General features: G+C 74.3%; 34 protein-coding genes and 1 pseudogene (1 of these 35 running past the window's edge). 27 read left to right on the top strand and 8 right to left on the bottom strand.

The window, feature by feature from the left end:
* The 4 genes in view from ACFXDE_RS13925 to ACFXDE_RS13910 are tightly spaced (at most 26 nt apart) and all read left to right on the top strand, a layout consistent with a single transcriptional unit that may run on beyond the window.
* Positions 1–13053, top strand: partial view of a non-ribosomal peptide synthase/polyketide synthase gene (locus ACFXDE_RS13925; protein ID WP_380493976.1) — the 3' portion only. It extends 11640 nt beyond the left edge of the window; 13053 of the gene's 24693 nt are visible here — the last part of the coding sequence; the start codon falls outside the window, past its left edge; its stop codon occupies positions 13051–13053.
* A 16-nt stretch (positions 13054–13069) separates the two neighbouring features.
* Positions 13070–23287, top strand: coding sequence for an amino acid adenylation domain-containing protein (locus tag ACFXDE_RS13920; protein WP_380493974.1), 10218 nt, complete (start codon positions 13070–13072; stop codon positions 23285–23287).
* A 26-nt stretch (positions 23288–23313) separates the two neighbouring features.
* Complete coding sequence (locus ACFXDE_RS13915) at positions 23314–24300, top strand: ATP-binding cassette domain-containing protein (protein WP_380436781.1); 987 nt, start codon at positions 23314–23316, stop codon at positions 24298–24300.
* Positions 24297–25091: an ABC transporter permease gene (locus ACFXDE_RS13910; protein ID WP_380436779.1), complete on the top strand. Its 795-nt coding sequence runs from the start codon at positions 24297–24299 to the stop codon at positions 25089–25091. The genes ACFXDE_RS13915 and ACFXDE_RS13910 overlap by 4 nt, the downstream gene beginning before the upstream one ends.
* Positions 25092–25137: 46 nt before the next feature.
* Here ACFXDE_RS13910 and ACFXDE_RS13905 read toward each other — a convergent pair whose 3' ends face one another.
* The 3 genes from ACFXDE_RS13905 to ACFXDE_RS13895 all read right to left on the bottom strand — a co-directional run bounded on the left by ACFXDE_RS13905 (position 25138) and on the right by ACFXDE_RS13895 (position 27340).
* The gene (locus ACFXDE_RS13905; RefSeq protein WP_380493971.1) at positions 25138–25338 is read right to left on the bottom strand and encodes a hypothetical protein; all 201 of its coding nucleotides are present in this window, start codon (positions 25336–25338) and stop codon (positions 25138–25140) included.
* Between the two features lie 156 nt (positions 25339–25494).
* The gene (locus ACFXDE_RS13900) at positions 25495–25962 is read right to left on the bottom strand and encodes an NUDIX domain-containing protein (protein ID WP_380493969.1); all 468 of its coding nucleotides are present in this window, start codon (positions 25960–25962) and stop codon (positions 25495–25497) included.
* 124 nt (positions 25963–26086) lie between these two features.
* Positions 26087–27340, bottom strand: coding sequence for a helix-turn-helix domain-containing protein (locus ACFXDE_RS13895; protein ID WP_380493967.1), 1254 nt, complete (start codon positions 27338–27340; stop codon positions 26087–26089).
* A gap of 457 nt (positions 27341–27797) precedes the next feature.
* Here ACFXDE_RS13895 and ACFXDE_RS13890 point away from each other — a divergent pair, with 457 nt between their 5' ends.
* From ACFXDE_RS13890 to ACFXDE_RS13875, 4 genes are all read left to right on the top strand, one after another.
* A complete protein-coding gene (locus ACFXDE_RS13890; protein ID WP_380493965.1) occupies positions 27798–27989 on the top strand; it encodes a hypothetical protein in 192 nt (63 codons plus the stop codon).
* Positions 27979–28164: a hypothetical protein gene (locus tag ACFXDE_RS13885; protein WP_380493963.1), complete on the top strand. Its 186-nt coding sequence runs from the start codon at positions 27979–27981 to the stop codon at positions 28162–28164. The genes ACFXDE_RS13890 and ACFXDE_RS13885 overlap by 11 nt, the downstream gene beginning before the upstream one ends.
* Positions 28165–28332: 168 nt before the next feature.
* Positions 28333–28896 carry a glycine-rich domain-containing protein gene (locus ACFXDE_RS13880; RefSeq protein ID WP_380493961.1) on the top strand — a complete coding sequence of 188 codons (564 nt, stop codon included), beginning with the start codon at positions 28333–28335 and terminating at the stop codon, positions 28894–28896.
* Between the two features lie 452 nt (positions 28897–29348).
* Positions 29349–30437, top strand: coding sequence for a protein-L-isoaspartate O-methyltransferase (locus tag ACFXDE_RS13875; protein WP_380493959.1), 1089 nt, complete (start codon positions 29349–29351; stop codon positions 30435–30437).
* A gap of 61 nt (positions 30438–30498) precedes the next feature.
* Here ACFXDE_RS13875 and ACFXDE_RS13870 read toward each other — a convergent pair whose 3' ends face one another.
* A complete protein-coding gene (locus tag ACFXDE_RS13870; RefSeq protein WP_380436757.1) occupies positions 30499–32457 on the bottom strand; it encodes an ABC1 kinase family protein in 1959 nt (652 codons plus the stop codon).
* Positions 32458–32482: 25 nt separating this feature from the next.
* Positions 32483–33031: a hypothetical protein gene (locus ACFXDE_RS13865; protein WP_380493957.1), complete on the bottom strand. Its 549-nt coding sequence runs from the start codon at positions 33029–33031 to the stop codon at positions 32483–32485.
* A 324-nt stretch (positions 33032–33355) separates the two neighbouring features.
* Here ACFXDE_RS13865 and ACFXDE_RS13860 point away from each other — a divergent pair, with 324 nt between their 5' ends.
* Genes ACFXDE_RS13860 through ACFXDE_RS13845 form a run of 4 tightly spaced genes read left to right on the top strand, consistent with a single transcriptional unit; the run spans position 33356 to position 36078 of the window.
* Positions 33356–33469: a lasso RiPP family leader peptide-containing protein gene (locus tag ACFXDE_RS13860; protein ID WP_380493955.1), complete on the top strand. Its 114-nt coding sequence runs from the start codon at positions 33356–33358 to the stop codon at positions 33467–33469.
* Between the two features lie 25 nt (positions 33470–33494).
* On the top strand, positions 33495–35297 hold the full coding sequence (locus ACFXDE_RS13855) for an asparagine synthase-related protein (RefSeq protein WP_380493953.1): 1803 nt from the start codon (positions 33495–33497) through the stop codon (positions 35295–35297).
* Positions 35298–35329: 32 nt separating this feature from the next.
* Positions 35330–35587 (top strand): lasso peptide biosynthesis PqqD family chaperone, encoded by a 258-nt coding sequence (locus ACFXDE_RS13850; RefSeq protein ID WP_359973877.1) that lies wholly within the window; start codon positions 35330–35332, stop codon positions 35585–35587.
* Entirely contained in the window at positions 35584–36078 is a 495-nt protein-coding gene (locus ACFXDE_RS13845) for a lasso peptide biosynthesis B2 protein (RefSeq protein WP_380493950.1), read from the top strand. The genes ACFXDE_RS13850 and ACFXDE_RS13845 overlap by 4 nt, the downstream gene beginning before the upstream one ends.
* Here ACFXDE_RS13845 and ACFXDE_RS13840 read toward each other — a convergent pair.
* Positions 36072–36773, bottom strand: a complete 702-nt coding sequence (locus ACFXDE_RS13840) for a hypothetical protein (RefSeq protein ID WP_380493948.1) — start codon at positions 36771–36773, stop codon at positions 36072–36074. The genes ACFXDE_RS13845 and ACFXDE_RS13840 overlap by 7 nt on opposite strands.
* A gap of 233 nt (positions 36774–37006) precedes the next feature.
* Between ACFXDE_RS13840 and ACFXDE_RS13835 the strand changes: the two genes are divergently transcribed.
* The 4 genes from ACFXDE_RS13835 to ACFXDE_RS13820 all read left to right on the top strand — a co-directional run bounded on the left by ACFXDE_RS13835 (position 37007) and on the right by ACFXDE_RS13820 (position 43008).
* The gene (locus ACFXDE_RS13835; protein ID WP_380436744.1) at positions 37007–38065 is read left to right on the top strand and encodes a polyprenyl synthetase family protein; all 1059 of its coding nucleotides are present in this window, start codon (positions 37007–37009) and stop codon (positions 38063–38065) included.
* A 50-nt stretch (positions 38066–38115) separates the two neighbouring features.
* The gene (locus ACFXDE_RS13830) at positions 38116–39660 is read left to right on the top strand and encodes an acyl-CoA carboxylase subunit beta (protein ID WP_380494064.1); all 1545 of its coding nucleotides are present in this window, start codon (positions 38116–38118) and stop codon (positions 39658–39660) included.
* Positions 39661–39677: 17 nt separating this feature from the next.
* Positions 39678–39908 carry an acyl-CoA carboxylase epsilon subunit gene (locus ACFXDE_RS13825; protein ID WP_380493946.1) on the top strand — a complete coding sequence of 77 codons (231 nt, stop codon included), beginning with the start codon at positions 39678–39680 and terminating at the stop codon, positions 39906–39908.
* Between the two features lie 115 nt (positions 39909–40023).
* Positions 40024–43008 (top strand): BTAD domain-containing putative transcriptional regulator, encoded by a 2985-nt coding sequence (locus tag ACFXDE_RS13820; RefSeq protein ID WP_380493944.1) that lies wholly within the window; start codon positions 40024–40026, stop codon positions 43006–43008.
* 21 nt (positions 43009–43029) lie between these two features.
* Here ACFXDE_RS13820 and ACFXDE_RS13815 read toward each other — a convergent pair whose 3' ends face one another.
* On the bottom strand, positions 43030–43257 hold the full coding sequence (locus tag ACFXDE_RS13815) for a hypothetical protein (protein ID WP_380493942.1): 228 nt from the start codon (positions 43255–43257) through the stop codon (positions 43030–43032).
* Between the two features lie 218 nt (positions 43258–43475).
* On the opposite strand from ACFXDE_RS13815, the gene ACFXDE_RS13810 reads away from it, so the two are divergent.
* The gene (locus ACFXDE_RS13810; protein ID WP_380493940.1) at positions 43476–45365 is read left to right on the top strand and encodes a BTAD domain-containing putative transcriptional regulator; all 1890 of its coding nucleotides are present in this window, start codon (positions 43476–43478) and stop codon (positions 45363–45365) included.
* Positions 45366–45419: 54 nt separating this feature from the next.
* Here ACFXDE_RS13810 and ACFXDE_RS13805 read toward each other — a convergent pair whose 3' ends face one another.
* Positions 45420–45647, bottom strand: coding sequence for a DUF6269 family protein (locus ACFXDE_RS13805; RefSeq protein WP_359973862.1), 228 nt, complete (start codon positions 45645–45647; stop codon positions 45420–45422).
* A gap of 157 nt (positions 45648–45804) precedes the next feature.
* Between ACFXDE_RS13805 and ACFXDE_RS13800 the strand changes: the two genes are divergently transcribed.
* The 10 genes and pseudogenes from ACFXDE_RS13800 to ACFXDE_RS13755 all read left to right on the top strand — a co-directional run.
* Positions 45805–47280, top strand: a complete 1476-nt coding sequence (locus tag ACFXDE_RS13800) for a tryptophan 7-halogenase (RefSeq protein ID WP_380493938.1) — start codon at positions 45805–45807, stop codon at positions 47278–47280.
* A 213-nt stretch (positions 47281–47493) separates the two neighbouring features.
* Positions 47494–47910, top strand: coding sequence for a hypothetical protein (locus ACFXDE_RS13795; protein WP_380493936.1), 417 nt, complete (start codon positions 47494–47496; stop codon positions 47908–47910).
* Between the two features lie 49 nt (positions 47911–47959).
* The gene (gene eccD / locus ACFXDE_RS13790; protein WP_380493934.1) at positions 47960–49315 is read left to right on the top strand and encodes a type VII secretion integral membrane protein EccD; all 1356 of its coding nucleotides are present in this window, start codon (positions 47960–47962) and stop codon (positions 49313–49315) included.
* A gap of 42 nt (positions 49316–49357) precedes the next feature.
* Complete coding sequence (locus ACFXDE_RS13785) at positions 49358–50527, top strand: MinD/ParA family protein (RefSeq protein WP_380436728.1); 1170 nt, start codon at positions 49358–49360, stop codon at positions 50525–50527.
* Positions 50528–50529: 2 nt separating this feature from the next.
* Positions 50530–54504, top strand: coding sequence for a type VII secretion protein EccCa (eccCa, locus tag ACFXDE_RS13780; protein WP_380493932.1), 3975 nt, complete (start codon positions 50530–50532; stop codon positions 54502–54504).
* Between the two features lie 17 nt (positions 54505–54521).
* Positions 54522–55940 (top strand): DUF6177 family protein, encoded by a 1419-nt coding sequence (locus ACFXDE_RS13775; RefSeq protein WP_380493930.1) that lies wholly within the window; start codon positions 54522–54524, stop codon positions 55938–55940.
* 141 nt (positions 55941–56081) lie between these two features.
* A complete protein-coding gene (locus tag ACFXDE_RS13770; RefSeq protein WP_380436721.1) occupies positions 56082–56414 on the top strand; it encodes a hypothetical protein in 333 nt (110 codons plus the stop codon).
* A 107-nt stretch (positions 56415–56521) separates the two neighbouring features.
* Positions 56522–56839 (top strand): pore-forming ESAT-6 family protein, encoded by a 318-nt coding sequence (locus tag ACFXDE_RS13765; protein WP_380436719.1) that lies wholly within the window; start codon positions 56522–56524, stop codon positions 56837–56839.
* Between the two features lie 42 nt (positions 56840–56881).
* Positions 56882–57316: a DUF6507 family protein gene (locus tag ACFXDE_RS13760; protein WP_380436717.1), complete on the top strand. Its 435-nt coding sequence runs from the start codon at positions 56882–56884 to the stop codon at positions 57314–57316.
* A pseudogene (locus ACFXDE_RS13755) lies at positions 57313–57671 on the top strand (hypothetical protein); the annotation flags it as partial. The gene ACFXDE_RS13760 and the pseudogene ACFXDE_RS13755, both read left to right, overlap by 4 nt.

The following is a 57671-nucleotide window of genomic DNA, read 5'->3' as shown; positions in this document are numbered from 1 at the left end:
CCCGGCCTGACCGCCGAGCGCTTCACCGCCGACCCGCACGGCCCGGCCGGCTCGCGTATGTACCGCACCGGCGACCTCGTGCGCTGGAACGCGGCGGACGCGCTCGACTACCTCGGCCGCACCGACGACCAGGTCAAGGTGCGCGGCTTCCGCATCGAACTCGGCGAGATCGAGGCCGTCCTGGCCCGGCACCCCGCCGTCGCCCAGGCCGCCGCGATGGTCCGCGAGGACGTCCCCGGCGACCAGCGGCTCGTCGCCTACCTGGTGGCCGCACCCGGCGCCCGGATCGAGCCGGCCGAGCTGCGCGCGCACACCGCCGACGGCCTGCCCGGCTTCATGGTGCCGTCCGCCTACGTCGCCCTGGAGACGCTGCCGCTGACCGGCAACGGCAAGGTGGACCGCCGCGCGCTGCCCGCGCCCGCGCTCACCGCCTCGGCCGGCCGCGCCCCGCGCACCCCGCAGGAGGAGATCCTGGCCGGACTGTTCGCCGGGATCCTCGGACTGCCCGCGGTCTCCGTCGACGACAGCTTCTTCGACCTCGGCGGGCACTCGCTCCTCGCCACCCGCCTGGTCAGCCGGATCCGCCCGGTGTTCGGCGTCGAGCTGGCCGTCCGCACGCTCTTCGAGGCGCCGACCGTCGCCGCGCTCGCCGAGCGGATCGCCGTGGCCGGGCACGCCCGCGCCGCGCTCACCGCCCGACCACGGCCGGAGGAGGTCCCGCTCTCCCCCGCCCAGCGCCGGCTCTGGTTCCTCAACCGCTTCGAGGGCGCCACCGCCTCCTACAACCTGCCGCTCGCGCTGCGGCTGGAGGGCGGGCTCGACCGGGCCGCGCTGACCGCCGCGCTCGGCGACGTCACGGACCGGCACGAGAGCCTGCGGACCGTCTTCCCCGAGTTCGACGGCCGCCCCCGCCAGTGGGTGCTGCCCGCCGGCACCACCGCGCTCAGCCTGCCGCTGACCGAACTCACCGACGGCGAGGGCGCGTTGGACGCCGCGCTGGCCGGGGCGATCGCCGCGGGCTTCGACCTCACCACCCAGCCCCCGCTGCGCGCCGAGCTGTTCCGGATCTCCGCCACCGAGCACGTGCTGCTCGTCGTGCTGCACCACATCGCCGGCGACGGCTGGTCCCTCGCGCCCTTCGCCCGCGACCTCGGCACCGCCTACGACGCCCGCCGGGCCGGCACCGCCCCCGCGTGGAAGCCGCTGCCCGTCCAGTACGCCGACTACACGCTCTGGCACGCCGAGGTGCTCGGCGACGAGGGCGACCCGGACAGCCCGCTGGCCCGTCAGGTCGAGCACTGGAAGCAGGCCCTCGCCGGGCTGCCCGAGGAGCTCGCGCTGCCCGCCGACCGGCCGCGCCCGGCCGACGTCAGCTACCGCGGCGAGTCCGTCCCGCTGGCGCTGCCGGCCGAGGTGCACGAGCGGATCGCCGCCGTCGCCCGCGCGCACGACGCGAGCGTCTTCATGGTCGTCCAGGCCGCCGTCGCCGCCCTGCTGCACCGGCTCGGCGCCGGGGACGACATCCCGCTCGGCAGCGTCATCGCCGGGCGCACCGACGAGGCGCTCGACGAGCTGGTCGGCTTCTTCGTCAACACCCTGGTGCTGCGCACCGACCTGACCGGCGACCCGACCTTCGCCGAGCTGCTGGCCCGCGTCCGGGAGAGCGACCTCGCCGCCTACGCCCACCAGGACGTGCCGTTCGAGCGCCTGGTCGAGGTGCTCAACCCGGTCCGCTCGCTGGCCCGCCACCCGCTGTTCCAGGTGATGCTGGCCTTCCAGAACAACGCGGCGGCCACCCTCGACCTGGACGGGCTGCGCGCCACCGCGCTGCCGGTGCGGCTGTCGGCGGCCAAGTTCGACCTGCTGTTCTCGCTGGAGGAGACCTTCACCGCCGACGGCGGCCCGGCCGGCCTGACCGGTGTCCTGGAGTACTCCGCCGACCTCTTCGACCGGACCACCGCCACGTCCCTCGGCGACCGCCTCGGCCGGCTGCTCGCAGCCGTCACCGCCGACCCGGACCTGCCCGTCGCCGCCGTCGAGGTGCTGACGGACGCCGAGCGCGCCCTGGTCCTGGACGGGTGGAACGACACCGCCCGCCCGGTCGCCGAGACCACCGTGCCGGAGCTGTTCCGCGCACAGGCCGCCCGCACCCCGCAGGCCCCGGCGGTGCTGCACGCCGGCACCGAACTGTCCTACGCCGAGCTCGACGCCCGCGCCAACCGGCTGGCCCGGCTGCTGATCGCCGAGGGCGCGGGCCCGGAGCGGTTCGTCGCGCTGACCCTGCCGCGCACCGCCGACCTGGTCGTGGCGCTGCTCGCGGTGCTCAAGTCCGGCGCCGCCTACCTGCCGGTCGACCCCGGCTACCCGGCCGACCGGATCGCCCACATGCTCGACGACGCGCGGCCCGCGCTGGTGCTCACCAGCACCGAAGCGGCCGGCGCGCTGCCCCCGGACGTCCCCGCGCTGCGGCTGGACGACCCGGCCGTGCGCGAGCGGCTCGCCGCCCTCCCGGACGGCGACGTCACCGACACCGAGCGGCCGCTCCCGCTGGACCCGCGCCACCCCGCGTACGTCATCTACACCTCCGGCTCCACCGGCCGCCCCAAGGGCGTCGTCATCCCGCACCGCAACGTCGCCGACCTCGCCGCCTGGGCGGCCTCCGACATCGGCCCCGAGCGCCTGTCCGACGTCCTCGCCGCGACCTCGCTCAACTTCGACGTGTCCGTCTTCGAGCTGTTCGGCCCGCTGCTGTCCGGTGGCCGGATCGAGCTGGTCCGCGACGTGCTCGCGCTGCTGGACGCACCCGAGGGCCGGCACTACGGCCTGGTCAGCGCCGTCCCGTCGGCGCTCGCCCACACCCTCGGCCAGGCCGGCGCCCCGCGCTTCGGCGCCGACCTCGTGGTGCTGGCCGGCGAGGGCCTGGCCGCGCACACCGCGGACGCGATCCGGGCCGCCGTGCCCGGCGCGCGCCTCGCCAACATCTACGGCCCCACCGAGGCCACCGTGTACGCCACCGCCTGGTACGAGGGCGAGGACGGCGCCGGGCGCACCCCGCCGATCGGCCGCCCCCGCCGCAACACCCGGGCGCTCGTCCTGGACGCCGGCCTGCGGCCGGTCCCGGCGGGCGTCGCGGGCGAGCTGTACCTGGCCGGCGAGGGCCTGGCCCGCGGCTACCTGAACCGCCCCGGCCTGACCGCCGAGCGCTTCGTCGCCGACCCGTACGGCCCGGCCGGCTCGCGGATGTACCGCACCGGCGACCTCGTGCGCCGCAACGCCGACGGCGAGATCGAGTACCTCGGCCGCACCGACTTCCAGGTCAAGGTGCGCGGCTTCCGGATCGAGCTCGGCGAGATCGAGGCCGTGCTCGCCAAGCACCCCGCCGTCGCCCAGGCGGCCGTCCTGGTCCGCGAGGACACCCCCGGGGACCAGCGCATCGTGGCCTACGTCGTCCCGGCGAACGGCGCCGAACCGGAGCCCGCCGAGCTGCGCGCGCGGGCCGCCGCCGCGCTGCCGGAGTACATGGTCCCGTCCGCCTTCGTCCCGCTGGAGCGGCTGCCGCTCAACCCGAACGGCAAGCTCGACCGGCGCGCCCTGCCCGCCCCCGACTTCGGGGCCGCGGCCGGGGCCGGGCGGGCCCCGCGCGACGAGCGCGAGGAGCAGCTGACCGGCCTGTTCGCCGAGGTGCTCGGCGTGCCGCGGGTCTCGATCGACGACGGCTTCTTCGACCTCGGCGGGCACTCGCTGCTCGCCACCCGGGTGGTCAGCCGGGTGCGGACCCTGTTCGGCGTCGAGCTGCCGGTGCGCGCCCTGTTCGAGACCCCGACCGTCGCCGCCCTCGGCGAGCGGATCGGCGCCGCGGGCCGGGCCCGGCAGGCGCTCACCGCCCGGGTGCGCCCGGAGTCGGTGCCGCTGTCCGCCGCGCAGCGCCGGCTGTGGTTCCTCAACCGCTTCGAGCAGCGCACCGGCACCTACAACCTGCCGCTCGCCGTCCGCCTCACCGGCCCGCTCGACGCCGCCGCCCTGGCCGCCGCCCTCGGCGACCTCACCGCGCGGCACGAGAGCCTGCGGACCGTCTTCCCGGACGCCGACGGCCGGCCGCGCCAGCAGGTGCTCCCCGCCGCCGGGGCGCGCCCGGTGCTGCACACCGCGCCGTACGACGCCGCGGCGCTCGCCGCGGCCGCCGCGCTGGACTTCGACCTCGCCGCCGAAGTGCCGCTGCGCGCCCACCTGTTCGCCGTCTCCGCCACCGAGCACGTGCTGCTCGTGGTGATCCACCACATCGCCGGCGACGGCTGGTCGATGGCCCCGATCGCCCGCGACCTCGCCGCCGCCTACGCGGCCCGACTGGACGGCCGCGCACCGGAGTTCACCCCGCTGCCGGTCCAGTACGCCGACTACACGCTCTGGCAGGCCGAGGTCCTCGGCGACGAGGCCGACCCGGCGAGCGAACTCGCCCGCCAGACCGGCTACTGGCAGCGCACCCTCGCCCGGCTGCCCGAGGAGCTGGCCCTGCCCGCCGACCGGCCGCGCCCGGCCGAGCAGAGCTTCCGCGGCGACACCGTGCCGCTGCACCTGCCCGCCGACGCGCACGCCGCGCTCACCGTGCTGGCCCGCGAGGCCAACGCGAGCGTCTTCATGGTCGTCCAGGCCGCCCTGGCCGCCCTGCTCGGCCGGCTCGGCGCCGGCGAGGACGTCCCGATCGGCTCGCCGATCGCCGGGCGCACCGACGAGGCCCTGGACGAGCTGGTCGGCTGCTTCGTCAACACCCTGGTGCTGCGCACCGACCTGACCGGCGACCCGACCTTCCGGGAGCTGGTCGGACGGGTCCGGGAGGCCGACCTCGCCGCCTACGCCCACCAGGACGTGCCGTTCGAGCGCCTGGTCGAGCTGCTCAACCCGGAGCGCTCGCTGGCCCGCCACCCGCTGTTCCAGGTGATGCTCTCGCTGCAGAACAACGCGGCGGCCGAGCTCGTCCTGCCCGGACTGGCCGTCGAGCCGCACCCGGCCGTGGTGGACGGCGCCAAGTTCGACCTGTCCTTCCAGCTGGCCGAGGAGTTCAGCGCCGACGGCGCGCCGGCCGGCGTCGGCGGCCGGATCGAGTACGCGACCGACCTGTTCGACCGGGACACCGCGGCCGTCCTCGCCGGGCGGTTCGCCCGCGCCGTGACCGCCCTGGTCACCGCGCCGGACCGGGCGCTGTCCGACCTCGACCTGCTCACCGCCGAGGAGCGCCGCCGCGTCCTCGTCGACTGGAACGACACCGCCCGCGAGGTGCCCGCCACCACGCTGCCCGCGCTGTTCGAGGCGCAGGCCGCCCGCACCCCCGGCGCCCCCGCCCTGACGGCCTCCGGCGAGCGGCTGACCTTCGCCGAACTCGACGCCCGCGCCAACCGGCTGGCCCGCCTGCTGGCCGGCCGGGGCATCGGCCCGGAGCGGTTCGTCGCCGTCGCCCTGCCGCGCACCGCCGACCTGGTCGTCGCGCTGCTCGCCGTCATGAAGGCCGGCGCGGCCTACGTCCCCGTCGACCCGGCGCTCCCGGCCGGGCGCATCGCCCAGCTGCTCCAGGACGCCGGCACCGCCGCCGTCATCACCGGCGACGGCGCCCGCGACGCACTGCCCGCCGGCCGCGGCGGCGAGCGGATCGACCTCGGCTCCCCGGCGGTCGTCCGCGAGCTGCGCGAGCTGGCCGGCACCCCGCTGACCGACGCCGGGCGCACCGCCGCCCTGCGGCCCGCGCACCCGGCGTACGTCATCCACACCTCCGGCTCGACCGGCAAACCCAAGGGCGTCGTCGTCCCGCACGCGGGCCTCGGCAACCTGTTCCACCACCACTTCACCGAGCTGTACGCGGCGGACATCGCCGCCGCCGGCCGCCCGCTGCGCGCGGCGCTCACCGCCGCCGTGTCCTTCGACGCCTCGCTCGACCCGGTGCTCTGGCTGGTCGCCGGCCACGAACTGCACCTCGTGGACGACGACACCCGGCGCGAGCCGCAGGCCCTGATCGGCTACGTCCGGGAGCACCGGATCGACTTCCTGGAGCTCACCCCGTCCTACGCCGAGCAGCTCGTCGAGCAGGGCCTGGTGCGGGACGCGTCGGCCCGGCCGCGGATCCTCGCCCTCGGCGGCGAGGCCGTGAGCCCGGCCCTGTGGCAGGAGCTCGCCCGCACCCCGGGCGTCACGGGCTACAACCTGTACGGCCCGACCGAGGCCACCGTCGACAGCGCCGCCGCGAGCACCGCGGACACCGCGCGGCCGCTGGTGGGCCGCCCGGTGGCCAACGCCCGCGCCCTCGTCCTCGACGAGCGCCTGCGGCCCGTCCCGGCGGGCGTCGCGGGCGAGCTGTACCTCGCGGGCGCCGGGCTCGCGCGCGGCTACCTCGGCCGCCCCGACCTGACCGCCGAACGCTTCACCGCCGACCCCTACGGCCCGGCCGGCAGCCGGATGTACCGCACCGGCGACGTCGTGCGCTGGACCGCCGACGGCCGGCTCGACTACCTCGGCCGCACCGACGACCAGGTCAAGATCCGGGGCTTCCGCATCGAACTCGGCGAGATCGAGACGGTGCTGGCCCACTACGAGGGCGCGCTGCGCTCGGCCGTGGTCGTCCGCGAGGACCAGCCCGGCATCAAGCGCCTGGTGGCGTACGTCGTACCGCGCGGCGGCGCCCTCGACGAGGCCGTGCTGCGCGCCCACCTGGCCGCCGCGCTGCCCGCGTACATGGTCCCGTCCGCCTTCGTCGCGCTCGACGAGCTGCCGCTGACGGTCAACGGCAAGCTCGACCGCCGCGCCCTGCCCGCGCCCGAGTACCGCGGCACCGGCCGCGGACGGCCGCCGCGCACGCCGGGCGAGGAGGTCCTGTGCGGGATCTTCCGCGACCTGCTGGGCGTGGCCGAGGTGTCCGTCGAGGACGGCTTCTTCGAGCTGGGCGGCGACAGCATCGTCTCCATCCAGCTGGTCAGCCGCGCCCGCAAGGCCGGGCTGGTCCTCACCGCCCGCGACGTGTTCCGGCACCGCACCCCGGAGGCGCTGGCCGCCGTCGCCGGCACCGCCGCCGCGCTGCCGGTGGAGGAGCCCGGGGCCGCGTACGGGCTCGTCCCGGAGACGCCGATCGTCGGGTGGCTACGCGAACTCGGCGGCGCCGTCGACGGGTTCAGCCAGACCATGGTCGTGCGGACGCCCGCCGGCGCCACCTTCGAGCGCCTGGCCGACGCGCTGCAGACGCTCCTGGACCACCACGACGTGCTGCGCGCCCGGCTGGTCCGCGGCGCCGACGCGTGGAACCTCGACGTCCCCGAGCCGGGCGTCGTCCGCGCCGCCGACGTCCTGCGCCGGGCCGAGACCGCCGACCTGGCCGCCGAGGCCCGCGCCGCCCAGCTGCGGCTCGACCCGGACGCCGGTGTGATGGTCCAGGCCGTCTGGTCAGAGCAGCAGGGCCGCCTGCTGGTGATGGCGCACCACCTGGTGGTGGACGGCGTTTCGTGGCGCATCCTGCTGCCGGACCTCGCCCACGCGTACGAGGGCACCGCTCTGGAGCCCGTCCCCACGTCCTTCCGCCGCTGGGCGCAGCAGCTCACCACGCTCGACCGCAGCACCGAACTCCCGCTCTGGCAGGCTCAGTTCGATGGCGAGGACGCACCGCTCGCGGAGCTGGACCCGGCCGTCCACACGGCGGCCACCGTCCGGCACCTGTCGCTGACCCTGCCGTCGGACGTCACCGGCACGCTGCTCACCGACACCGCCGCGCGCTTCCGCGCCACCGTCAACGACGTCCTGCTCGCCGGCTTCGCGCTCGCCGTGAACGCCTGGCGGGGCGACGACGCCACACAGGTCCTGGTGGAGCTGGAGGGCCACGGCCGCGAGAACGTCGTCGAGCACGCCGACACCACGCGCACGGCCGGCTGGTTCACCAGCATGTTCCCCGTCCGCCTCGACCCCGGCACGGCCACCGACCCGGCCCGCGCACTCAAGGCCGTCAAGGAGCAGCTGCACGCCCTCCCGGACAACGGCATCGGCTACGGCCTGCTGCGCGGTTCCCTGACCGACGCCCCGCGCCCGCAGCTCGGCTTCAACTACCTCGGCCGCTTCGCGGCGGGCGAGACGGACGCCGACTGGGCGCTGTGCACGGACATCGCGCTCGGCGACGGCCGCGACCCCGCCATGCCGCTCGCCCACGCCATCGACCTCAACGCGGCCACCCTCGACACCCCCGAGGGCCCGCAGCTCACCGCCGACTGGTCCTGGCCCGACGGCCTCTTCACCGAGGACCGCGTCCGCGAGCTCGCCGAGGCCTGGTTCACCGCCCTGCGCACCCTCGCGGCGACCGACGGCAGCGGCCTGACTCCGTCGGACGTCCGCCCGCTGGTCGAGGTCTCGCAGGAGCAGATCGACCGCCTGGAGGCCGACCACGGCCCCCTCGCCGATCTCCTGCCGCTCTCCCCCCTCCAGCAGGGCCTCTACTTCCACGCCACCTACGACACCGACGGCCAGGACGTCTACACCGTCCAACTCGCCCTCGACATCGAGGGATCCGTCGACCAGGACGCGCTGCGCTCGGCGCTGCGCACCCTCCTCGCCCGGCACCCGAACCTGCGCGCCGCCTTCCGCCAGGACGGCACCGCCGCGCCGCTCCAGGTGATCCCGGCGGACGTCGAACTCCCGCTGCGCGAAGTGGACTTCACCAACCTGCCCGAGGACGGTCGGGCGGCGGCGGCCGACCGGCTCACCGCCGAGGACCGCACCCGGCGCTTCGACCTCGACCGGCCCCCGCTGATGCGCTTCACCCTCATCAGCACCGCCGCCGACCGGCACCGGCTGGTCGTCAGCCACCACCACCTGCTGCTGGACGGCTGGTCCATGCCGGTCTTCCTCGGCGAGCTGTTCGCCCTCTACGGCGCGCGCGGCGACGCCGCCGGGCTCGCCCGGGTGACGCCCTACCGCGACTACCTGGACTGGATCGCCGGCCAGGACCGCACCGCCGCCGAGGCCGCCTGGCGGCAGGTGCTGGACGGGCTGGAGGAGCCGACGCTGCTCGCCGCCCCCGACCCGTCCCGCGCCCCCGTCCTGCCGGTCCGCACCCGGCTGGAGCTGCCCGAGGAGCGGACGGCCGCGCTGGCCCGCTTCGCCCGGGAGCGCGGGGTCACCGTCAACACCGTGGTCCAGGCCGCGTGGGCGATGGTGGTGGGCCGCCTGACCGGTCGCGACGACGTGGTCTTCGGCGGGACGGTCTCGGGCCGTCCGCCACAGGTCCCGGGCATCGAGTCGATGGTCGGCCTGTTCATCAACACCCTGCCGGTGCGCGTGGCGCTCGACCCCGCGGAGCGCTTCGGCGCGCTGCTGGAACGCCTCCAGGACCAGCAGGCCGGGCTCATGGACCACCAGTACCTGCCGCTCGCCGACCTCCAGCGGATCGCCGGGCTCGGTGAACTCTTCGACACCCTCGTGGTGTTCGAGAACTACCCGCTCGACGCCGACGGGCTGCGCACGGCCGCCGGCGGGCTCGGCATCGTGGGCGGCGACAACCACGAGTCCACGCACTACCCGCTGAGCCTCACCGTGAGCCTCGGCCGCTCCCTCGGCCTCGACCTCGCGCACCGGCCCGACCTGCTCTCGCAGGAGCGGGTGGACGGGCTCGCCGCGACCTTCGTCCGCCTGCTCGGCGAGGCCGCCGCGCTCGCGGAGGAGCCGGTCGGGCGGCTGCGGCTGGGCGAACCGGCGGGCGAGGCGCTGGTCCTCGGCACGTGGGCCGGTTCGGCGCAGGCGGCGCCGGTGCTGGAGTCGCTGCTCGGGCGCTTCGCCCGGCAGGTCGCGGCGACGCCGGACGCCACCGCCGTCATCAGCGGCGATGAGCGGCTCACCTACGCCGAACTCGACGCCCGCTCCAGCCGGTTGGCACGCCTGCTCGTCGAGCACGGCGCCGGGGCGGAGGGCTACGTCGCCGTCGCCCTGCCGCGCACCGCGGACCTGCTCGTCGCGCTGCTCGCCGTCCAGAAGTCCGGCGCCGGCTACGTCCCCCTCGACCCCCAGCACCCCGCCGAGCGCCTCGGCTACGTCCTGGAGGACGCCCGGCCCTCGCTCCTGCTCACGACGCGGGAGACCGCCGCCGCCCTCCCGGCGACCGGCACCCCGGTGCTGTTGCTCGACGACGCGGCGGTCTCCGAGCAGCCGGACGGGCCTCTTGAGCTGGTCCACGACGGCCGGACGCCCGCGTACGCGATCTACACCTCCGGCTCCACCGGACGCCCCAAGGGCGTCGTCATCCCCCGCGCCGCGCTCGACAACTTCCTCACCGACATGTCGGCACGGGTGCCGATGGACGGCACCGACCGCCTCGTCGCGGTCACCACCGTCTCCTTCGACATCGCCGCCCTGGAGCTCTACCTCCCGCTCCTCAGCGGCGCCGCCGTGGTGGTGGCGAGCAAGGACGAGGTCCTCGACCCCGAAGCCCTCGCCGCCCTCATCACCAAGACCGACGCCACCGTCCTCCAAGCCACCCCCTCCCTCTGGCAGACGCTCACCGCCCAGGTACCGCAGGCGCTTACCGGCCTCCGGATGCTCGTCGGCGGCGAAGCGGTACCGGGTGCGCTCGCCGAGGCGATGGCCTCGGCCGGGCGGTCGGTGCTCAACGTGTACGGCCCGACGGAGACGACCATCTGGTCCACCACCGCCGTCCTGGACGGCCAAACGGCCAGCCCCTCCATCGGCCGCCCGATGCTCAACACCCGCGCCTACATCCTCGACTCGGCCCTGCGCCCCGTCCCGGAAGGCACCCCCGGCGAGCTCTACCTCGCCGGCGCCGGCCTCGCCCGCGGCTACCTCGGCCGCCCCGCCCTCACCGCCGAACGCTTCACCGCCGACCCCCACGGCACCCCCGGCACCCGCATGTACCGCACCGGCGACCTCGCAAAGTGGGCCCAAGACGGCACCATCGACTACCTCGGCCGCACCGACTTCCAGGTCAAGGTCCGCGGCTTCCGCATCGAACTCGGCGAAATCGAATCCGTCCTCGTCAAACACGACAGCGTCACCCGCGCCGCCGTCGTCGTCCGCGAAGACCGCCCCGGCGTCAAGCTGCTGGTCGGCTACGTCGTGCCGGACGGCACCGCCGACCCGGCCGGGCTGCGCGCCCACGTGGCCGCCGAGCTCCCGGACTACATGGTCCCGGCGACGATCGTCCTGCTGGATGCGCTGCCGCTCAACACCAACGGCAAGCTCGACCGCAAGGCCCTCCCCGCCCCCGACTTCGCCGACCGCGCACCCGGCCGCGCCCCCGCCACCGAACGCGAGAAACTCCTCGCCACCCTCTTCGCCGACGTCCTCGGCCTGCCCGAAGTCGGCGCCGACGACAGCTTCTTCGCCCTCGGCGGCGACAGCATCACCTCCGTCCAGCTGGTGGGCCGCGCCCGCCTGGCCGGCCTGGTGCTGACGCCCCGCGAGGTCTTCCGGCACAAGACGGTCGAGGCGCTGGCCGCCGCCCTGCCCGAGTCCCCGGCCGAGCTCGCGCTCGCGCCCGACCCGGAGGGCGCGGACCCGGCGGTCGGCGCGCTCCCGGCCACCCCGATCATCCGCTGGCTGCGCGAACTCGGCGGCCGCATCGACGGGTTCAACCAGTCGGTGCTCGCGCCGGTGCCCGCCGGGCTCACCGCGGACGTGCTGGCCGCCGTGCTCCAGGCCGTCCTGGACCACCACGACGCGCTGCGCGCCCGCCTGGTCCGCGGCCCGTCGGCCTGGACCCTGGAGGTGCCGCCGAAGGGCGCGCCGACGGCCGCCGGCCTGATCCACCGGGTCGACGTCGCCGGCCTCACCGAGGCCGAGGCCGCCGCCCGGCTGGACGCCGAGGGCCGCGCCGCCCAGGACCGGCTCGACCCGGACGACGGCGTCATGGTCCAGGCGGTCTGGTTCGACGCCGGCCCGCAGGCCCTCGGCCGGCTGCTGCTCGTCCTGCACCACCTGGTGGTCGACGGCGTCTCCTGGCGGATCCTGATGCCGGACCTGATGGCCGCGTACGAGGCCGTCGCGGCCGGCCGGGAGCCCGTCCTGGAGCCGGTGTGGACCTCCTTCCGGGCCTGGGCCCGCGGCCTCGCCCGCGCCGCCCTCACCCCGGAGCGGACCGCCGAACTCCCGGTCTGGACCGCCATGCTGGCCGGCTACCAGGAGCCCCCGCTGGGCACCAGGGCGCTCGACCGCACCCGCGACCTCGCGGCCGGCGCCCGGCAGTACACCGTGACGCTGCCCGCCGACGTCACCGGCCCGCTGCTGTCCACCGTGCCCAGCGTGCTCGGCACCGGCGTCAACGAGGTGCTGCTCACCGCGTTCGCGCTCGCCGTCACCGGCTGGGACCGCGCCCGCGGCCGGGAGCGGTCGGCCGGCGTCCTGCTGGACCTGGAGGGCCACGGCCGCGAGGAACTGCTCGCCGGGGTCCTGCCGGACGCCGACGTCTCGCGGACGGTCGGCTGGTTCACCAGCATGTTCCCGCTGCGGCTCGACCCCGGCGTCGCCGCCGCCGACTGGCCGGAGCTGCTGGCCGGCGGCCCCGCCGCCGGACGGGCCCTGGCCGCGGTGGCCGGACAGCTCGCCGTCCTGCCCGACAACGGCGCCGGGTACGGGCTGCTGCGCCACCTCAACCCGGAGACGGCGGGCGTGCTCGCCGCCCTCCCCGAGCCGCAGCTCGGCTTCAACTACCTGGGCCGCTTCGGCGCCGGGGACGGCGAGGACGACGGCGACGGCGGCCTCGGCGGCAGCGACGCCGCGATGCCCGCCGGCCACGCCCTGGAGCTCAACTCGCTGGCCCAGGACCGCCCGGACGGCCCGCACCTGGTGGCCTCCTGGAGCTGGCCCGGCGAGCTGTTCGCCGAGGACGAGGTCGCCGCCCTGGCCGCCGCGTGGTTCTCGGCCCTGCGGGCGCTGGTCGCCCACGCCGCGGACCCCTCGGCCGGACCGGTCGAGGCCCTCGCGCCCCGGCCCGCCGCACCGGCTCCCTCGGCTGCACGGCCCGCACCGCTGCTGGATCTCGACCAGGACGAGATCGACGCGTTCGAAGAAGACTTCGAGTTCTGAGTTGGAGAGAAGCGACATGACCAAGGCAGCGACCACGGCAGCGACCACGGCGGCGCCGATGGCGGCGACGACCAAGGCCAAGCCACGCATCGAGAGCATCCTGCCGCTCTCTCCGCTCCAGCAGGGCCTGCTGTTCCACGCCCGCTACGACACCCAGGGCCCGGACGTCTACACGATGCAGCTCGCGCTGGACATCGAGGGCGAGCTGGACACCGACGCGCTGCGCGGCGCCTGCGCCGCCCTGCTGCGCCGGCACGCCGGCCTGCGGGCCGCGTTCCGGTACCGCAAGAACGGCGAGCCGGTCCAGCTGATCCCGTTCGAGGTCGCCCCGGACTTCACCGTCGTCGACCTCACCGGCCGACCATCCGGCGCGTGGGCGCACGCCGCCGAGGCCGTCGCGGCCGAGGACCGCGCCCGCCGCTTCGACCTCGCCCGCCCGCCGCTGATCCGCTTCACCCTGGTCTCCCAGGGCGCGGACCGGCACCGGTTCCTCGTCACCGTGCACCACATCCTGGTCGACGGCTGGTCCCGGGCGACGGTCATCGGCGAACTCTTCGAGCTGTACGGGCTGCTGCGGCGCGGCTCCGACGAGCGCGCGCTGCCGCCCGTCGCCCCCTACCGCGACTACCTCACCTGGGTGGCCGCCCAGGACCGCGCCACCGCCGAGGCCGCCTGGCGGGAGGTGCTCGGCGGGCTGGAGGAGCCGACGCTGCTCGCCGCCCCCGACCCGTCCCGCGCACCGGTCGTCCCGGTGGCCACCCGGGCGGAGCTGCCGACGGCGCAGACCGCCGCCCTGGTCCGCTGGGCCCGCGAGCACGGCGTCACCGTCAACACCGTCGTGCAGGCGGCCTGGGCGATCGTCCTCGGGCGGCTCACCGGCCGCGACGACGTGGTCTTCGGCGGGACGGTCTCGGGCCGTCCGCCCCAGGTCGCGGGCATCGAGTCGATGGTCGGCCTGTTCATCAACACCCTGCCGGTGCGCGTGGCCCTCGACCCGGCCGAGACCTTCGGCGCCCTGCTGGAGCGCCTTCAGGACCAGCAGGCCGGGCTCATGGACCACCAGTACCTCGGCCTCAGCGACGTTCTGCGCACCGCCGGACACGGCGAACTCTTCGACACCCTGCTCGTGTTCGAGAACTACCCGGTGGACACCGAGGGCCTGCGCCGCTCGGCGGGCGGCCTCGGCGTCGTCGACGGCCGCAACCACGAGGGCACCCACTACCCGCTGAGCCTCACCGTCGGCCTCGGCGGCACGCTGGCGCTGGACCTCGCGCACCGGCCCGACCTGCTCTCGCAGGAGCGGGTCGACGGGCTCGCCGCCGCGCTGCTGCGCCTGCTCGGCGAGGCGGCTTCGGTGGCCGAACTGCCCGTCGGGCGGCTGCGGTTGTCGGACGGGACCCGGGTGCTCGACGCGTGGGCCGGTTCGGCGCAGGCGGCGCCGGTGCTGGAGTCGCTGCTCGGGCGCTTCGCCCGGCAGGTCGCGGCGACGCCGGACGCCACCGCCGTCATCAGCGGCGATGAGCGGCTCACCTACGCCGAACTCGACGCCCGCTCCAGCCGGTTGGCACGCCTGCTCGTCCAGCACGGCGCCGGGGCGGAGGGCTACGTCGCCGTCGCCCTGCCGCGCACCGCGGACCTGCTCGTCGCGCTGCTCGCCGTCCAGAAGTCCGGCGCAGGCTACGTCCCCCTCGACCCCCAGCACCCCGCCGAGCGCCTCGGCTACGTCCTGGAGGACGCCCGGCCCTCGCTCCTGCTCACCACCCGGGCCACGGCGGAGGGCCTGCCCGGCACGCCGACGCTGCTGCTCGACGATGCGGCAGTGCGGGAGCAGCTCGCCGCCCAGTCCGCCGAACCGCTCCGGCTTCAGCACGACGGCCGGACGCCCGCGTACGCGATCTACACCTCCGGCTCCACCGGACGCCCCAAGGGCGTCGTCATCCCCCGCGCCGCGCTCGACAACTTCCTCACCGACATGTCGGCACGGGTCCCGATGGACGGCACCGACCGCCTGATCGCCGTCACCACCGTCTCCTTCGACATCGCCGCCCTGGAGCTCTACCTCCCCCTCCTCAACGGCGCCGCCGTCGTCATCGCGAGCAAGGACGAGGTCCTCGACCCCGAAGCCCTCGCCGCCCTCATCACCAAAACCGACGCCACCGTCCTCCAAGCCACCCCCTCCCTCTGGCAGAGCCTGACCGCCGACGTCCCGGATGCCCTGGCCGGCCTGCGCATGCTCGTCGGCGGCGAGGCTGTGCCCGGTGCCCTGGCCCAGGCCATGGCCGCCACCGGGCGGTCCGTCCTGAATGTCTACGGGCCCACCGAGACCACCATCTGGTCCACCACCGCCGTCCTGGACGGCACCACGGCCAGCCCCTCCATCGGCCGCCCGATGCTCAACACCCGCGCCTACATCCTCGACTCGGCCCTGCGCCCCGTCCCCGAAGGCACCCCCGGCGAGCTCTACCTCGCCGGCCACGGCCTCGCCCGCGGCTACCTCGGCCGCCCCGCCCTCACCGCCGAACGCTTCACCGCCGACCCCCACAGCACCCCCGGCACCCGCATGTACCGCACCGGCGACCTCGCAAAGTGGGCCCAAGACGGCACCATCGACTACCTCGGCCGCACCGACTTCCAGGTCAAGGTCCGCGGCTTCCGCATCGAACTCGGCGAAATCGAATCCGTCCTCGTCAAACACGACAGCGTCACCCGCGCCGCCGTCGTCGTCCGCGAAGACCGCCCCGGCGTCAAACTGCTGGTCGGCTACGTCGTCCCCGCCGCAGGTACGACCCCGGACCCGGCCGCCCTGCTGGCCCACATCGCCGCCGACCTGCCCGACTACATGGTCCCCGCCACGATCGTCACCCTCGACGCCCTGCCGCTCAACACCAACGGCAAACTCGACCGCAAAGCCCTCCCCGCCCCCGACTTCGCCGACCGCGCACCCGGCCGCGCACCCGCCACCGAACGCGAGAAACTCCTCGCCACCCTCTTCGCCGAAGTCCTCGGACTGCCCGACGTCGGCGCCGACGACGACTTCTTCGCCCTCGGCGGCCACTCGCTCCTCGCCACCCGCCTGATCAGCCGGATCCGCGCCGAGCTCGACGTCGAACTGCCCGTCCGGGCCCTCTTCGAGGCGCCGACCGTGGCCGCCCTCGCCGAGCGGGTCGGCGGCGCCGACCGCGCCCGCCAGGCGCTCACCGCCCGCCCGCGGCCCGCCGCCGTCCCGCTCTCCCCCGCCCAGCGGCGGCTCTGGTTCCTCGGCCGGTTCGAGGACGCCGGCGGCACCTACAACCTGCCGATGGCGATCCGCATCTCCGGCGAGCTGCACGTCCCGGCGCTGCGCGCGGCCCTCGCCGACGTCGTCACCCGGCACGAGAGCCTGCGGACCGTCTTCCCGGACACCGACGGCGACCCCCGCCAGCACGTCCTCGCCCCCGCCGAGGCCGCGCCGGCCGTCCCGGTCGTCGGCGTCACCGAGGAGGAGCTGCCCCGGGCGCTCGCCGCCACCGCCGCCCGGGACTTCGACCTCACCCGCGAGATCCCGCTCCGCGCCCGCCTGTTCGCCCTCGACGGCACCGAGTACGTGCTGCTGCTCGTGATCCACCACATCGCGGCCGACGGCTGGTCGATGGCCCCGCTCGCACGCGACCTCTCCACCGCCTACCGCGCCCGCCGCGGCGGCACCGCACCCGACTGGCAGCCGCTGCCCGTCCAGTACGCCGACTACACGCTGTGGCGCCACGAGGTGCTCGGCGACGAGCACACCGCCGGCGGCGAACTCGCCCGCCAGATCGAGCACTGGCGCACCACCCTGGCCGGCCTCCCCGAGGAACTGGCCCTGCCCACCGACCGCCCCCGCCCGCCCGAGATGACCCACCGCGGCGGCACCGTCGGGCTCACCGTGCCCGCGGACGTCCACCGCGCGCTCGCCGTCCTGGCCCAGGGCCACCGCGCGAGCGTCTTCATGGCCGCCCAGGCCGCACTCGCCGCCCTGCTCACCCGCCTCGGCGCGGGCGAGGACGTCCCGCTCGGCACCCCGGTGGCCGGCCGCACCGACCAGGCGCTCGACGAGCTCGTCGGCTTCTTCGTCAACACCCTCGTGCTGCGCACCGACACCTCCGGCGACCCGACCTTCCGCGAGCTGCTCGACCGCGTCCGCGAGGCCTCGCTGGCCGCCTACGCCCACCAGGACGTCCCGTTCGAGCAGCTCGTCGAGGTGCTCAACCCGGGCCGCTCGCTGGCCCGCCACCCGCTGTTCCAGGTGATGCTCTCCTTCCAGAACACCGCCGAGGCGAGCCTCGACCTGGACGGGCTGCGCACCACGTCCCAGCCGGTCGGCCTGCGGATGTCCAACTTCGACCTGTCCCTCGTGCTCGCCGAGCGCTTCACCGCCGACGGCACGCCGGACGGCCTCGCGGGCGGCGTCGAGTACGCCACCGACCTGTTCGACCGGGAGACCGCCCAGGACCTCGCCGACCGCTTCGTGCGGCTGCTCGCCGCGCTGGTCGCCGACCCGGACCGGCCGCTCTCCGCCCTCGACCTGCTCACCGCGCACGAGCGCCGGCGCGTCCTCGTCGAGTGGAACGACACCGCGAGCGACCACCCCACCGGCACCGTCCCCGGCCTCTTCGAGGCGGCCGCCGCCCGCACCCCCGACGCCACCGCCCTGGTCTTCCGGGACACCGCGCTCACCTTCGCCGAACTCGACGCCTGGGCCAACCGGCTGGCCCGCCGGCTCGTCGCCGACGGCGTCCGGCCCGAGCAGGTCGTCGCCGTGCGGCTGCCGCGCTGCGCCGAGCACGTCGTCGCGCTGCTCGCGGTCATGAAGGCGGGCGCCGTCTACCTGCCGGTCGACCGCGACTACCCGGCCGACCGCATCGCCCACATGACCGACGACGCCCGCCCGGTCGCCGAACTCGCCGACCCCGCCGAGGTGCTGGCCGTCCGGGACGACGCCCGGTGGTCCGCCGCCCCGCTCACCGCCGCCGAGCGCTCCGGCGCCCCGCGCCCCGACAACGCCGCGTACGTCATCTACACCTCCGGCTCCACCGGCCGCCCCAAGGGCGTCACCGTGCAGCACCGCAGCGTCGTCAACCTCTACCACGACCACTTCGAGCGCCTCTACGCCCGCGAGATCGCCTCGACCGGCGGGCGCCGGCTCAAGGCCGCGCTGGCCGCGTCGTTCTCCTTCGACGCCGCGATCGACCCGCTGCTGTGGCTGCTGCGCGGCCACGAACTGCACCTGATCGACGACGAGGCCCGGCACGACCCCGCCGCGCTCGCCGCCTACGCGCGCCGGGTCGGCGGCATCGACCACTTCGACACCACCCCCGGCCACTACCAGCAGCTCCACGAACTCGGCCTCACCACCGACGAATCCGCCCGCCCGCTGGTCGTCGCCCTCGGCGGCGAGGCGCTCGGCGAGGCCCTGCGCGCCGAACTCGCCGGGATCGACGGCGTGGTGACCTACAACCTGTACGGGCCCACCGAGACCACCGTCGACGCCGTCGGCCAGCGGATCACCGACGCCGGCCGGGTGCTGATCGGCCGCCCGCTCGACAACTACCGGGCGTACGTCCTGGACGCGGCCCTGCGCCCGGTCGCCCCCGGCGTGCCCGGCGAGCTGTACCTGGCCGGCGCCGGACTCGCGCGCGGCTACCTCGGCCGCCCCGGCCTCACCGCCGAACGCTTCACCGCCGACCCGTACGGCCCGGCCGGCGCCCGCATGTACCGCACCGGCGACCTCGCCCGCTGGACCCGCGACGGCCGCCTCGACTGCCTAGGCCGGGCCGACGACCAGGTCAAGGTGCGCGGCTTCCGGATCGAGCTCGGCGAGGTCACCGCCGCCATCGAGGCCCACCCCGACGTCGCCGTCGCGGCCGTCGTCGTCCGCGAGGACCGCCCCGGCATCCGCGAGCTGGTCGGCTACGCCGTCCCCGCCGCCGGGCGCGCCGTGCCCGCCGCCGAGGAGCTGCGCCGCGTGCTCGGCGAGCGGCTGCCCGACTACATGGTCCCGGCCGCGATCGTCCCGCTCGACCGCCTCCCGCGCACCGTCAACGGCAAGCTCGACCGCGCCGCCCTGCCCGCCCCCGGCCCGCGCGCCGCCGGCACCGGCCGGGCGCCGCGCACCGCGCAGGAGAAGGCGCTGTGCGCGATCTACGCCGAGGTCCTCGGGCTGGAGAGCGTCTCGATCGACGACGGCTTCTTCGACCTCGGCGGCCACTCGCTGCTCGCCGTGCGGGTCGCCGGCCGGGTCCGCGCCCGGCTCGGCGCCGAACTCCCCGTCCGCACCCTGTTCGAGGCACCGACCCCGGCCGCCCTCGCCGAACGCCTCGGCGACGCCGCGAGCACCCGCCCGGCGCTGACCGCCCGGGTGCGGCCCGAGCCCGTGCCGCTGTCCGCCGCCCAGCGGCGGCTCTGGTTCCTCGACCGCTTCGAGGGCCCCGGCGCGACCTACAACCTGCCGATCGCCGTCCGCCTCACCGGGCCGGTCGTCCCGCCGGCTCTTGAGGCGGCCCTCGCCGACGTCACCGCGCGGCACGAGAGCCTGCGGACCGTCTTCCCCGACGCCGACGGGCGGCCGCAGCAGCTGATCCTGCCCGCCGACGCGGCCCGGCCGGAGCTGCTCCGCGCGCCGTACAGCGCCGAGGCGGTCGCGGCGGAGGCCGGGCGCGGCTTCGACCTGGCGCGCGAACTGCCTCTGCGGGCCGGACTGTTCACCGTCTCGGACGAGGAGCACGTGCTGCTGGTGGTCGTGCACCACATCGCGGCGGACGGCTGGTCGATGGCACCGCTGGCCCGCGACCTGTCGGTGGCGTACGCGGCCCGACTGGGCGGCACCGCACCGGAGTTCACGCCGCTGCCGGTCCAGTACGCCGACTACACGCTGTGGCAGGCCGAGGTCCTCGGCGACGAGCACGACCCGGCCGGCGAGCTCAACCGGCAGGTCGACTACTGGCGCACGGCGCTCGCCGGACTGCCCGAGGAACTCCCGCTGCCCACCGACCGGCCCCGCCCGGCCCGGATGAGCTACCGCGGGGACACCGTCACGTTCACGGTCCCCTCCTCGGTTCATGGTCACCTCGCGGCGCTGGCCAAGGAGACGGGCACCAGCCTCTTCATGATCGCCCAGGCCGCACTCGCCACGCTGCTGCACCGCCTCGGCGGCGGCGACGACATCCCGCTCGGCAGCGTCATCGCCGGACGGACGGACGAGTCGCTCGACGACCTCGTCGGCTTCTTCGTCAACACGCTCGTGCTGCGCAACGACCTCTCGGGGCGGCCGAGCTTCCGCAAACTGCTGCGCCGCGTACGGGAGACGGACCTCGCGGCGTACGCCAACCAGGACGTGCCGTTCGAGCGCCTCGTCGAGATCCTCAACCCCGAGCGCTCGATGGCCCGGCACCCGCTGTTCCAGGTCATGCTCGCGTTCCAGAACACCGGCGCGGCGACGCTCGACCTCGCGGGGGTGCGGGCGGCACCGCACGAGGCGACGTTCGACGCGGCCAAGTTCGACCTGACCTTCCAGCTCGCGGAGTCGGAGGAGGGGCTGGCGGGCAGTGTCGAGTACGCCGTCGACCTGTTCGACCGGGCGACGGCGGAGGCGTTGGGTGCGCGGCTCGTCGCGGTACTGGAGGCCGTCGCGGCGGACCCGTCGGTCCGGGTCGGTGACGTCGACGTCCTGACCGGGGACGAGCGCGGGCTCGTCCTCGGCGAATGGGCCGGCATCGATCGGGAGTTGGCCCCGGCGACCTTCCACGGGCTGTTCGAGGCCGCTGTCGACGCCACGCCGTCGGCGCCCGCGATCGCGAGTGGCGAGCTCGTCCTGTCGTACGCGGAGGTGGAGGAGCGGGCCAACCGGCTCGCGCACTGGCTGCGCGCCCAGGACGTGGGGGCGGAGAGCATCGTCGCGCTGCTGCTGCCGCGATCCGTCGACATCGTCATCGCCCAGCTCGGTGTGCTGAAGGCGGGGGCGGCGTACCTGCCGATCGACCCCGACTACCCCAGCGACCGCATCACCTACATGCTCGACGACGCCAAGCCCGCACTCGTCCTGCACGAACTCCCCCCTGTTGAGGGTGAATCCGCCCAGCGGCCTTCCGCGGAGATCAACGCGGCCAACCCGGCGTACCTGATCTACACCTCCGGCTCCACCGGCCGCCCCAAGGGCGTCGTCGTCACCCACACCGGCATCGCCGCCTTCGCCACCGCCGAACTCGACCGCTTCGACGTCACGTCGGACAGCCGCGTCCTGCAGTTCGCCTCACCGAGCTTCGACGCCTCGGTGTTGGAACTCGTCATGACCTTCGCCGCCGGCGCCACCCTCATCGTCCCCCCGCCCGGCCCGCTCGCCGGAGACGTCCTCGCCGACGTCCTCACCACCGAACGCGTCACCCACTCCCTCATCCCCCCGGCAGCCCTCGCCAGCGTCCCCGCCGGCGACTTCCCCCACTTCCGCAGCCTCATCGTCGGCGGCGACGCCACCTCGGCAGAGCTGGTCGACCGCTGGGCCCCCGGCCGCCGCATGACCAACGCCTACGGCCCCACCGAATCCACCGTCGCCGCCACCATCTCCACACCGCTCGCCCCAGGCACGGGTGTGCCCTCGATCGGCACCCCCATCCCCAACACCCGCACCCTCATCCTCGACGAACACCTCCGGCCCGTCCCGCCCGGCATCCCCGGCGAGCTCTACCTCACCGGCCACGGCCTCGCCCGCGGCTACCTCCGCCGCCCCGCCCTCACCGCCGAACGCTTCACCGCCGACCCCCACGGCACCCCCGGCACCCGCATGTACCGCACCGGCGACCTCGCCCGCTGGACCCCCGACGGACACCTCGACTACCTCGGCCGCACCGACGACCAAGTCAAAATCCGCGGCTTCCGCATCGAACTCGGCGAAATCGAAACCGTCCTCGTCAAGCACGACAGCGTCACCCGCGCCGCCGTCGTCGTCCGCGAAGACCAGCCCGGCCTCAAGCGCCTCGTCGCCTACATCGTCCCCGCCACCCCCGCCACCCTCGACACCGAAGCCCTCCGCGCCCACCTCGCCGCCGCCCTGCCCGACTACATGGTCCCGTCCGCCTTCGTCACCCTCGACGCCCTCCCCCTGAGCGTCAACGGCAAGCTCGACCGCAAGCAACTCCCGGCCCCCGCAGCCGAGTCGGCGACCACTGCGCGCGGCCCGCGCTCGGCGCAGGAGGAGGTGCTGTGCGGCCTGTTCGCCGAGGTCCTGAAGGTGGACCGGGTGGGCATCGACGACAGCTTCTTCGAGCTGGGCGGCGACAGCATCACCTCCATCCAGCTGGTCAGCCGGATCCGGTCCGTCCTCGGCGTGAAGCTCGGCAACCGGGGCATCTTCGAGACGCCGACCGTCGCCCGCCTCGCCGAGAAGCTCGGCACCGGCCAGGACGGCGACGGCTTCGAGGTGCTGCTGCCGCTGCGCACCGGCGGCGACCGCCGCCCGCTGTTCTGCGTGCACGGCGCCGGCGGCCTCAGCTGGCCGTACTCGTCGCTCCTCAGGCACATCTCCGCCGAGTACCCGGTCTACGGCCTCCAGGCCCGCGGCCTGGACGGCGCGGACGCCCGCATCGCGACCAGCGTCGCGGAGATGGCCGCGGACTACGTCGAGCAGATCCGCGCGGTACAGCCCGAGGGGCCGTACCACCTGGTCGGCTGGTCCTTCGGCGGGCTGGTTGCGCACGAGGTGGCCACCCTGCTCGTCGAGCAGGGCGCCGAGGTCGCCCTGCTCGCCAACCTCGACCAGACCCCGTTCGACGAGTCCTGGACGACCGACGAGGGCTACACCAAGCCCACCGAACGGGACGTCCTGGAGACGCTGCTCGACTTCGTCGGCTACGACCTCGACGAGATCCGCTCCCGCCCCCTGGACCACCAGCGGGCGATGGAGCTGATCCGCGGCCGGGACAGCGCGCTCGGCAGCCTCTCGGAGCAGCACATCACCGCCTTCGTGAAGGTCGGCGTCAACAACCACGCGCTGAGCGACGGCTACCGGCCGCGCCGCTTCGACGGCGAGCTGCTGCTGTTCGTCTCGACGGTCGGCACCGACGACCCCGAGGCGCGGATCGCGGCCTCCGCGGCGGCCTGGCGGCCGCACGTGGCCGGCCGCATCACCACCCACCCGGTGCACGCGCACCACGGCCACCTGCTCCAGCCGGAGCCGGCGGCCGAGATCGGCCGCGTCCTGCTCGCCCGGCTGACCTCCGTCAACTGACCACCTCACACAGCAAAGGAGCCGTCATGGAAACGGCGATCTCGGCGGAGGGCCTCCGCAAGCGTTACGGCGACCACCAGGCGCTCGACGGCATCGACCTGGAGGTGCCGGCCGGCACCATCCTCGGCGTGCTCGGCCCCAACGGCGCCGGCAAGACCACCACCGTGCGCATCCTCACCACCCTGCTCGCGCCGGACGAGGGGCGGGCCACCATCGCCGGCTTCGACCTGCACACCCAGGCCAAGCAGATCCGCGCGAACGTCGGCCTCACCGGCCAGTACGCGGCCGTCGACGAGCGGCTCACCGGCCGCGAGAACCTCCAGCTGATCGGCCGCCTGCTGCGCCTCGGCCGGCGCGGCGCCAAGGCCAGGGCCGACGAGCTGCTGGAGAAGTTCGACCTGACGGCCGCGGCCGGGCGCCCGGCGAAGACGTACTCGGGCGGCATGCGCCGGCGCCTCGACCTGGCCGCGAGCCTGGTCGCCGCGCCGCCGGTGCTGTTCCTGGACGAGCCGACCACCGGGCTCGACCTGACCAGCCGGCTCGCGCTCTGGGACATGATCAACGAACAGGTCCGCAACGGCGTGACCGTCCTCCTCACCACCCAGTACCTGGAGGAGGCCGACCAGCTCGCCGACTCGATCGTGGTCATCGACAAGGGCGTCGTGATCGCCGACGGCACCCCGGACGAGCTCAAGCGCAAGGTCGGCGGCGAGCGCCTGGAGGTGTCGCTGGCCACGGCCGCCGACCTCGCCGACGCCACCCGGGTCCTGGCCGGGCTCGCCTCCGGCGAACCGAGCGTGGACGAGGACGCCCGTACGGTGTCGGTGCCGATGAGCGGCGGGGTGACCACCATCGCCGCCGCCGCCCAGGGCTTGCAGCAACTCGGCATCGAGCCGCAGGACTTCGCCGTCCGCCGGTCCTCGCTGGACGACGTCTTCCTCGCCCTCACCGGCAAGCAGGGCGCGGAGCCCGCTGCCGCCCCCGCCCAGTCCAAGGAGTTGCAGACAGCATGACCGAGGTGTTCAGCGACACGTTCGCGCTCGCGGGCCGCCAGATGCGGCACATCCGGCGGATGCCGGAGCAGCTCCTGGGCATCACCGTCATGCCGGTGGCGTTCGTCCTGGTCTTCGGGTACCTGTTCGGCAGCGCGATGCAGGTGCCGGGGCAGGGGGGCTACAAGGAATACATCATGGCGGGCATCTTCGCCCAGGTGATGCTGGCCAACCTGACCACCACGGCGGTCGGGGTGGTCGAGGACCTCAACAACGGTCTCGTGGACCGCTTCCGCGCCCTCCCCATCTCGCGCTCGTCGGTCCTCCTCGGCCGCACCGTCGCGGACCTCGTGCTCGTCTCGTGGACCTCCGCGATCATGGCACTGGTCGGCTACCTGATCGGCTGGCGGGCCCACAACGGCATCCTGCAGACACTGGCCGGCTTCGGGCTGCTGCTGCTGATGGGCTTCGTGATGTCGTGGGTGGGCGCGCTGGTCGGCCTCTCGCTGCGCAGCCCGGAAGCGGTGAGCGCGCTGGCGGGCGTCGTGATGATGCCGCTGGCGTTCCTGTCGAACGCCTTCGTCCCGCCGCAGGGCCTGCCCGGCTGGATGCGGGTCGTCGTGGAGTGGAACCCGGTCAGCGCGGTGGTGTCGGCCGCCCGCGACCTCTTCGGCAACGACCGCGGCGCGTCGGACGGCGCCTTCCCGTCCGACCACCCGATCCTCGCCGCCACGATCGTGATGGGCGTGCTCCTGGCCATCGTCATCCCGCTCGCAGGCCGCGCCTACCAACGCGCCGCCGCCAAGCGCTGAGCACCACGGAGATGCCCCCGCTCGGCCCCGGCCGAGCGGGGGCGTTTCAGCCGAAGGGCAGTGCCGCCGTGCTGCCACCGGCGAGCACGCGCGCGTACTCGTCCGGGGCACCGAAGGGCCGGTAGTTGACGACTGGGTCACCAGCCCGGACGAGAGCGGTGGCACACCCGAGGCACCAGGCCTGCGGCGGCTGCACGTCGAGGTCTTCGAGCGCGGCGGGAGCGGAACACTGCACGCAGTTCGCCATCGGGTCCTCCCGGGGATGTCGAGCTTGGTGGCACCCCATCCGCAGGCCGACCACATGCGGGCACTCAGGCTGCGGCCCTGGCTCAGCAGCGTACTGCTCTCCGAGCCAAAGCGCTGGCCCCCGACAACGCCCCGGCCCGGCAACGGGAAGAGCAATTCAGCGCACGACCGGGATGTCTCCGGACCGCCAGTCGGACACCCGCTTGCGGACACTCGGCGCCATCGGCAGCCCGTCCGTGTCGGCGGGGCTGAACCACGCCACTTCGTGGGACTCTTCCGAGATCCGGAGTTCGCCACCGACCGGGCGCCCGAGGAGACAGATGCTGAACTCCTGCCGGACCTCGCCGTCGTCGTAGGCGAGGACGCGCCCGGGGCTGGTGTAGGTGCCGACGATCCCGGTGATCTCGATGTGGATGCCGGTTTCCTCGTACGTCTCGCGGATGCCGCACTCCCCGAGCGACTCGCCGATTTCCATCATGCCGCCGGGAAGACCCCACATCCCGTTGTCGGTGCGGCGCTGGAGGAGGATGCGGCCCGCCTCGTCGACTACGACCACCGATGCGGCCGGCACCAGGCTGTTGGCCTTGGGAGCGTTCGGATCGTTCTCGTAGTCACGCCTGGGCATGCCCCACCTCCGGAATCGTCCACACGTCACCTGCGGAAGTCTCCTGCACGGAAGATGACCCACTGAGCTTTGCGCCCCCGCTCGGCAGCGGCCGAGCGGGGGCGCTTCGTCTTGTCCGTCCCGCTCAGCTCGCGATCAGTGCCTCCCCGAGCGCCTCACGCGATTGGCCAGTGAGCTTCTCGTGCAGCAACTCGGCTCGTGACCGGATCAACCCCTCCCGGTAGCCGCTCGGTAGCCGTTCCCACACCCCGACCGCCATCTCGGCTGCTCCGGTGTGGTCCCCGTCGATCCGCAGGCAGGCGGCCGTGTCCATCGCCAAAAGAGCGCGTGTCATGACCGATGGGGAGTCCGTGAGGTCGAGCGCCTGGTCCTGCGCGGCGTAGGCGTTGCGCGACTCGCCGAGCAGCGTGTACGCCTGTGAGAGGTGGACATGATGCTTCTGCTCGGGGTAGCCGAACCAGGTGTCGGCCGCCTCGGCACCGTCCAGGTGCTCCGCAACGGTACGGACGTCGTTGACCGCGCGCCGTGCACCTTCGTAGTCACCGGAGGCAGCAAGGGCGCGGGCGGTGACCGCCGCGGCCAGGGCACCGGCCGCTGTCGAACCGTTCCCTGCTTCGAACCGCGCTCGCGCCGCGATCCGGGCCGCCGTCTCCGGTGCACCATAGTTGAGTGGCACCATGGCGTGCCGGGCCAGAACCCAGGCAAGCATCCGCTGATCGCCGGACTCCCGAGCGGCCCGCTCAGCAGTGGCGAACCACTGGAAGGCGCCACGCTGGTCTCCACGGTCATGCTGGACGATGGCAACCAGGCCCGCGATCCCGGCAGCCGTCCGGGCCAGGTCTGCCCTGGTTCGCGTAGGGTGCGGACGGTTGAGAACATCCCGGAGGAGGTCGAGGTCGGACAGCATCTCACCGAGGACACGATCCGGCGACCGGCCCCGGTATCCGCCCCGGTGCCGCTCGAAGGCCGCTTCCAGGTAGGCGAGATCACCGTCCTCGGACGGCGTCAGCGCTGAATCGATCCCATCCCGGGCCTGGGCGATGCCGGGCAGAACCACGACACCTGCCACCGCCGCGCCCACCCCGATGAACTTCCGCCGGTCCACCTTGTCCTCCGTGCCGTGTTCGCGCCGATGCCGCCGAGAGCGGGCTACGGCCTCGGCCACCTGGTCCACGGGAAGACCGTAAGCATCAGCGACGCCCTGGAGCGATGGCTGACGCGGAATCCTCTTCTCCGTCTCCCAATTCTTGACCGTGTCCGGGCTGCACCACTCACCCGTTTCGCGGCCGACGACGGCAGCCTGCTCCTCCCGGCTCAGTCCGGATCGCTCCCGGGTCCTGCGCAACAGCTCGCCGATCCCGTTCGGGGTGAGGGTCACGGCATCCCCTAGTTCTGAGGTGACGATGTCTCAATTGTGGCCCGGAAAACGGCCCAGGGCCGAATCATCGGCCCTCTTTGCGGCCCCTCCCCTACGGCATGCCCAGGGCGTTGACTTGCTAACAGCCACTCCGCCGGAAACAGCCGAGCGTCCGGCCCCGGCGCCTGCGGAGTGATTGCTGCGGCTCGACAAGGCGTTCCATACAGCGCAGAGCCGTCGCATCGATACCCGATCGAGCGAACTGGAGCACTCATGGCGACTGCCGAGCGTCCTCTCGACGTCCCGAGAGCCGCAAAAACCACGCCCTCGATGCCCAAGTGCGCCGTCTGCGCGGCGTTCGAGCGCATCGCGGATGCGGAGATGCGCAGGAGGTACCCGGAGGCCCGGCTGCCCGGCGTGTTGGCGGAGCTCGAAAAGATCCGCGCCCGGCACATGGGGGCGTGCAGGGCGGTGGCCGATGTCCCTGCGTGAGATCGCGATGCGCAAGCACGAACCCGCCGCCGACGCTGACGAGTGTCCCTCCTGCCTCTGGTTCGACGACCTCGAACGCCAGTACACCGAGCACCCGACCATCCAGCGCAAGGTCGCCAAATGGCGTGCCCTGCACCTGGAGCACGATGAATGCCTGGCGGCGCGCGATGACGGATAACCCGGAGGACCCGCTCCCGCCCTGGACCAACTTCCTTGGCGGGCCCGTCCGGTACGACGACATCGAGGAAGCCGGGCCGGCCACGCCGCCCCTCGAACCGGCGGCCGAATCGCCGACTCTCCAACGGCTTCGTGCCGAAGTCCGCAAGATCAACCGCCGCTACTGGCGGCCCTGAGCCATTCCAGTCTCCGTCGAACCCTCCGCCCACGGAGTAGCCCAAACAGACTCCCGCCCCGGCCGTCATCCCTGGCAGGCAGCCGACCGGAGCGGGTCCCGCAACACCGAACGGACCGGGGCGTCGTCCGACGCCCCGGGAACCCCTCAGTGTGAGGAGAGCTCCAGTATGACCACTCCCGAACCGGCCCTGTCGCTGGCGCCGCCCTCCCCCGGCCCGATGCTCCCGGTGAACCCGGGGTCGCTCGTCGCCACCGAGACGTTCGGGGCCGTCGTGCACACCGTGCTCGACAACAACCCCGGCATGCCGGACGACGCCGCCGAGCGCATCGTCACCGAAGCGCTCAAGTTCGTCGCCACCGCCCGCACGTTCCCCACCGTACGCATCACGCCGTCCACTGTCGTCGACGAGGGGTGGCACGCCCTCATCCTCCACACCCGCCGGTACGCCGACCTGTGCGCCCGGCTCGGCGGGTTCGTCCACCACTACCCCGAGCGCCCCGACCCGTCGCGGCACGACCCGGACGCCCTCGCACGGACCGCCGCCCTGATCGAGGAGGCCGGGTACACCCCGGACTACGAACTGTGGACCGGTCCCACCCGCGCCCTGGTGGCCGTGGCCGCGCAGTGCTCCCACACCCCCATCCCCGGCGGATGCGGACCCATCAACCCCGGAGGGTGCGCTTCACACTGCAACGGCGGAGGTGGAGGCGGGGGCGGCGAAGGCAGCTAGCCTGAACCCCACCCAACACGGAGAGGGCGGGACGCATGGACGAGGTCGAAGCCCAACAGGTAGCCAACACACTCCGCCGCCTGGGGATTCGGGGAATCGTCTCTCCCGAAGACCCGGGCAACCCGGACGGGCCTTGGCGGGTCTACGACGGCACTGACCCCGTCACCCGGCGGGACATCACCGACGAAGCACTAGCGATCATCAGAGGCATGTCCCGTAAGGCGGGTCCTACGCGAGGATTCATCGTCCCCATCTCCCGGTAGCCCCGTAACAGCCCCGTCCGGCAAGTCCGGACGGGGCCTCCCCGCACCCGAACGCACGCCGGCCGCACGGCGGAGGACCGGGCACAGACGGGCCCGGAGAGGCGGGCGGCGGCAGCGGCGGGTAGCACTCCGGCAAGCGCGACGCGCCGCCGACCAACCTCCCCAGGCCCGGGAAGTAGGACCGCCGAAATGTCCTGGAACCAACTCGTCGATGCGCTCCGGCAGTCCGGAGCCCTGTCAGCCGAGTGGGAGCGGACCTTCCGTGCCGTTCCCCGCTCCCTCTTCACCCCGGACCGGATCCTCCACGACGGCGAGTGGAAAGACCGGGCGACGCAGCCCAAGTGCTGGGACGACCTGGTCACCGCCGACCTTCCCCTCGTCACCCAGGTCTACGACGACGGCACGACCCCGTCCTCCTCCAGCTCCATGCCCACCGTGGTCGCCCAGATGCTCCACCACCTGGACGCCACCGCCGACACCCCTGTCCTCGAAGTGGGCACCGGAACCGGCTGGACCGCCGCCCTCCTCTCCCATCAGCTCGGCGCCACCCAGGTGACCAGCGTCGAGCTGGATCCCGAGCTCGCCGCCCAGGCGCGCGACCGGCTGCACGCCACCGGCCTGCGCCCCACCGTCCTCGCCGGTGACGGCACGCTCGGCCACCCCGCGGGTGCGCCGTTCCAGCGCGCCCACTTCACGGCGGCCGTCCGGCGGGTGCCGTCCGCCATCATCGAGCAGGTGGAGCCCGGCGGCGTGATCGTCATCCCGTACGGCACGCCGTTCTGCAACGGGGGCCTGCTGCGGCTCACCGTGGCCGAGGACGGCCGGTCGGCGAGCGGCCCGTTCGTCGAGGACGTGTCGTTCATGTGGGTGCGCGACCAGCGGCCCGACAGCGGCGACTTCGACATCGAGGACGTCCGCCACGGCCCGTCCGCTCTCGACCCGTCCGAAGTCGCCGAGCACACGCACGCCGCGTTCGCGATCGGTCTGCGCATGCCGGACCTGTTCCGTCGGGAGCTCTGGGCGGGCTACGACCGTCTCGGCACCGGGCGCGCCGAGGTGTGGGACGGGGTCTCCTACGCCCACTGCCGCCTCGCCGACTGGGACGGCAGGCACGCCGTCTCCCAGTCCGGTCCGCGCGACCTGTGGGACGAGTTGACCGCCGCCCACGCCTGGTGGGTCCGCAACGGCAGGCCGGACCTCACCCGGTTCGGCCTGACCGTGACCGTCGCAGGGGAACAGCACCCGTGGCTGGACGAGCTCGGCAATCCCATCACCTGACCCGACAAACGGCCCCTGCGCCCGGGATCTCCCGGGTGCAGGGGCCACGGCCCGAATCCACTCACCGTCTGTGCTTGGGGCCGATCATCAGGAAGAGCACCCGCATCACCAGTACCGAGCTGATCACCAGCAGGTTGTAGCCGAAGAGTTCGAACAGTCCGAGTCCCTTGCTGAGCATCGGCCCGCCGCCCGTGCGCAGCAGCTGTACGCCGACCAGGCCGATCACGCCGCCCAGGAAGGCGAGCAGGATCTCGTGGACCAGTGAGCGCAGGAAGCGGCGGTCCTCCGGGTCGGCGAACATCCGCACGCCGACGGTCAGTTGGCCGCCCTCGATGGCGGCGCCGATCCGCTCGACCCGGCGGGGCAGCCGGCGCAGCATCGGGACCAGACCGAGGAGTTCCTCCGCCATGCTGCGGCCGAGCGTCTCGGGCTTGAGCTTGCGCAGGTGCTGGGTGACGGCGAAGGAGCGGGCCTCGGCGACGATGTCGAAGCCGGGCACCAGGCGGTCGAGCGAGCCCTCCATCGTGGCGAGCGCGCGGAAGACGGCGGCGATCTCCGGTGGCACGTTGATGCCGTGCCGGGCCACGATCGCGAACAGGTCGGCGAACATCTCGCGGTCCGGCTTGACCCCCGGGGCGAAGTGCCGGGCGAGGAACTGTCCGACGGCGCGTTCCAGTTGGCGCTCGTCGATGTGCTCGGGGTGGACCACGAGCTCGATCAGCGCGTCGGACAGGCCGCCCGGGTCGCCGCGGTGCAGGGCCAGCAGCATGCCGCGCAGGGTGGCCCGCAGGGAGCGGTCGATCCGGCCGACCGAGCCGAAGTCGAGCATGCCGAGGGTGCCGTCGTCGAGCAGGAGCAGGTTGCCCGGGTGCGGGTCGGCGTGGAAGACGCCACTGGTCATGATCTGGCCGAGCAGGCACTCCAGCAGCGCGCCGGCCAGCGCCTTGCGGTCCAGCCCGCGCTCGTCGAGCACCTTGGGGGCGCTGTGCAGGGGGATGCCCGTCATCCACTCGCTGACCAGCACCCGCTTGCCGGTGAGCCGCTCGTGCACCTCGGGCACCCGGACCATCGGGTTGCCCCCGGCCTGCTCGATGGCCGCGGCCACCGCCATCGTGTTGCGGGCCTCGATGCGGAAGTCGAGCTCCTCGTGCACCGAGACGGCGAAGCCCTGGGCCAGCGCGACGGCGCCGACGCTGCGGCCCCACTCGGTGTGCTGCTCCAGGCGCTCGGCGAAGCGGTAGAGGATGTCCAGGTCGTCGACGACGATCTCGCGCGCGCCGGGCCGTTGCACCTTGACCGCGACGTGCTGTCCGTCGGGCAGCCTGGCCCGGTGGACCTGGGCGATCGAGCCGGCCGCGTACGGCTTGGTGTCGAACTCGGCGAACACCTCGTCCGGCGCGGCGCCCAGTTCCTCGCGCAGCACCTGCTCGACGGACTCCCAGGGCTCCGGGGTGGCCTGGTCCTGGAGCAGGCTCAGCTCGGCGATGAACTCGGGCGGCAGCAGGTCGTAGCGGGTCGACATCACCTGCCCGAGCTTGACGAAGGTGACCCCGGCCTCCTCCAGCGCGAGCCGCAACGAGGCCGCCAGCACGGCCCGTTCGGCGGCGGCGCCCGGCCCGCGCCGGGTGCGCCCGCTGAGGAACCGGCCGAGGCCGTGCCGGACGAATATCCGGCTGAGCCGGCCGTAGCGCCGGGTGCGGGCCACCTGGCGGCGCAGCGAGCCGGGCAGCCGGGCGAGTCCGCGCATCGGGGACGAGGGCAGCAACACCTCGGTGGCCGCCAGGAAGAGCATGGCGACGACCAGCGAGACCCCGATCTCCAGGGTCACCAGGGCGAAGGGCTGGACGTCGCGCAGCGGGTAGCTGACCAGGCTGCCGCTGGCCAGGCCGACCGCACCGGTGGCGATCGCGCGCCCCTTGCCCAGCCGGACCCCGAGCAGCCGACGCGCGCCCGAGGCGAGGCCGGTGACGAAGACGAACAGCGACAGCGCCCCCAGCAGGACGATCGCCGCGGCGCTCATGGTCGCTCCTCCGCAGTCCGCTCGCTCATGCCCGACGGCGCCGGCGCGAGGCGTAGTTGACCGTCACGACGGCGAGCAGCGGCCCCCACAGCAGCAGCGGCATGTAGAGCCAGCCCATGACAGCCCGGTGCAGGCCCTTGAGGTTCTCGCTGTCGACGCTGTCCCACACGGCGGCCTGACTGATCGTCACGGCGGTGAGGATGGCGGCGCCCAGCAGCGCGGCCGTCACGGCGGCCCAGGTGCGAACCTGCTTGCCGCCGATCAGCGGCAGCCAGCGCGGGGCGACGATCCCCCAGTCGCGGACGAGTCCGAGGGTGAGCAGGGCGGCGCCCTCCTGGAGCACGCAGATGGCGGGCAGCACCAGGTAGCCGTTGCCGGGGATGCCGTAGTCGTGGCGCAGCACCTCCGTGCTGTACCCGACGGGCACGCCGATGGCCATCGCGAGGCGCCAGAGGGTGGAGGGCAGGGCGATCAGCGGCACCGCGTGTGCGACCCAGACCGCCCAGCGCGGCGGCGGGGGCGTGCCGTCCAGGGCGGCTCCGGGGGCCAGGACTCGGCCGGCTTCGATTGTCATATGACACTGCCAATCAGATCGTCAGGTGCATGCTGGCCATAAATCGTATGGCGCTGACCTGTGCCTTTCCGGTGGCACTGACAGCTTGCTGCCAGGATCCGGCCACCCGTGCACCATCCGATCACATGTCCACTCACTGCCAGCCGATCTTGGAATTACCGGCGGAATTCAGGATTCCCCGGCACTTCAGGCCAACGACGTTGAGCGGCCGCCCGTTCGAGCCAAGACTCTTCGTCGGGGAAACACCCCTGGGGAAACTCCGGAGGGAACTCCAGGGAGAACTCCGGATGATCCCCGCAATCCCTCCCGAGAAAGGAAGAAAACATGTCCAAGAAGCAGTACGAGGCCCCGGTTTTCGAGTCCGCCGGAACATTCCGCGCCGTCACCGGCTGGAAGGGAATCTTCAGCTGGGATTTCTTCCACGGCCAGATCATGTGACCGCCGGAAAACTGGAGCTGATGTGATGTCCGGCCACGGCACACCGTTCTTCTTCGCGTTCCCAGACAGCGCGGCCGCGTGCGCCGTGGCCCGGCGCCTGTGCGCCGACCGCCCGGAACTCGATGTCATCCCCCACGCCTCCGGGCGGCCCTGGATCGTCGGACACTGGTCCGCCGGGGAGCTCCTGGTCGTCCGGTCCCCCCACCTGACGGTCGCCCTGATCGGCACCTTCGGCGTCACCGCGGCCGACCTGGCCCGGCGGGTCGCCCCGGTGCGCGAGCCGGCCGGCCTGGACCGGCTCGGGCTCGAACTCCCCGGACAGTTCCACCTGCTGGCCGCCACCGACGGCGCGGTGCGGGTCCAGGGCACCGCGTACGGCACCCGCCGGATCGCCTGGACGAGGATCGCGGGCACCGTCGTCGCGGGCGACCGCGCCGCCGAGCTCGCCCGCTTCGCCGGCGCCGGGCCCGACCTCACCTCCGTGGCGCTGCGGCTGCTCAACCCGCTGCCGGCGCCGTTCGCCGACCGCGCCATGTGGCACGGCGTCCGGCCCGTCCCGCCCGGCCACTGCCTGGAGCTGCGCGAGGGGCTGCCGCCGAAGCAGCGACGCTGGCATCGGCCGCCCGAGCCGGTCCTGGGCCTCGCCGAGGCGGCCCGCGACGTCCGGTCGACGCTGACCGAGGCCGTCGCCCTGCGCACCGCGGACTCCGGCCTGATCAGCGCGGACCTCTCCGGCGGGCTCGACTCCACGTCGCTGTGCTTCCTGGCCGCGGGCGGCCCGGGGAACCCGAAGCTCATCGCCTGCACCGCCACCGGCGACGAGTCCGAGAACGACGACGGCCACTGGGCCCGGCTCGCCGCCGAACGCCTCGTGGACACCGAGCACTTCCTCGCCCCCGCCTCCGAACTCCCGCTCTTCTACAGCGGGGCGATGAACGACGGCGGCCGGCACGACACCCCGGTCGGGATCGTCGTCAGCCGCGACCGGGTCACCCACTTCATCGAGCGGATGGCCGAGCGGGGCTCCCGGCTGCACCTGACCGGAAACGGCGGCGACCACCTGTTCCTCGGCAGCGCGGTCGACTACCACGCCCTGCTGCCCACCCGGCCGCTGCTCACGCTCGCCGCCCTGCGCGGCTACCGCACCCTGTTCGGCTGGTCCCGCCGCGCGGTCGCGGGCGCACTGCTGGACCGCCGCTCGTACCGGAGGAGCTTCGCGGCCCTGACCACCCGCTCCTCCGGCTCCCTCGACCCGGGCCGCCCGTCCTTCAGCTGGCTGCACGACCCGGTGATCGCATCGTGGTTCACCCTCGACTGCCTGGAACGGGTCGAGCAGGCCCTGGCCGAGGCCGCCCCCACCGTCGAACCGCTCGCGGCGACCCGCGGCCGCCACCACGACCTCGCCGGCATCCACGCCGGCACCCAGGAGATGCGCGGCCTGGAGGAGATGGGCCGCCTGGCCGGCGTGCCGGTGGCCAACCCGTACTTCGACGACCGGGTCGTCGACGCCGCCCTGGGCGCCCGCCCCGAACTCCGCGCCACGCCCTGGGCGTACAAGCCCCTGCTGGTCGAGGCGATGCGCGGGATCGTCCCGGACCGCAGCCTCGCCCGGCGCACCAAGGGCGACGGCTCGCCCGAGGCGACGCTCGGCCTCTACCGGCACCGCGAGGAACTGGCGGCGGTCTGGGAGGACAGCGCGCTGGCCCGGGCCGGCCTGGTCGACCCGGACGCGCTGCGCCGCCTCTGCCGCACCCCCGGCTCGCCCGAACTCGCCTACAACCCCCTGACGTCCACGCTCGCCTGCGAGGCCTGGCTCCGCACCGCCTGAGCACCGACGACCTGCCGAACGGAGAAGCACCGATGAAGCTGCGCAACCACGAACACCTCACCGTGGCCGAGACCGAGTACGGCGGCGTCCTGCTCGACGCCAGGATCGGCCAGTACTGGCAGCTCAACCCCACCGCCACCGTGGTGGCCCGCACCCTGCTCGACGGCGGGTCGGAGGCCGACGCCGTCGACGGCCTCACCGAGGCCTTCGACGTCGACCGGGAGCGGGCCGCCGCCGACGTGGCCGCCCTGGTCGACGGCCTGCGGGAGGCCGGGCTGGTCGCGCCGTGAGCTTCACCTTCGCCCTTGAGCACGACCGGAGCCACCGCCCGCCGCTGCCCAGGCGATTGGCGATCCGGACGGTGGTGGGCCTCGCCCGGCTGCTCGTCCTGCTGCCCGCGCACCGGCTCCAGCGCGTGCTGGCCGTACTCAGCCGCGGCGCCCGGCCCGCCGGCGCGGACGAGACCGGGGCCGTGCGGGACGCCGTCCTGGCCACCAGCCTCGCCATGAACGGGCTGCGCAGCTGCCTGCCGCGCTCGGTCGCCGTCACCCTGCTGTGCCGCGCCCGGGGCAGTTGGCCGACCTGGTGCGTCGGGGTGCGCACCGCGCCGCCGTTCACCGCGCACGCGTGGGTGGAGGCCGAGGGCCGGCTGATCGGGGAGAAGGGCCGCCACGACAGCTGGGCGCGGCTCCTGACGGTCGCCGCGCCCAGCCCGCACACGAATTCCGGAACGTCCGGAAAGTCCGGAGAATCCGCGCATTCAGGGAAACCGGGTCACTGACAGCTGTGCTGCCAGTTCCACCCGATGAAGGTGTGCCGGGTCTCGGTCTCGAACCGGCAGGTGGCGGTGCCGTCCGCATTGAGGTCGATGAACGAGTGCATGGTGTTCGCGTACCAAGCCCCGGTCACGTCGAATATCCCCTTGTAGGTGAATTCGGCATCGGCCTGGGTGTGCGAGACGGCGCAGTCCGCGATGCAGTCGGTGTTCTTCGTCGCGGACTTCAGCGACCAGCCGGCATTCCACGGCTCGCGGTTCCACTGCTGGGTCGCATCGGTGTTCGCGGCGCTGATCCGGGTGCCGTCGGTGGTCCACGACGAGGTCGTGTACAGACCGGTCATCCGGATGTTGCAGCAGTCGTACCACTCGCTGGCGCTCTTGAACCGGCGCGTGGTGCCGGCGTCCACAGCGGCCTGTGCCGAACGGGCCGAACGGGCCGCGACGGCGCCGGACTCGGCCGGGACGAGCCTGACCTCGCCCAGCACCGGCTTGCAGTCGGCGCCGACGGACACCTGCTGCTGCACGGCCATCCCGGCCGGCGGGGCCGGCAGGGCGCCGGTCAGCTTCAGCTCGCCGCAGTCCTTCGCGGCCGGGGCCGCAGCCGCCCCGGTCGCGGTGGTGGCGGCGGTGGCCGGGGCGGCCGTCAGCGCGAGGGCGCCGGCGGCGAGGGCCGCGGCGAGGGCTATTCGGGTGCGCAATTGTCCGTGCCTTCCTGGTGGGTGATCGCCAGGGAGCGTAAGCGGCGGGCGTTCGTGGTCGGCCGGTCCGCGGAAATCTTGGCAGGAAGCTGACGATTCCCTGGTCAAAACGCCCGCGACGGTCCTAGTGGCACCTTCCTGACAGCGCTGTTGAACACCGGTGCGCACCCGTTCGAAGCTGGCGCACGAATCCCTTGAATCCAGCGCGGCGCGGCCGCGGAGGAGGTTTCCGCATGACGGCCGGACAGACGTACGAAGCCGTGGCCGTCACCGGCCCGGGCACCACCCCGGAACCGTCCGCCGCCGAGCTGCTCGATCGGCTCGAACTCGCCGAACCCGAGTTCGAGAACCGGCTGCGCGCGGCACTGGCCGGGGCCGAGGAGTGGCTCCAGGCCAGCGCCCACGACGCCCTGGACCCGCGCATCGGGCCCCTCACCGGCCACCTCGCCGCCGCCGGCGGCAAGCGGCTGCGCCCGCTGCTGGTGCTGCTCGGCGCGGAGTTCGGCGACCCGTGGGCGCCGGGCGTCCCGCAGGCGGCCGCGATCGCCGAGCTCGTCCACCTCGCCTCGCTGTGCCACGACGACGTCATGGACGGCGCCGCCACCCGGCGCGGCATCCCGAGCGTGCACGCCCGCTGGGGCGAGCGCGCCGCCGTGCTCAGCGGCGACTGGCTGCTCGCCCGCGCCGCCCAGCTCGCCGCCGACCTCGGCCCGGCCGCCGTCCACCTGAACGCCCGCACCGCCGGGCGCCTGGTCTCCGGCCAGCTGCGCGAACTCACCGGCCCCGGCCCCGACGTGGACCCGGTGACCCACTACTTCCACGTGGCGGCCGGCAAGACCGCCGCCCTGCTGTCGATGTCGCTGGCGATCGGCGCCGTCCAGGCCGGCGCGCCCGCCTCCGCCGCCGCCGCGCTCACCGAGTACGGGGAGCAGCTCGGCATCGCCTTCCAGGTCGCCGACGACCTGCTGGACCTGCGCCGGCCGGCCGAGCTCAGCGGCAAACCGCGCGGCACCGACCTGCTCGCCGGCGTGCCGAGCCTGCCCGTCCTGCTCGCCCGCGAGGGCGCCGACCCGGCCGATGCCGAACTGCGCGCCCTGCTCGCGGCCGGTCCCGTGCCCGCCGCCGACGTGCCGCGCGCACTGGAGCTGTTCGAGCGCTCCGACGCGCTCGCCGAGACCGAGGCCGTGATGCACCGCCGCCTCGACCGGGCCCGGACCGCGCTGGACACCCTGCCCGACCTCCCGGCCCGGCGCGCCCTCCTCGCCCTGTGCGAGCACCTGGCCCTCCGCTAGCCCTCCGCCCCCGCTGACGCGGGCGTACCCAAGGAGCCCCCCTCATGACCATGGCCGCCCGGGTCGCCGAACTCGACCTGATCCGCCGGGACGTCCGGCACGGGCCGAGCGAGAAGGCCACCGAGGCCCAGCACGCGAAGGGCAAGCTGACCGCCCGCGAGCGCATCGACCTGCTCCTGGACGAGGGCTCCTTCCACGAGGTCGAGCCGCTGCGCCGGCACCGCGCCACGGGTTTCGGCCTGGAGGCCAGGCGCCCGTACACGGACGGCGTGATCACCGGCTGGGGCACCGTCCACGGCCGGACGGTCTTCGTCTACGCGCACGACTTCCGGATCTTCGGCGGCGCCCTGGGCGAGGCCCACGCGCAGAAGATCCACAAGATCATGGACATGGCCCTGGCCGCGGGCGCGCCGCTCGTCTCGCTCAACGACGGCGCCGGCGCCCGCATCCAGGAGGGCGTCACCGCCCTCGCCGGCTACGGCGGCATCTTCCAGCGCAACACCCGGGCGAGCGGCGTCATCCCGCAGATCTCGGTGATGCTCGGCCCGTGCGCGGGCGGCGCCGCGTACTCGCCCGCGCTGACCGACTTCGTCTTCATGGTCCGCGAGACCTCGCAGATGTTCATCACCGGCCCGGACGTCGTCCGCGCCGTCACCGGCGAGGAGATCACCCAGAACGGCCTCGGCGGCGCCGACGTCCACGCCGGCACCAGCGGCGTCGCGCACTTCGCGTACGACGACGAGGAGACCTGCCTCGCCGAGGTCCGCTACCTGCTCTCCCTGCTGCCGCAGAACAACCGCGAGACCCCGCCGGCCACGCCCGCCGGCGACCCGGCCGAGCGGCGCAACGACCGCCTGCTGGAGCTCGTCCCCGTCGACGGCAACCGCCCGTACGACATGCGCGCGGTGATCGAGGAGCTCGTCGACGACGGCGAGCACATGGAGGTCCACGAGCGGTGGGCCACCAACGTCATCACGACCCTGGCCCGGCTCGGCGGCCAGGTGGTCGGCATCGTCGCGAGCCAGCCACTGCGGCTGGCCGGCGTCCTCGACATCAGCGCGAGCGAGAAGGCCGCCCGCTTCGTCCAGCTCTGCGACGCCTTCTCGATCCCGCTGGTCACCCTGGTCGACGTGCCCGGCTTCCTGCCCGGCGTCGACCAGGAGCACGGCGGCATCATCCGGCACGGCGCCAAGCTGCTCTACGCCTACTGCAACGCCACCGTCCCGCGGATCTCGCTCATCCTGCGCAAGGCGTACGGCGGCGCCTACATCGTCATGGACTCCCAGTCGATCGGCGCCGACCTCACCTACGCCTGGCCCTCGAACGAGATCGCCGTCATGGGGGCCGAGGGGGCGGCCAACGTCGTCTTCCGGCGCCGGATCGCCGACTCCGACGATCCGGTGACGATGCGCCGGCAGCTCGTCAAGGAGTACCGGGCCGAGCTGATGCACCCGTACTACGCGGCCGAGCGCGGCCTGATCGACGACGTGATCGATCCCGCCGAGACCCGCGCCACCCTGATCCACGCCCTCGCCATGCTGCGGACCAAGCACGCCGTCGGACCGGCCCGCAAGCACGGCAACCCCCCGGTGTAAGCGAAGGAGTGAGCGTCATGCCCGGCGAGACCGCGTCCGTGCTCGAAGGCCCGCTCGGGCCCGCCCTGTTCCGGGTCATCAGCGGCAGCCCCACCGCGGAGGAGCTCGCCGCGATCGCCGTCCTGCTGAGCACCCGCGCCGCCGCGCAGGACTCCGCCACCGCGCGGGACCCCGCCGACCCGGCCCCGCCCGCCCGTTGGGAGGCGGGCGGCGTGCTCCCGCCCGCCTCCTGGGCCGCGCACCGCTGAACGCTGGCAGCTTGCTGCCGTCCGCGTTGCGGCCCCGCGCCGACGACCTGTAACTCAGAGTGAAGAGGTCGGGGCCATTCCGGATGTGGCGGCGGCCGAGTGGAGGAGGGCAGCCGTGCTTCAGGTGGTGTTCCGGATCCTGGGGCCGCTGGACATCAGCGCCGACGGACGGCCGGTCGCCCTCCAGGGCGCCCGCCAGCGCACCGTGATGTCCATGCTGCTGCTCGCACCCGGCCGGGTGGTCTCCGTCGACACCCTTGCCGACGCGGTCTGGAACGGCAGCCCGCCCGCCACCGCCCGCAACCAGATCGCCATCTGTGTCTCCGGCCTGCGCAAGACCCTCAAGACCGCCATCGGCATCGACGACCTGATCGTCACCAGCCACCCCGGCTACCTGCTGCACCCCGGCGAACACCGCATCGACGCCGTCGAGTTCGAGGAGCGCGCCGCCGAGGGCCGGGAGGCCGCCCGGCGCGGGCGCGCCGAGGAGGCCCGCTCCCACTACGAGGACGCCCTCGCGATGTGGCGCGGCCCCGCCCTGGCCGGCATCACCGCCGACGCCGTCGAGGCCGAGGCCGCCCGGCTGTCCGAACTGCGGCTGGACGTCCACGAGCAGCTCAGCGCGCTGCGCCTGGAGCTCGGCGAGCACGGCGAACTCATCGGCGACCTCACCGCGTTCGTCCGCGAGCACCCGCTGCGCGAGCAGTCCCTGGCGCACCTGATGCTCGCCCACTACCGGGCCGGCCGGCGCGCCGAGGCCCTGGAGGCCTACCGCGACGGCGCCCGGCTGCTCGCCGACGAGCTCGGCATCGCCCCCGGGCCGACGCTCCAGGAACTGCACGAGGACATCCTCAACGACGCCCCCGAACTCACCCTGCCCACGACGCCCGCGGCGGCGCCGGCCCTGGCCGTGCCCGCCCACCTGCCGCCGGTGCCCGCCGCGTTCACCGGCCGCCACCAGGAACTCGCCGCGCTGGACCGGCTGCTGGAGCACCAGGGCGGCGCTTCGCTGCCGGTCGGCTCGATCATCGGCACCGGCGGCGTCGGCAAGACCGCGCTCGCCGTCCACTGGTCCCACCAGGTCGCCGCGCGCTTCCCGGACGGCCAGCTCTTCGCCGACCTGCGCGGCTACGACGAGGAGGAGGAGCCGCGCCGCCCGTCCGCCGTCCTCGACCGCTTCCTGCGCGCCCTCGGCGTGCCGGGGCCGCAGGTCCCGGCCGACCCGACCGAGCGCACCGCGCTGTTCCGCAGCGTCCTGTACGACCGGCGGGTGCTGATCGTGCTCGACAACGCCCGCTCCTTCGAGCAGATCCGCCCGCTGCTGCCCGGCAGTTCGACCTGCTGCGTGCTCGTCACCAGCCGCGACAGCCTGAGCAGCCGGCTCGCCGGCGACTACGCGCTCGTCCCGCTGCACCTGCCCTCGCTCGGCGAGGACGAGGCCGTCGCGCTGCTGTCCCGGGTGGCCGGCGCCGAGCGCTTCGCCGCCGACCCGGCCGGCGCGGCCCGGCTCAGCGAACTGTGCGACCGCCTGCCGCTCGCGCTGCGGATCGCCGCCGCCCGCCTGGCCGCCAAACCGCACTGGACGGTGCGCACCCTCGTCGCCCGGCTGGAGGACCAGCGCCGGCGGCTGGACGAACTCAGCCTGGACGCCCGCGGCGTGCGGGCCGGCTTCCGGCTCAGCTACCGCGACCTGCCGGCCGGGGCGGCCCGGATGTTCCGGCTGCTCGGCTCGCTCAACGTCACCGAGTTCTCGGCCTGGGCCGGCGCCGCCGTGCTCGACATCGACCCGGTCGACGCCGAGGACCTCATCGAGCAGCTCGTCGACGCCCAGCTGCTGGAGCCGCTCAGCGCCAGCGCGGGCCACGTCCGCTACCGCTTCCAGGACCTCCTCCGCCTCTTCGCTCGCGAGTGCGCGCTTGCCGAGGACGGAGAAGGTGACCTGAGGCAGGCCCTGCGGCGGGCCTGCGCGGTGTGGCTGGGCCTCGCCAAGGAGGCCCACCGCCGGGTCTACGGGGGCGACTTCACCGTGGTGCCGGGCACCGCGCCGCTGCACCCGCTGCCCCGCCACCTCACCGACGACCTGGTCGAGGACCCGATGGAGTGGTTCGAGGCCGAGCGCGCCGCGATCAACGGACTGATCCAGCAGGCCGCCCGCGACGACGAGTCCGGCTACGCCTGGGACCTGGTGATGACCACCGTCACCCTCTACCAGAACCGCAACTACCTGGAGGACTGGCGCGAGGGCGCCGAGGCCGCGCTCGCCACCGCCCACCGCACCGGCGACGCCCTCGCCGAGGCGGCGATGCTGCACTCGCTCGGCACCCTGGAGATCGTCCAGTACGAGCACGACAGCGCCTACCGGCGGCTCGGCCTGGCCCTGCGCCTGTTCGAGGAGCAGGGCCAGGACCAGGGCCGCGCCCTGGTCCTGCGCAACCTGGCGCTGTGCGAACGCCAGCGCGGCGACCTGGACCGGGCCGTGGAGACCGGCCGCCGCTCCCTGGAGATCTTCCGCAGGGGCGGTGACCGCTACGCCGAGGCCCATGTGCTGGGCCTGCTGGCGCAGATCGAGCTGGAGCGCGGGGACGCGCAGGCGAGCCTGGTGCTGTCGTCGGAGGCGGTGGCGCGCAGCCGGGGGCTCGGCACCGTGCGGGGCGAGGCGCAGAGCACCGTCCGGCTGGCGGAGGCGCTGATCCGCGCGGGCGACGGGGTCCGGGCCGAGGAGGCCTGCCGGCGCGCGCTGGAGCTGGTGCTCGGCAGCGGGGACCGGCGCGGCGAGACGCACGTGCTGAGGGCGCTGGGCGAGGCCCTGTGGTGCCAGGGCCGGGGCGAGGAGGCGGAGCCGGTGCTGCGCAGCGCGCTCCAGGCCGCGGAGGCGGTGCCGGACACGTTCCTCCAGGCCAGGGCGGGTGCGGTGCTGGGCTGCGTGCAGGCGCTGCGCGGGGACCGCGACGGCGCGGTGGCGATGCTGCGGGCCGCGTCGGGCCTCTTCGCCGAGGTCGGCGCGGGCGGCTGGTCGGAGCGGATCGACCGGCTCATGGTGGCGATCGCGGACGGCGGACCGGTCGACTCGGGGCGGCTGTTCGAACTCGTGCAGCCCTGACGGTCCGGGCGCTCGGCGGGATCAGGTCCACGGGTCGTCCTTCTTCAGGGTGTAGCCGACCGGGTGGGTGCTGACGGCGGCGGCCTGCACCGAGGCGTTCGAGGAGTCCGCCGCGACCGCGCTGCCCTGGCCGGCCGCCACCCCGCCGACCGCGACGAGGAGCACGGCCGCGCTCGCCGCGAGCCTGCCGAGCGGAGCGACCACCGCGGTGTGCGCGGTCTTGCGGGCGGAGAGAAGAGCGCTGTTCACGGTGGCCTCCAGGACCTCTCGTTCGTCCGCCTGACCCGGTGTCCTGCGGTACGACACGAACGCTACGGAGACCGCGTTTTGGGGCGCTTTCAAAGCGCTTTCGATCCGTCGAAATCGATCCGAGAGCGACCGAACAGCCGGATACAACCGCAGGTCAATAGCGTTTCGCCCAGGTCGGCCCGCGGGCGTTCGCGGGCCCTGGACGGTCGGGGGCCGGCATGGACTTCACGCTTCTCGGGCCGGTGTCGGCCGCGGTCGACGGCCGCCCGGTCGAGCTCGACGGCGCCAAGCAGCGCACCGCGCTGGCCGCCCTGCTGCTCGCCCGCGGCCGCGTCGTCCCCGACGAGCGGCTCACCACCCTGCTGTGGGGCTGGGAGCCGCCCGCGACCAGCACCAACCAGCTCTACACCTACGTCTCCCGGCTGCGCACCCGGCTCGGCGCCGGCCACGGCCTGCACCGCCACGGCGCCGGATACCGGATGGACACCGACGGCACCACCGTCGACTGGGACCGCTTCCGCGAACTCGCCGACGCCGGCCGCGCCGACCTGCGGGCCGCCCGCTACGCCGAGGCCGAACGCCGCCTCGCCGACGCGCTCGCGCTCTGGCGCGGCCCGGCCCTCGCCGACGTCACCGAGCACCTGGCCGCCGCCGAGGGACCCCGGCTGGCCGAGGCCCACCTCGCCGCCGTCGAGCAGCACGCCGAGGCCGCCCTGGCGCTCGGCCGGCACGACGAACTGCTGCCCGGCCTCACCCGGCACGTCACCGGCCACCCCGTCCGGGAGCGGGCCCGCGCCCAGCTGATGACGGCGCTGTTCCGGGCCGGACGGCAGGCGGACGCGCTCGCCCAGTACGAGGAGGCGCGGCGGCTGCTCGCCGACGAGCTCGGCATCGACCCCGGCCCCGAACTGCGGGCCCTGCACCAGGAGATCCTCACCGGCACCCTGGCCGGACCGGCCGCGCCCGAGCGGGCGGCCGTCGCCGTCGCCGCCGCCCCGGCCGCGCCCGTCGAAAGGCCCGTCGCCGCCGGACCCGTCGCGGAGCCGACCGCCGAACCCGTCGCGGAGCGGGCCCCGGAACCCGTCGGTGAGCCGACCGCCGAGCCCGTCGCCCGCCCGGCGCTGCTCCCCGCCGCGCCCCGCGACTTCACCGGCCGCGAGACCGAACTCCGGCTCGTCCTCGACGCGTTGCACGACGGAAGGGACGTCACCGTCACCGGCGCCCCCGGCACCGGCAAGTCCGCCCTCGCCCTGTACGCCGCCGAACACGCCCGCGACGCCTTCCCCGACGGCCAGCTCCACGCCGACCTGCGCGACTCCGACGGCACCCCGCGCAGCCCCCGGCAGGTCCTCGGCTGGTTCCTGCGCGCCCTCGGCACCGCGCCCGCCCACGTCCCCGACGGCCTCGACGAACGCGCCCAGCGGTACCGCACCCTGCTGGCCGGCCGCCGGATGCTCGTCCTGCTCGACAACGCCGCCGACGACGCCCAGGTCCGCCCGCTGCTGCCCGGCGGCGGCGCCACCCGCACCCTGGTCACCGGCCTGCGCCCGGACCTCGCCGCCCTGGAGGGCGCCCGGCTGGTGCGGCTCGGCCCGATGAGCCCCGCCGAGGCCGCCCGCCTGCTCGCCTCGATCGCCGGCCCCGAACGCCTCGCCGCCGACCCGGAGTCCACCGCCCGGATCGCCGAGTACTGCGACCGCCTCCCGCTCGCCCTGCGGATCGCCGCCGCCCGCCTCGCCGACCGCCCGCACTGGCGCCCGGCCCGGCTCGCCGACCGGCTGGCCCCCGCCGAACGCCGGCTCGGCGAACTGCGCATCGGCAGCCTGGACATCACCACCGCGCTGCGCCCCGCCCTGGCCGCGCTCGACGCCCCGGCCGCGCACGCCCTCGCCGTCCTGGCCGCCGCCGGCCTCGCCGCGCTCACCGCGGCGGACGCGGCGGCCCTGCTCGACCTGCCCCTCGACGACGCCGAGGACGTCCTGGAACGGCTCTGCGACGCCCGGCTCCTGGAGCCCGGCTCCGGCGCCGACCACCCCGCCCGCTACCGGATGCCGGCCCTCGTCGGCCTCCTCGGCCGGCTCGGCCGCGCCGCCGTCCTGGCGGCCTGACCCCGAGGCTCCCGCCGCCGGGTCAGGCCGCCGGACCAGGCCGCCGGCCCGCCCTCAACCGCACCCACCGGCGTGGCCCTCGTCCAGCCCGTAGGTCGCGATGTACCCGTTCTCCGCGGTGCCCCGCACGGCCAGTTCGCTCAGCGCGTCGACGTAGTCCGCCAGCAGCTCGGCCCACGGCGTCCCCCCGTCCTGCAGCAGCAGGTCCTGGTCCAGGGCCGCGCTGCGCTCGATCTCGGTCAGGACGTCCAGCGGGTGCTCGACCTTCAGTTCCTCGAACATCGTTCCCTCGTTTCCGTTCCGTCGGTGGCGTCGGGCCGTCCCCGGCCCCGCACCAACAGACTGGAACCGCCGTCTGTACCCGCCCTCCGCTCCGTCTTGCAGCACCGGTACAGATCCCCGATAGGCCCGCCATACACGGCCGTTGGACGCTCCCGCCATGACCCTCGACGCCCGCACGCCCGCCCCCGTCGACCGCATCGTCATCGCGGGCGGCACGCTCACCGCCTGGATCGCCGCGGCCCGGCTGGCCTCCGCCTTCCGGGACACCGTCCGCGTGACGGTCGTCGAGACCGCCGAACGCCCCACCGCGCAGGTCACCGCGCTCGCCCCCGCCTTCCGGCGCGACCTCCTCGACCGGCTCGGCACCCCCGAGAGCACGTGGCTGCGCGCCTGCTGCGCCTCCTTCAACGCGGCCACCCGGTACCGGGGCTGGCGCCCCGACCCGGTCTACCTGCCCGACCCCGGCGCCACCCCCAGCTGCGAGGGCTTCCCGCTCACCGACTTCTGGCAGCTGCGCCGCAGCACCGGCCACACCCTGGAACCCGTCGACCACGCGTGCTTCGTCACCCCGCCGCTGCTCGACGCCCGGAAGTCACCGCGCTGGCTCGACGGCCGCACCGCCTTCCCCCACGGCTGGCACGCCGACACCGCGATGCTCACCCACTTCCTGCGCCGCACCGCCGTCCAGACCTGCGGGGTACGGCTGCACAGCGCGGAGATCCTCGGCGCCGAACGCGACCCGGCAGGCCTGGTCACCGCGCTGCACACGACCCGCGGCCGCGAGGAGGCCGACCTCTTCCTCGACTGCACCGGCCGCGCCGCCCGCCTGCTCACCGGCATCCTCGGCGAACCCTTCCGGCCCGCCGCCGACGGCCTCGTCGCCGACACGCTCGCCACCGTCACGCTCCCCCACGACAGCGCCCGCCACGGCGTCGCGCCCTACACCGCCGTCACGACCCGCCCCGAGGGCCACACCTGGCACCGCACCCTCCTCGGCCGCCGCACCACCGGCCTCGCCTACGCGAGCGGGCGCACCGGCGCCGCCGAGGCCGAACGGATCCTCGGCGCCCCGGCCGGCGCCGTCGTCACCCACACCGCCACCCCCGCGGGCCGGCTGCGCCGCAGCTGGGTCGGGAACTGCCTGGCCCTCGGCACCGCCGCCGCCAGTGCCGACCCCCTGGACGAGGACCACGCCGACACCCTCGCCCTGCTCGACCGGCTGGTGCGCGACCTCCCCTCCCGCGACGGCCGCACGACCCCGGCCGCCCGCTTCGACGCCACCGCCGCCGCCCTGCACGAGCAGGCCCTCGACCTCGCCCGGCTCCGCCGGCTCACCTCCCCCTACGCACCGCCCGTCCCGGCCCCCGACCACCTGCGCCAGGTCCTCGACGCCCACGCCGCCGGCCTCGCCCCCACCCCCGACGAGCTCCCGCTGCGCGCCCTCCTCACCGCCCTCACCCCGCACACCGCCGCCCCGCCCCCGTCCCTCGCCCACCACCCGCACGCGATCCGCACCGCCGACGACGCGTTCACCCGCATCAAGCGCCACCAGCGCACCCTGCTGGAGACCCTCCCCGACACCCACACCTACCTGACCGCCGCCGGCTCCCTCCCCACACCGGCCCTCGCCTGACGCCGTCTCCCCCTCTCCGGCCCCCACTCCGGCCCCCCGCCCGACGCCGTCTCCCCCTCTCCCCCAATCCCCCACAGCTCCCGTCCCCCTTCCCCCCATCTCCTCCCCCCGCCCCGAAGCCCCCGCCTCTTCCCCCCACCGACGGGGTGTGCTTCGGCCCGACGCATGCCTTATGTTGCACAGGCAAGACACGGGGGAGACGGCGGGCGGCGAATGGCACGGGACTACGACAGTCAGCTGCTGGAGTCGGTGGCGGTGCGTCGGCGCAGGATGCGCGACGCGCTGCTCTTCGGCGCGCAGCGGGTGCGGCGGACGGCCGACGAGCGGTTCGGGAAGGTGTTCGCGGGGATCGCGATCGCGGCCGTGCTGTGCGCCGGCTGCGTCGGGTGGTCGTTCCTGCAGACCACGCTGGCCAAGCAGAAGGCCGACCAGCAGAAGCAGCAGCAACAGCAGCAGCAGTTCCAGGTGCCCCACGACTCGCCGGACCCGTCGCGCCCGCCCACGCCGTCGGTGTCCCCGTCGGCGGCCCACGCGGTGACCCCGCAGTCGGCGCCGAAGGCCGGGCCGCAGTCGACGCAGCAGGCCGCACCGACAAAGGCCGCAAAGTCCCCCGAACCGGCCCATTCGTAGAAGCATCGGCCCGAGAGGTCGCAAAGGTCGCGATGATAGGTTCCCGCAAGTGGTGAGCACAGCAACGACTTCCCCGGCCCGTCTCAGCAGGGTGACCCTGATCGGGGAGCGGCGCCGGGCCGACGTGGTCCTGCCCTCCGACACACCGATCGGCATGTTGCTCCCGGACGTGCTGCAGCTGCTCGACGACCGGGCCGCGAACCGCCCGATGACCCGCCAGCTGGTGACCCCGGACGGCTCGGCGCTGCCGCACGACAGCACCCTGGACTCCGCGGGCGTGGCCGACGGCGCCGTCCTGCGGCTGGTCCGCGCGCACTCCGCCCCGCCCGCCCCGGTCGTGCACGACGTCGTCGACCTCGTCTCCGACGACCTGGACCTGCGCGCCTGGCGCTGGCGCCCGGCCGCGCGCCGGGGCAGCGCCGGGGTCGCGACGGTGGCGTTCGCCGTGACGGCCGCCGTGCTGGCGCGGCACGAGTTCCCGCTGGCCCCGCTGGCCGGCGGACTGCTCGCGGTGGCCGCCGTGCTGCTGGCCGCCGGCGCGCTGGTGTCGAAGATCGGGGAGGGCAACCGGGGCCTGGCCACGGCGCTGCTGCTGGCCTCGGGCGGGCTCGGCATCCTCGGCGCGTGGACCGCGGCGGACGCCTACCACTGGGGGCCGCCGGTGCGGCTGGCCGCGGTGGCGGGCGCGCTCGCCGTGACCGTCGTCATGCTCGGCTTCTTCTCGCCGCTCGGCCGCGGCGGCCTGATCGGCGCCGGCGCCCTCACCGTGATCACCGCGGTGTGGGAGGCGGTGGCCGCCGTCCACACCGAACCGGCCCGGGTGGGCGCCCTGATGGCGCTGTTCTCGGTGGTGCTGCTCGGCGTCCTGCCACGGCTCGCCCTGATGGCCTCGGGCCTGACCGCACTGGACGACCGCCGCTCGGCCGGCGCGTCGGTCAGCCGGCACTCGGTGGGCACCGCGCTCGCGGCGACGCACCGCGGCCTCGCGCTCGCCACGATCGCGACCGCCGCGTCGGCCGCCGCCGCGGGCTGGCTGCTGACGCTGGCCGCGAAGCCGACGGCCTGGACGGTGGTGCTACCGTCGCTCGTCGCCGTGGTGCTGCTGTCCCGGGCACGGGCGTTCCCGCTGGTCGCCGAGGTCGTGGCGCTGCTCGCCGCGGCCGCGGTGCTCACGGTGCGCCTGGTGGTGCTGTGGGTCGGGCACGGCGGCGGGGCAGGGGCACTGGCCGTGCTGTGCGTCGCGGCGGTGCTGCCGCTGGTCGCGCTGGCGGTGCAGCCGCCGGAGCACACCCAGGTGCGGCTGCGCCGGGTGGCCGACCTGGTGGAGTCGATCGGCATGGTGGGGCTGTTCCCGCTGGCCGTCGGGGTGTTCGGGGTGTACGGGCAACTGCTCAGCAAGTTCTGAGCCACCCGTCAGCAGGTCGGATCTGGAGGGGCAGAGGAAGTCATGTCGAACGGGGAGAACTGGCAGGGCGACGTCCTGCGCGATCTGCGGGCCCAGCTCGACGGTTCCGCGTGGGGCCCACCACCGGCCGACGGGGCCCGGCCCGCGCCCGCGGGACCGCCGCAGGACCGGGTGCCGTACGACCAGGCGCCGCCGCAGGACCCCGCCGCGCAGCAGTACCAGCCGCCGCAGGGCCGACAGCCGTACCCGCAGCAGCCGTACGAGCAGCAGCCGCAGGTGACGACCCAGCGGACGCCGGAGTCCCGCCCCACCGTCGACGGCAGCCTGACCGCGCTCGGCCGCAAGCCGCGCGGCGGCGAGCCGTTCGCCACCCGGGCCGCGCACGCGGTGTGGAAGAACGTCTCCTCCTCCGCCTCCCGCGAGGTCGCCGAGATCACGCGGATCGCCGAGAGCCTCCAGCAGCCGGTGACCACCGGCCGCCAGATCGCCGTCACCTCGATCCGCGGCGGCGCCGGCAAGTCGACGGTCGCCGCCCTGCTCGGCACCACCTACGCCCACTACCGCCAGGACCCGGTCCTGTTCGTCGAGGCCGACACCGCGCTCGGCTCGCTGCCGATCCGGCTGGGCACCGAGACGCTGCGCTGGACCGCCAGCGACCTCGCCGAGATCGTCAAGCCGCAGATGTCGCTGCTGGACATCACCGGCTACCTGGTCCAGCTGCAGAACAACTCCTGGCTCCTGCCGGGCAGTCAGGGCCAGATCGGCGCGATGCTCGACGCCCGCGGCTACCAGCGCGTCATGGTCGCGCTGCGCCGCTACTTCGGCGTCACCGTCGTCGACTGCCAGACGCTGCCCGACGAGGTCGCCCGCGTCGCGCTCTCCGCCGCCCAGGCCCGGGTCATCACCACCCCGGCCACCCTCGACGGCATCGCCAGCACCCACGCCGTCCTGCAGTGGATGCGCGCCCTGCCCGCGCACGTCATCGCCGGAACGGTCGTCGTCGTCACCGAACTGACCCCGCACGCGGGCGTCGACGTCGAGGCGGCCGTGCGCACCCTGCGCGCCACCGGCACGGCCGTCCACGTGCTCCCGTACGACCGCCACCTCGCGGCCGGCGGCGTCATCCGGACCGACCTGCTCGCCCGCGCCACCCGGAGCACCGCCACCCGGCTCGCCGCCGACGTCTTCCAGCTCTCCCAGAAGCGCCACTGACGATGAGTACCCGACTGATCCACCGCCCGGCCCGGACGGTCCGTCCGCCGGCCGCCCCCGAGGCCCGCACCATCGAGGCCCCGCCCAACCTGCCCGAGGGCAAGGCCGGCAACATCGCGATGTCGCTGCTGCCGATGGCCGGCGTCATGTCCTCGGTCATCATGATGACCGTCGTCCGCAACAGCCAGTTCGCGGGACTCGGCGCCATCATCCTGCTGGTCACCGTCCTGGGCTCGGTCGGCCTGCTGTTCTCCCAGCGCGGCAAGGCCCAGCGCACCCGCCGCACCCAGCGCGAGGCCTACCTCACCTACCTGGAGGACCTGCGCGAGGAGCTCGCCGCCGAGGAGCGCGCCCGCGGCGATCACGCCGACGTGCTCAACCCGCCGCCCGGCGCCCTGTACGACATCGTCCGCGACCCGGCCCGGCTGTGGGAGCGCCGCCGCGTCGACGGCGACTTCCTGCGGGTCCGCGTCGGCACCGGCGAGATGCCGGTGCGCGACCTGCGGATCGGCCAGCAGGCCTCCTCCGCGATGACCCCGCCCGACCGCTTCATGCTCAACGAGGCCTCGGCGCTCACCACCCGCTTCCGCACCGGCACCGAACTCCCGCTCACCGTCCCGCTCGACCGCGTCGGCGACGTCAGCGTCATCGGCCCGCGCGAGGACTGCCTGCGGGTCGCCCGCGCCCTGCTCACCCAGAGCGCCGCCCTGCACGCGCCCGACGACGTCGCCGTCGCCCTGGCCGTGCCCGGCGAGCGCCTCCCCGACTGGGAGTGGGCCAAGTGGCTCCCCCACCTGCTCGACACCGACCAGTACGACGGCCCGGTCGCCGCCCGCCGCATCGCCCCCTCGATGCCGCAGCTGGCCCGCCAGATCGGCGCCGAACTGCGCCGCCGCGCCTCCTACGCGACCGAGGTCCGCCGCGGCCTGTCCGGCTCCGACGCGCTGTCGATGACCTCCCGGCTGCTCGTCGTGGCCGACGGGCACGGCGAGGACGCCGTCGACCTGCCGCGCCCGGACGACGCGGTCGGCCTGCGCGAGATGGGCGTCACCGTCCTTCACCTGCTGGAACGGCGCGTCCAGGAGCCCGGCCAGATCGGCGTGCGGATCACGGTCGAGGGCGACCAGGTGCTCATCGAGGACCTCCGCCAGGAGCAGCCGATCAGCGCCCACGGCACCGTGGACGAGGTCGGCCCCTCCTTCGCCGAGGGCCTGTCCCGGATGCTCGCCCCGCTGCGGCTGTCCGCCGAGTCGCTCGGCGACGCCCCGCTGAGCGGCCCGGTCGAGTTCGCCGGCCTGCTCGGCATCGACGACGTCGCCCACCTCGACCTCGCCCGGCTGTGGGCCCCGCGCGGCGAACGCGCCTTCCTGCGGGTGCCGATCGGCATCAGCGACGGCCACGAGCCGGTGCTGCTCGACCTCAAGGAGTCCTCCGAGCTGGGCATGGGCCCGCACGGCCTGTGCGTCGGCGCCACCGGCTCCGGCAAGTCCGAGCTGCTGCGCAGCCTGGTGCTCGCCCTGGTGGCCACCCACCCGCCGGAGGACCTCTCGCTCGTCCTCGTCGACTACAAGGGCGGCGCGACCTTCGCCCCGTTCGCGAACCTGCCGCACGTCGCCGGCGTGATCACCAACCTGGAGAACCAGGCCGGCCTGGTCGAGCGCGTGCACGCCTCGCTCGCCGGTGAGGTCAAGCGCCGCCAGCAGGTCCTCAAGGACGCCGGGAACGTCGCCGACATCGGCTCCTACGCCGCCCTGCGGGCCGAGCGCCGGCCCGACCTCGAACCGCTGCCGCACCTGTTCGTCGTCATCGACGAGTTCGGCGAACTCCTCACCGCCAAGCCGGACTTCATCGACCTCTTCCTGTCCATCGGCCGGATCGGCCGCTCCATCGGCGTGCACCTGCTGCTCTCCAGCCAGCGCATCGAGGGCGGCAGCCTGCGCGGCCTGGACACCTACCTGTCCTACCGGCTCGGCCTGCGCACCTTCTCCGCCGACGAGTCCCGCACGGTCCTCGACACCACCGACGCCTTCCACCTCCCGCCGCTGCCCGGCTTCGGCTACCTCAAGGTCGACACCAGCCACTACGAGCGGTTCAAGGCCAGCTACGTCTCCGGCGCCTACCGCGGCCCGGTCCAGCGCGGGGACGAGGACGCCGGCCCGCTCGCCCTGGAGTACGGCGCCTTCAACACCCCGGCCAAGGCCGAGGACCAGGACGGCCCCGAGCCGGCCGCCCGCCGCCGCACCACCGGCCCGACCGAACTCGGCGTCGTCGTCGGCCAGCTGGAGAACGCCGCACCCCCGGTCCGGCGGATCTGGCTGCCGCCGCTGCCCGCCGCGATCGCGCTCGACAGCGTCGCCGGCCCGCTCGACGTCGGCCCGCGCGGCATGCAGCTCACCGGCCGGCGCGGACGCCTCCAGGTGCCGCTCGGCCTGCTCGACGACCCCACCCGGCAGTGGCAGGGCAACTGGGTCCTGGACCTGACCGTCGCCGGCGGCCACGTCGCCTTCATCGGCGGCCCGCAGTCCGGCAAGACCACCCTGCTGCGCACCCTGGTCCTGTCGCTCGCGCTCACCCACACCCCGCAGGAGGTCGGCGTCTACGGCCTCGACCTGGTCGGCGGCGGCCTCCAGGCGCTGGCCGGCCTGCCGCACGTCGGCGGCATCGCGGGCCGGGCCGACCGCGAGCGCGCGGCCCGCACGGTCGAGGAGGTCCGGGCGATGCTCACCGCCCGCGAGGACCTCTTCCGCGACCACAACATCGACTCCGTCGACCAGCTGCGCAGCCTGCACGCCGCGGGCCGGCTGCCGGAGCTCGCCTCCGCCGAGATCGTCCTGGTCATCGACGGCTTCGGCGCGCTGCGCGACGACTTCGAGGAGCTGGACGACGCCGTCCTCGACATCCTCAAGCGCGGCGGCGGCTACGGCATCCACGTCGTGGCGGGCATGCTCCGCTGGAACGACGTGCGGATCGCCGCCCAGTCGAACTTCGGCACCCGGGCCGAGCTGCGGCTCAACGACCCCAGCGAATCCAGCATCGAGCGCAAGCTCTCCGAGACCCTCTCCGCCGACGAGCCCGGCCGCGTCCTGACCGACGGGCGGCTGTTCGCCCAGGTCGCGCTGCCCCGGATCGACGGCCTCGCCGACAACGGCGAGCTCGGCACCGTCCTGGAGCAGAGCGCCAGGACCGTCCGCGCCACCTGGACCGGCGAGCTCGCCCAGCCGGTCCGCGTGCTGCCGCACGTCCTGGAGCCGCACCTGCTGCCCGGCCCGGTCGCCGAGCCGCGGCGGGTGCCGATCGGCCTGGACCAGGCGGCGCTCGCACCCGTCCTGCTCGACCTGTTCCACCACGACCAGCACCTGCTGGTCCTCGGCGACAGCGAGTGCGGCAAGTCCAACCTGCTGAAGACCGTCGCCGGCGGGCTGATCGAGCGGCACGGCGAGGACGAGATCGTGTTCGCCGTGATGGACCCGCGCCGCAGCCTGCGCGGCGTGATCCCCGAGGAGTACAACGGCGGTTACGCCTACAACGCCCGGATGTGCGCCGGCCTCGCCGCCGCCGTCGCGGGCGAGCTGGAGAAGCGGCTGCCGGACGAGAACGCGCCGCTGGAGGACCTGGAGCCGGGCCGCTGGCGCGGCGGCGGCCCGCGGATCGTGGTGCTCGTCGACGACTACGACGTCCTCACCACCGCCGGCCAGAGCCCGCTCGCGCCGTTCCTGCCGTACCTGCCCTCCGCCGCCGACATCGGACTGCACTTCGTCGTGACCCGCCGCGTCGCGGGCGCCTCGCGCGGCATGTACGAGCCGCTCGTGCAGGGCCTGCGCGAGTCCGGCGCCTCGGCGCTGGTGATGACCGGCGACCGCGGCGAGGGGCAGCTGTTCCCCGGCGTGTACGCCGCGCTGCAGCCCGCCGGGCGCGGCGTCATCGTCCGCCGGGGCCAGCCGAACCGGCTGGTCCAGACCGTGTACACGCCCGAGTAACCGAAGGACTCGACGACATGACCAAGGACGTCATCGCCCTCACCCCGCGGATGCCGGACGCCTGGACGGTGCTCGCCGGCCTCCTCTCCGGCGGCCCCGACAAGCTCCTGGACACGACGGGCGAGGGCGCGGTCGTCCAGCTCCTCGACGAGCAGGCCCGGCCGCTGGTCTCGGTCGAGGCGCCGCTGCTGGTGCAGGTCCCGGGCGAGGCCGAGCGGCTGCTGGGCGCGACCCCGCCGCGCGTGCCGTACTGGTGGACCGAGGCCCGCGCCACCACCGGCGTGCCGGACGCCGAGAAGCTCGCCGGCACCTTCGCGGCCCGCGTCGCCCACCTCGCCGACGGCACCGCGTGGCCGCGCGAGGCGACCCGCTCGCTGGCCGTCGTCGACACCGCCGGCATCACCGCCGCACCCACCCCGGCCGCCGCGCAGCCCGCCGTCGACGTGCTGACCGAGAAGGTCGCCGTGGTCATCATGGACCGCCCGGTGGTCGCCATGACCGCCTGGCTCTCCGATGCCTTCCGGGCCGCCGCCGAGTCCAACCGCGGCCTGCAGATCGTCACCCCGGCCGGCACCACGCTGTCCCCCGCCGTCCGCGGCAACCTGCCCGGCTGGCCGTCCCGCTGGGTCGTCCAGGACGAGCGGGACGGCTACTACGACGGCCTCACCGGCGCCGTCCTGCGCTGGCAGGAGGGCATGTTCGCCACCGTGGTGAACCCGGAGGGCACCGAGGACGACCCGCGCACCCCGGTCGCCGCCTCCTACCAGGACGTCTCCGCCACCGGCGACCTCCAGCTGGCCGTCACCTTCCGCGCCGCCCACCCCGCCGACGCCCGCCTCGTCCTCGGCGGCGCCCTGGAGACCGTCTGGCGCGAACTGACCGGCGAGCCGCCGGCCGGCTGGGGCAGCGCCGAGCCCGCCAACCTGCCGTGGTCCCCGGGCCGGCTCACCGACCTCGCCTACTCCCGGGCACCCGAGCCCACCTGGTTCGTCGTCGTCGGCAGCCCCGAACGCCCCGGCCTGGCCACCCTGAAGGTCACCCGCACCAAGTCCGGCGTCGAGGAGGAGGTGACCCTCGCCTTCGGCTACGGGCCCGGCGAGGAGCCGCCGTTGGACGCCCTGCCGCGGATGGCCGAGGCACTGGTGACCCGCCACCGGCTCAAGTCGATGCTGCTCCAGCTGCGCCGCGCCCGCCGCGACCTGGCGGTGCCCGCGTACTTCGAGGGCCCCGGTGTGCCGCTGGCCTTCGTGCTCGGCGCGGAGGAGGTCCGGGCCGTCCCGGACGACCGCGCCCGCCGGACGCCGCTGTCGGCGGAGCCTGTCAGACTGGGTCCGAAGGCCCGGCCGGCCTACTACTACCCGATGCCCGGGGATCCGTCCGACCTCTCCGGGTGGACGGAATTCGAGCGTCTGGTGCGGCATTTGAAGGGTGAGTGAAGGCCTCGGCGGCGACCGGCGGCAACACTCCTGGTGGTGTGTCATACGTTGGTCACAAGCCGGGGGCCGCACCTTGCGGGCGGGATATAGGTTGATAGAAATGGACATACTTACGATTCGTCGAGCGGACGGGGGAGCGGTATGAAGTTCGACATGGGGAACCAGGCGCTGCAGACGCTGATGTCGGGGTCGAAGACCTCGAACCAGGATCTGGGTGCGCTGGTCAAGCAGCTCGTGGCGGCGGCGGAGCCGCTGGAGGGCAAGTTCAACGGTCAGGGCAAGCAGATGTTCGACAGCTTCAAGTCGCGGGCGGACGAGATCGCGAACGCGCTGAACTCGTCGCTGTCGGCGATCCTGGGCGGTCAGTCGGGCATGGAGCAGGCCTTCGGCCAGGGTGACCAGGAGCAGGGCCAGAACGCGAAGACGAACATGACGTCCGCGCGCTTCGACGCGGCGCGCTTCGGCGCCCGCTGACCGCGACCGGGTCGTCGGTTCCTTCTCTGCAGGGTGCTCCGCAAGGTCCTCTGCAGGTTCTTCAACGGGTTCTTCAGCAGGTTCTTCAACGGGGAGTGTGATCTGTCATGGCCGGTGGCGGGGGTTCGGACCGTCGTTCCTACGACCACGGTGCTTCGTCCGAGGCGCAGCGCAACATCCAGGGCGTGATCGGGCAGCTGGAGCAGGTGATGACCGCGCGTGACGCGCAGGTGAAGGCCGTCATGGGCGATTTCCAGGCCGACGGCGTGTCCGAGGAGTACCACGCCAAGGAGCTGCGCTGGAAGAACGTCTCCCAGGAGGTGCGCAACATCATCTCGCTGCTGCGCAAGACGCTCGAGGAGAACGACAGCACCGCGCAGCAGACGGTCGCCCGCGCCAAGACCGCGGTCGACAACATCGGCTGACACGGGCCGATCCAGTAGGCACGGACAACGGGGGAGCTCGACATGGCGGGTGACTGGGATATCCAGCCGCAGGGCGTCCAGGGCCAGTTGAAGATCGTCGGCGGACACGCCGGCGACCTCTCGACGGCGCTGAACAACCTGGTGACGGACATGCAGGCGGCAGCGCAGGCCGCCGGTACGGCGGTGCCGGGATCGCATGCGACGGTCGAGGTCCAGGGCCCGGTGCCCGTGGGCGCACCTTCGTTGTCGCACGGCGCGATGGGCCCGGTCGCGGCCGCCCTCTCGCAGTACCTGGAAGGCCGGCAGGCCGAGTTGAAGTCGATGTCGGAGCGCATCGAGGCCTGCCTGACCGGCACGGTCAAGGCCGTCAACGAGTACATCGCCGGCGACCTGACCGCCGCGAAGAACGCCCAGGACGCGGCGAAGTCCGTGGACCTCAAGGCGCTCGGCATCCAGCCGGAGGACAAGGGCAAGTGAGCGACGAGAATCCGGTGAACCCGGCCGAGGTGCCGGTCTTCACGGGCAACCTGGGCACTCTCGACGAGAAGGTCAAGTCGATCTCGACGGGAGGGGCGAAGATCGCCTCGGCCGCCGGGGACGTGCACACCAGCTTCGGCGCCCTGAGCGCGTTCTACAAGGCGCCCGAGGCCGACCAGCTGTTCGCGACGACGAAGCCGGTGTCGGACCTGGGCCTGAAGCTCAGCCAGGACGTCTGCACGATCTCGGGCGCGCTGGGCCAGTACTCCAAGGACGCGGCGCCGATCAGGGACAGGCTCAAGACCCTGAAGGACGAGGCCATCGCGTTCAAGGCGATGGCCGACAAGAACCACGA

The sequence above is a fragment of the Kitasatospora sp. NPDC059408 genome, assembly GCF_042751525.1.
Taxonomy (GTDB): domain Bacteria; phylum Actinomycetota; class Actinomycetes; order Streptomycetales; family Streptomycetaceae; genus Kitasatospora.
The sequence above is the reverse complement of the archived record's forward strand: the minus strand, read 5'-3'. Positions and strand labels throughout refer to the sequence as shown.

Coding starts and splice junctions, on each gene's coding strand:
- ACFXDE_RS13920 (WP_380493974.1), top strand. CDS start 13,070: ATGACCAAGGCAGCGACCACGGCAGCGACCACGGCGGCGCCGATGGCG.
- ACFXDE_RS13915 (WP_380436781.1), top strand. CDS start 23,314: ATGGAAACGGCGATCTCGGCGGAGGGCCTCCGCAAGCGTTACGGCGAC.
- ACFXDE_RS13910 (WP_380436779.1), top strand. CDS start 24,297: ATGACCGAGGTGTTCAGCGACACGTTCGCGCTCGCGGGCCGCCAGATG.
- ACFXDE_RS13905 (WP_380493971.1), bottom strand. CDS start 25,338: ATGGCGAACTGCGTGCAGTGTTCCGCTCCCGCCGCGCTCGAAGACCTC.
- ACFXDE_RS13900 (WP_380493969.1), bottom strand. CDS start 25,962: ATGCCCAGGCGTGACTACGAGAACGATCCGAACGCTCCCAAGGCCAAC.
- ACFXDE_RS13890 (WP_380493965.1), top strand. CDS start 27,798: ATGTCCCTGCGTGAGATCGCGATGCGCAAGCACGAACCCGCCGCCGAC.
- ACFXDE_RS13885 (WP_380493963.1), top strand. CDS start 27,979: ATGACGGATAACCCGGAGGACCCGCTCCCGCCCTGGACCAACTTCCTT.
- ACFXDE_RS13880 (WP_380493961.1), top strand. CDS start 28,333: ATGACCACTCCCGAACCGGCCCTGTCGCTGGCGCCGCCCTCCCCCGGC.
- ACFXDE_RS13875 (WP_380493959.1), top strand. CDS start 29,349: ATGTCCTGGAACCAACTCGTCGATGCGCTCCGGCAGTCCGGAGCCCTG.
- ACFXDE_RS13870 (WP_380436757.1), bottom strand. CDS start 32,457: ATGAGCGCCGCGGCGATCGTCCTGCTGGGGGCGCTGTCGCTGTTCGTC.
- ACFXDE_RS13865 (WP_380493957.1), bottom strand. CDS start 33,031: ATGACAATCGAAGCCGGCCGAGTCCTGGCCCCCGGAGCCGCCCTGGAC.
- ACFXDE_RS13860 (WP_380493955.1), top strand. CDS start 33,356: ATGTCCAAGAAGCAGTACGAGGCCCCGGTTTTCGAGTCCGCCGGAACA.
- ACFXDE_RS13855 (WP_380493953.1), top strand. CDS start 33,495: ATGTCCGGCCACGGCACACCGTTCTTCTTCGCGTTCCCAGACAGCGCG.
- ACFXDE_RS13850 (WP_359973877.1), top strand. CDS start 35,330: ATGAAGCTGCGCAACCACGAACACCTCACCGTGGCCGAGACCGAGTAC.
- ACFXDE_RS13835 (WP_380436744.1), top strand. CDS start 37,007: ATGACGGCCGGACAGACGTACGAAGCCGTGGCCGTCACCGGCCCGGGC.
- ACFXDE_RS13830 (WP_380494064.1), top strand. CDS start 38,116: ATGGCCGCCCGGGTCGCCGAACTCGACCTGATCCGCCGGGACGTCCGG.
- ACFXDE_RS13825 (WP_380493946.1), top strand. CDS start 39,678: ATGCCCGGCGAGACCGCGTCCGTGCTCGAAGGCCCGCTCGGGCCCGCC.
- ACFXDE_RS13810 (WP_380493940.1), top strand. CDS start 43,476: ATGGACTTCACGCTTCTCGGGCCGGTGTCGGCCGCGGTCGACGGCCGC.
- ACFXDE_RS13805 (WP_359973862.1), bottom strand. CDS start 45,647: ATGTTCGAGGAACTGAAGGTCGAGCACCCGCTGGACGTCCTGACCGAG.
- ACFXDE_RS13800 (WP_380493938.1), top strand. CDS start 45,805: ATGACCCTCGACGCCCGCACGCCCGCCCCCGTCGACCGCATCGTCATC.
- ACFXDE_RS13795 (WP_380493936.1), top strand. CDS start 47,494: ATGGCACGGGACTACGACAGTCAGCTGCTGGAGTCGGTGGCGGTGCGT.
- ACFXDE_RS13785 (WP_380436728.1), top strand. CDS start 49,358: ATGTCGAACGGGGAGAACTGGCAGGGCGACGTCCTGCGCGATCTGCGG.
- eccCa (WP_380493932.1), top strand. CDS start 50,530: ATGAGTACCCGACTGATCCACCGCCCGGCCCGGACGGTCCGTCCGCCG.
- ACFXDE_RS13775 (WP_380493930.1), top strand. CDS start 54,522: ATGACCAAGGACGTCATCGCCCTCACCCCGCGGATGCCGGACGCCTGG.
- ACFXDE_RS13770 (WP_380436721.1), top strand. CDS start 56,082: ATGAAGTTCGACATGGGGAACCAGGCGCTGCAGACGCTGATGTCGGGG.
- ACFXDE_RS13765 (WP_380436719.1), top strand. CDS start 56,522: ATGGCCGGTGGCGGGGGTTCGGACCGTCGTTCCTACGACCACGGTGCT.
- ACFXDE_RS13760 (WP_380436717.1), top strand. CDS start 56,882: ATGGCGGGTGACTGGGATATCCAGCCGCAGGGCGTCCAGGGCCAGTTG.